General features: G+C 67.5%; 58 protein-coding genes, 5 tRNA genes and 1 pseudogene (1 of these 64 cut by a window edge). 43 read left to right on the forward strand and 21 right to left on the reverse strand.

Features of this window, described 5'->3' with window-relative positions:
• Nucleotides 1-991: 991 nt before the first annotated feature.
• Nucleotides 992-1,065 (reverse strand) — tRNA-Phe (locus IEZ27_RS48010).
• Between the two features lie 757 nt (nt 1,066-1,822).
• On the opposite strand from IEZ27_RS48010, the gene IEZ27_RS48015 reads away from it, so the two are divergent.
• From IEZ27_RS48015 to IEZ27_RS48025, 3 genes are all read left to right on the forward strand, one after another.
• On the forward strand, nt 1,823-2,821 hold the full coding sequence (locus tag IEZ27_RS48015) for a hypothetical protein (protein ID WP_189653354.1): 999 nt from the start codon (nt 1,823-1,825) through the stop codon (nt 2,819-2,821).
• Between the two features lie 173 nt (nt 2,822-2,994).
• Nucleotides 2,995-3,123, forward strand: a complete 129-nt coding sequence (locus tag IEZ27_RS55195) for a hypothetical protein (RefSeq protein WP_268246131.1) — start codon at nt 2,995-2,997, stop codon at nt 3,121-3,123.
• Nucleotides 3,124-3,288: 165 nt separating this feature from the next.
• Nucleotides 3,289-3,801, forward strand: coding sequence for a hypothetical protein (locus tag IEZ27_RS48025; protein WP_189653355.1), 513 nt, complete (start codon nt 3,289-3,291; stop codon nt 3,799-3,801).
• Nucleotides 3,802-5,054: 1,253 nt separating this feature from the next.
• Here IEZ27_RS48025 and IEZ27_RS48030 read toward each other — a convergent pair.
• Complete coding sequence (locus IEZ27_RS48030; protein ID WP_189653356.1) at nt 5,055-8,102, reverse strand: N-6 DNA methylase; 3,048 nt, start codon at nt 8,100-8,102, stop codon at nt 5,055-5,057.
• Between the two features lie 836 nt (nt 8,103-8,938).
• The gene (locus tag IEZ27_RS48035) at nt 8,939-9,166 is read right to left on the reverse strand and encodes a GntR family transcriptional regulator (RefSeq protein ID WP_189653357.1); all 228 of its coding nucleotides are present in this window, start codon (nt 9,164-9,166) and stop codon (nt 8,939-8,941) included.
• A gap of 771 nt (nt 9,167-9,937) precedes the next feature.
• On the opposite strand from IEZ27_RS48035, the gene IEZ27_RS48040 reads away from it, so the two are divergent.
• Nucleotides 9,938-11,152, forward strand: coding sequence for a helix-turn-helix domain-containing protein (locus IEZ27_RS48040; RefSeq protein ID WP_189653358.1), 1,215 nt, complete (start codon nt 9,938-9,940; stop codon nt 11,150-11,152).
• 191 nt (nt 11,153-11,343) lie between these two features.
• On the opposite strand, the gene IEZ27_RS48045 is transcribed toward IEZ27_RS48040, so the two are convergent.
• Nucleotides 11,344-11,724 carry a GntR family transcriptional regulator gene (locus IEZ27_RS48045; protein ID WP_189653359.1) on the reverse strand — a complete coding sequence of 127 codons (381 nt, stop codon included), beginning with the start codon at nt 11,722-11,724 and terminating at the stop codon, nt 11,344-11,346.
• A gap of 144 nt (nt 11,725-11,868) precedes the next feature.
• Here IEZ27_RS48045 and IEZ27_RS48050 point away from each other — a divergent pair, with 144 nt between their 5' ends.
• From IEZ27_RS48050 to IEZ27_RS48090, 9 genes are all read left to right on the forward strand, one after another.
• Entirely contained in the window at nt 11,869-12,201 is a 333-nt protein-coding gene (locus tag IEZ27_RS48050; RefSeq protein WP_189653360.1) for an SCO3933 family regulatory protein, read from the forward strand.
• Nucleotides 12,194-13,564, forward strand: coding sequence for an FtsK/SpoIIIE domain-containing protein (locus tag IEZ27_RS48055; RefSeq protein ID WP_189653361.1), 1,371 nt, complete (start codon nt 12,194-12,196; stop codon nt 13,562-13,564). The genes IEZ27_RS48050 and IEZ27_RS48055 overlap by 8 nt, the downstream gene beginning before the upstream one ends.
• Nucleotides 13,565-13,570: 6 nt before the next feature.
• Nucleotides 13,571-14,266 carry a DUF2637 domain-containing protein gene (locus IEZ27_RS48060; RefSeq protein WP_189653362.1) on the forward strand — a complete coding sequence of 232 codons (696 nt, stop codon included), beginning with the start codon at nt 13,571-13,573 and terminating at the stop codon, nt 14,264-14,266.
• A 13-nt stretch (nt 14,267-14,279) separates the two neighbouring features.
• On the forward strand, nt 14,280-14,621 hold the full coding sequence (locus IEZ27_RS48065) for a hypothetical protein (protein ID WP_189653363.1): 342 nt from the start codon (nt 14,280-14,282) through the stop codon (nt 14,619-14,621).
• 2 nt (nt 14,622-14,623) lie between these two features.
• A complete protein-coding gene (locus IEZ27_RS48070) occupies nt 14,624-14,791 on the forward strand; it encodes a hypothetical protein (protein WP_189653364.1) in 168 nt (55 codons plus the stop codon).
• Nucleotides 14,788-14,946 (forward strand): hypothetical protein, encoded by a 159-nt coding sequence (locus tag IEZ27_RS48075; RefSeq protein ID WP_189653365.1) that lies wholly within the window; start codon nt 14,788-14,790, stop codon nt 14,944-14,946. Before IEZ27_RS48070 ends, IEZ27_RS48075 begins: the two co-directional genes overlap by 4 nt.
• A 122-nt stretch (nt 14,947-15,068) precedes the next feature.
• The gene (locus tag IEZ27_RS48080; RefSeq protein ID WP_189653366.1) at nt 15,069-16,409 is read left to right on the forward strand and encodes a replication initiator; all 1,341 of its coding nucleotides are present in this window, start codon (nt 15,069-15,071) and stop codon (nt 16,407-16,409) included.
• On the forward strand, nt 16,402-16,578 hold the full coding sequence (locus IEZ27_RS48085; RefSeq protein ID WP_189653367.1) for an excisionase family DNA-binding protein: 177 nt from the start codon (nt 16,402-16,404) through the stop codon (nt 16,576-16,578). The genes IEZ27_RS48080 and IEZ27_RS48085 overlap by 8 nt, the downstream gene beginning before the upstream one ends.
• Nucleotides 16,579-17,850 (forward strand): tyrosine-type recombinase/integrase, encoded by a 1,272-nt coding sequence (locus IEZ27_RS48090; protein ID WP_189653368.1) that lies wholly within the window; start codon nt 16,579-16,581, stop codon nt 17,848-17,850.
• Nucleotides 17,851-17,899: 49 nt separating this feature from the next.
• Here the strand turns inward: IEZ27_RS48090 and IEZ27_RS48095 are convergent, their stop codons facing one another.
• The 5 genes from IEZ27_RS48095 to IEZ27_RS48115 all read right to left on the reverse strand — a co-directional run bounded on the left by IEZ27_RS48095 (nt 17,900) and on the right by IEZ27_RS48115 (nt 20,220).
• Entirely contained in the window at nt 17,900-18,118 is a 219-nt protein-coding gene (locus IEZ27_RS48095) for a hypothetical protein (RefSeq protein WP_189653369.1), read from the reverse strand.
• Between the two features lie 271 nt (nt 18,119-18,389).
• Nucleotides 18,390-18,466, reverse strand: a tRNA-Phe gene (locus IEZ27_RS48100).
• A gap of 5 nt (nt 18,467-18,471) precedes the next feature.
• Nucleotides 18,472-18,546: transfer RNA gene (locus IEZ27_RS48105), tRNA-Asp, on the reverse strand.
• Between the two features lie 101 nt (nt 18,547-18,647).
• Nucleotides 18,648-18,720: transfer RNA gene (locus tag IEZ27_RS48110), tRNA-Glu, on the reverse strand.
• Entirely contained in the window at nt 18,721-20,220 is a 1,500-nt protein-coding gene (locus tag IEZ27_RS48115) for a metallophosphoesterase family protein (RefSeq protein ID WP_229825016.1), read from the reverse strand.
• Between the two features lie 93 nt (nt 20,221-20,313).
• Between IEZ27_RS48115 and IEZ27_RS48120 the strand changes: the two genes are divergently transcribed.
• Nucleotides 20,314-20,664, forward strand: coding sequence for a metallopeptidase family protein (locus tag IEZ27_RS48120; protein WP_379478655.1), 351 nt, complete (start codon nt 20,314-20,316; stop codon nt 20,662-20,664).
• A gap of 109 nt (nt 20,665-20,773) precedes the next feature.
• Nucleotides 20,774-22,060: an MFS transporter gene (locus IEZ27_RS48125; RefSeq protein WP_229825017.1), complete on the forward strand. Its 1,287-nt coding sequence runs from the start codon at nt 20,774-20,776 to the stop codon at nt 22,058-22,060.
• On the opposite strand, the gene IEZ27_RS48130 is transcribed toward IEZ27_RS48125, so the two are convergent.
• Nucleotides 22,061-22,354, reverse strand: a complete 294-nt coding sequence (locus IEZ27_RS48130) for a PspC domain-containing protein (RefSeq protein ID WP_189653372.1) — start codon at nt 22,352-22,354, stop codon at nt 22,061-22,063.
• 91 nt (nt 22,355-22,445) lie between these two features.
• Here IEZ27_RS48130 and IEZ27_RS48135 point away from each other — a divergent pair, with 91 nt between their 5' ends.
• Together IEZ27_RS48135 and IEZ27_RS48140 are read left to right on the forward strand one after the other, a co-directional pair.
• A complete protein-coding gene (locus IEZ27_RS48135; RefSeq protein ID WP_189653373.1) occupies nt 22,446-23,600 on the forward strand; it encodes an acyl-CoA dehydrogenase family protein in 1,155 nt (384 codons plus the stop codon).
• A 49-nt stretch (nt 23,601-23,649) separates the two neighbouring features.
• A tRNA-Lys gene (locus IEZ27_RS48140) sits at nt 23,650-23,725 on the forward strand.
• A 267-nt stretch (nt 23,726-23,992) separates the two neighbouring features.
• Here IEZ27_RS48140 and IEZ27_RS54580 read toward each other — a convergent pair.
• From IEZ27_RS54580 to IEZ27_RS48150, 3 genes and pseudogenes are all read right to left on the reverse strand, one after another.
• Nucleotides 23,993-24,508, reverse strand: coding sequence for an integrase core domain-containing protein (locus IEZ27_RS54580; protein WP_229825018.1), 516 nt, complete (start codon nt 24,506-24,508; stop codon nt 23,993-23,995).
• Between the two features lie 119 nt (nt 24,509-24,627).
• A pseudogene (locus IEZ27_RS55690) lies at nt 24,628-25,053 on the reverse strand (hypothetical protein); the annotation flags it as partial.
• 108 nt (nt 25,054-25,161) lie between these two features.
• Nucleotides 25,162-25,527 carry an STAS domain-containing protein gene (locus tag IEZ27_RS48150; RefSeq protein WP_189653374.1) on the reverse strand — a complete coding sequence of 122 codons (366 nt, stop codon included), beginning with the start codon at nt 25,525-25,527 and terminating at the stop codon, nt 25,162-25,164.
• Between the two features lie 348 nt (nt 25,528-25,875).
• Between IEZ27_RS48150 and IEZ27_RS48155 the strand changes: the two genes are divergently transcribed.
• Nucleotides 25,876-26,133, forward strand: a complete 258-nt coding sequence (locus IEZ27_RS48155) for a hypothetical protein (RefSeq protein WP_189653375.1) — start codon at nt 25,876-25,878, stop codon at nt 26,131-26,133.
• 149 nt (nt 26,134-26,282) lie between these two features.
• On the opposite strand, the gene IEZ27_RS48160 is transcribed toward IEZ27_RS48155, so the two are convergent.
• On the reverse strand, nt 26,283-26,576 hold the full coding sequence (locus IEZ27_RS48160; RefSeq protein ID WP_189653376.1) for a hypothetical protein: 294 nt from the start codon (nt 26,574-26,576) through the stop codon (nt 26,283-26,285).
• A 77-nt stretch (nt 26,577-26,653) separates the two neighbouring features.
• Here IEZ27_RS48160 and IEZ27_RS48165 point away from each other — a divergent pair, with 77 nt between their 5' ends.
• From IEZ27_RS48165 to IEZ27_RS48200, 8 genes are all read left to right on the forward strand, one after another.
• Nucleotides 26,654-26,869: a hypothetical protein gene (locus tag IEZ27_RS48165; protein WP_189653377.1), complete on the forward strand. Its 216-nt coding sequence runs from the start codon at nt 26,654-26,656 to the stop codon at nt 26,867-26,869.
• Between the two features lie 44 nt (nt 26,870-26,913).
• The gene (locus tag IEZ27_RS48170; protein ID WP_189653378.1) at nt 26,914-27,225 is read left to right on the forward strand and encodes a UBP-type zinc finger domain-containing protein; all 312 of its coding nucleotides are present in this window, start codon (nt 26,914-26,916) and stop codon (nt 27,223-27,225) included.
• A gap of 19 nt (nt 27,226-27,244) precedes the next feature.
• Entirely contained in the window at nt 27,245-28,234 is a 990-nt protein-coding gene (locus IEZ27_RS48175) for an acyl-CoA desaturase (RefSeq protein ID WP_189653379.1), read from the forward strand.
• 132 nt (nt 28,235-28,366) lie between these two features.
• Nucleotides 28,367-28,540, forward strand: coding sequence for a CsbD family protein (locus IEZ27_RS48180; RefSeq protein ID WP_189653380.1), 174 nt, complete (start codon nt 28,367-28,369; stop codon nt 28,538-28,540).
• 129 nt (nt 28,541-28,669) lie between these two features.
• Nucleotides 28,670-28,867, forward strand: coding sequence for a hypothetical protein (locus tag IEZ27_RS48185; protein WP_189653381.1), 198 nt, complete (start codon nt 28,670-28,672; stop codon nt 28,865-28,867).
• A gap of 97 nt (nt 28,868-28,964) precedes the next feature.
• Nucleotides 28,965-29,939: a LysR family transcriptional regulator gene (locus IEZ27_RS48190; protein ID WP_189653382.1), complete on the forward strand. Its 975-nt coding sequence runs from the start codon at nt 28,965-28,967 to the stop codon at nt 29,937-29,939.
• Between the two features lie 157 nt (nt 29,940-30,096).
• Nucleotides 30,097-30,741 (forward strand): TetR/AcrR family transcriptional regulator, encoded by a 645-nt coding sequence (locus IEZ27_RS48195; RefSeq protein WP_189653383.1) that lies wholly within the window; start codon nt 30,097-30,099, stop codon nt 30,739-30,741.
• 4 nt (nt 30,742-30,745) lie between these two features.
• Entirely contained in the window at nt 30,746-31,567 is an 822-nt protein-coding gene (locus IEZ27_RS48200) for a class I SAM-dependent methyltransferase (RefSeq protein WP_189653384.1), read from the forward strand.
• Between the two features lie 124 nt (nt 31,568-31,691).
• On the opposite strand, the gene IEZ27_RS48205 is transcribed toward IEZ27_RS48200, so the two are convergent.
• The 4 genes from IEZ27_RS48205 to IEZ27_RS48220 all read right to left on the reverse strand — a co-directional run bounded on the left by IEZ27_RS48205 (nt 31,692) and on the right by IEZ27_RS48220 (nt 35,101).
• Complete coding sequence (locus tag IEZ27_RS48205; RefSeq protein ID WP_229825019.1) at nt 31,692-32,963, reverse strand: PP2C family protein-serine/threonine phosphatase; 1,272 nt, start codon at nt 32,961-32,963, stop codon at nt 31,692-31,694.
• Between the two features lie 85 nt (nt 32,964-33,048).
• Entirely contained in the window at nt 33,049-34,080 is a 1,032-nt protein-coding gene (locus IEZ27_RS48210) for an acyl-CoA desaturase (protein ID WP_189653385.1), read from the reverse strand.
• Nucleotides 34,077-34,400 carry an STAS domain-containing protein gene (locus tag IEZ27_RS48215; protein WP_189653386.1) on the reverse strand — a complete coding sequence of 108 codons (324 nt, stop codon included), beginning with the start codon at nt 34,398-34,400 and terminating at the stop codon, nt 34,077-34,079. Before IEZ27_RS48215 ends, IEZ27_RS48210 begins: the two co-directional genes overlap by 4 nt.
• Before the next feature lie 119 nt (nt 34,401-34,519).
• Nucleotides 34,520-35,101 carry a DUF5994 family protein gene (locus IEZ27_RS48220; RefSeq protein ID WP_308427365.1) on the reverse strand — a complete coding sequence of 194 codons (582 nt, stop codon included), beginning with the start codon at nt 35,099-35,101 and terminating at the stop codon, nt 34,520-34,522.
• A 151-nt stretch (nt 35,102-35,252) separates the two neighbouring features.
• On the opposite strand from IEZ27_RS48220, the gene IEZ27_RS48225 reads away from it, so the two are divergent.
• The 5 genes from IEZ27_RS48225 to IEZ27_RS48245 all read left to right on the forward strand — a co-directional run bounded on the left by IEZ27_RS48225 (nt 35,253) and on the right by IEZ27_RS48245 (nt 40,133).
• Nucleotides 35,253-36,257: a tyrosine-type recombinase/integrase gene (locus IEZ27_RS48225; RefSeq protein WP_189653388.1), complete on the forward strand. Its 1,005-nt coding sequence runs from the start codon at nt 35,253-35,255 to the stop codon at nt 36,255-36,257.
• Between the two features lie 458 nt (nt 36,258-36,715).
• Complete coding sequence (locus IEZ27_RS48230; protein WP_189653389.1) at nt 36,716-37,105, forward strand: STAS domain-containing protein; 390 nt, start codon at nt 36,716-36,718, stop codon at nt 37,103-37,105.
• 273 nt (nt 37,106-37,378) lie between these two features.
• Nucleotides 37,379-38,464 (forward strand): AI-2E family transporter, encoded by a 1,086-nt coding sequence (locus tag IEZ27_RS48235; protein ID WP_189653390.1) that lies wholly within the window; start codon nt 37,379-37,381, stop codon nt 38,462-38,464.
• Nucleotides 38,465-38,664: 200 nt separating this feature from the next.
• The gene (locus tag IEZ27_RS48240) at nt 38,665-39,621 is read left to right on the forward strand and encodes an acyl-CoA desaturase (protein ID WP_189653391.1); all 957 of its coding nucleotides are present in this window, start codon (nt 38,665-38,667) and stop codon (nt 39,619-39,621) included.
• Nucleotides 39,618-40,133 carry a DUF5994 family protein gene (locus IEZ27_RS48245; protein ID WP_189653392.1) on the forward strand — a complete coding sequence of 172 codons (516 nt, stop codon included), beginning with the start codon at nt 39,618-39,620 and terminating at the stop codon, nt 40,131-40,133. Before IEZ27_RS48240 ends, IEZ27_RS48245 begins: the two co-directional genes overlap by 4 nt.
• A gap of 422 nt (nt 40,134-40,555) precedes the next feature.
• Here the strand turns inward: IEZ27_RS48245 and IEZ27_RS48250 are convergent, their stop codons facing one another.
• The gene (locus tag IEZ27_RS48250) at nt 40,556-43,351 is read right to left on the reverse strand and encodes an ATP-binding protein (RefSeq protein ID WP_189653393.1); all 2,796 of its coding nucleotides are present in this window, start codon (nt 43,349-43,351) and stop codon (nt 40,556-40,558) included.
• Between the two features lie 135 nt (nt 43,352-43,486).
• Here IEZ27_RS48250 and IEZ27_RS48255 point away from each other — a divergent pair, with 135 nt between their 5' ends.
• The 12 genes from IEZ27_RS48255 to IEZ27_RS48310 all read left to right on the forward strand — a co-directional run bounded on the left by IEZ27_RS48255 (nt 43,487) and on the right by IEZ27_RS48310 (nt 53,305).
• Nucleotides 43,487-44,272, forward strand: coding sequence for an alpha/beta fold hydrolase (locus IEZ27_RS48255; protein ID WP_189653394.1), 786 nt, complete (start codon nt 43,487-43,489; stop codon nt 44,270-44,272).
• Nucleotides 44,269-44,811: a dihydrofolate reductase family protein gene (locus tag IEZ27_RS48260; protein ID WP_189653395.1), complete on the forward strand. Its 543-nt coding sequence runs from the start codon at nt 44,269-44,271 to the stop codon at nt 44,809-44,811. Before IEZ27_RS48255 ends, IEZ27_RS48260 begins: the two co-directional genes overlap by 4 nt.
• A gap of 501 nt (nt 44,812-45,312) precedes the next feature.
• The gene (locus IEZ27_RS48265) at nt 45,313-45,720 is read left to right on the forward strand and encodes a FliH/SctL family protein (RefSeq protein ID WP_229825020.1); all 408 of its coding nucleotides are present in this window, start codon (nt 45,313-45,315) and stop codon (nt 45,718-45,720) included.
• A gap of 478 nt (nt 45,721-46,198) precedes the next feature.
• On the forward strand, nt 46,199-46,525 hold the full coding sequence (locus tag IEZ27_RS48270; RefSeq protein ID WP_189653396.1) for a hypothetical protein: 327 nt from the start codon (nt 46,199-46,201) through the stop codon (nt 46,523-46,525).
• 132 nt (nt 46,526-46,657) lie between these two features.
• On the forward strand, nt 46,658-47,092 hold the full coding sequence (locus IEZ27_RS48275) for a S26 family signal peptidase (RefSeq protein ID WP_229825021.1): 435 nt from the start codon (nt 46,658-46,660) through the stop codon (nt 47,090-47,092).
• A 51-nt stretch (nt 47,093-47,143) separates the two neighbouring features.
• Complete coding sequence (locus tag IEZ27_RS48280) at nt 47,144-48,016, forward strand: ArsR/SmtB family transcription factor (RefSeq protein ID WP_189653397.1); 873 nt, start codon at nt 47,144-47,146, stop codon at nt 48,014-48,016.
• 97 nt (nt 48,017-48,113) lie between these two features.
• Nucleotides 48,114-48,293, forward strand: coding sequence for a hypothetical protein (locus IEZ27_RS48285; protein ID WP_125645566.1), 180 nt, complete (start codon nt 48,114-48,116; stop codon nt 48,291-48,293).
• A gap of 68 nt (nt 48,294-48,361) precedes the next feature.
• Complete coding sequence (locus tag IEZ27_RS48290; RefSeq protein ID WP_189653398.1) at nt 48,362-48,859, forward strand: MauE/DoxX family redox-associated membrane protein; 498 nt, start codon at nt 48,362-48,364, stop codon at nt 48,857-48,859.
• The gene (locus IEZ27_RS48295) at nt 48,859-49,344 is read left to right on the forward strand and encodes a thioredoxin domain-containing protein (protein WP_189653399.1); all 486 of its coding nucleotides are present in this window, start codon (nt 48,859-48,861) and stop codon (nt 49,342-49,344) included. Before IEZ27_RS48290 ends, IEZ27_RS48295 begins: the two co-directional genes overlap by 1 nt.
• Entirely contained in the window at nt 49,341-51,140 is a 1,800-nt protein-coding gene (locus tag IEZ27_RS48300) for an ABC transporter ATP-binding protein (protein WP_189653400.1), read from the forward strand. Before IEZ27_RS48295 ends, IEZ27_RS48300 begins: the two co-directional genes overlap by 4 nt.
• A gap of 306 nt (nt 51,141-51,446) precedes the next feature.
• On the forward strand, nt 51,447-52,568 hold the full coding sequence (locus tag IEZ27_RS48305; RefSeq protein WP_229825022.1) for a sensor histidine kinase: 1,122 nt from the start codon (nt 51,447-51,449) through the stop codon (nt 52,566-52,568).
• 23 nt (nt 52,569-52,591) lie between these two features.
• The gene (locus tag IEZ27_RS48310; RefSeq protein ID WP_229825023.1) at nt 52,592-53,305 is read left to right on the forward strand and encodes a response regulator transcription factor; all 714 of its coding nucleotides are present in this window, start codon (nt 52,592-52,594) and stop codon (nt 53,303-53,305) included.
• Nucleotides 53,306-53,321: 16 nt separating this feature from the next.
• On the opposite strand, the gene IEZ27_RS48315 is transcribed toward IEZ27_RS48310, so the two are convergent.
• A complete protein-coding gene (locus IEZ27_RS48315; protein WP_189653403.1) occupies nt 53,322-54,227 on the reverse strand; it encodes an LLM class flavin-dependent oxidoreductase in 906 nt (301 codons plus the stop codon).
• A 127-nt stretch (nt 54,228-54,354) separates the two neighbouring features.
• Nucleotides 54,355-55,267: the 3' portion of an NAD(P)/FAD-dependent oxidoreductase gene (locus tag IEZ27_RS48320; protein WP_189653404.1), read on the reverse strand. It continues 194 nt past the right edge of the window; the window shows 913 of its 1,107 coding nt (coding positions 195-1,107); its start codon lies off the right edge, out of view — the gene reads right to left on this strand; the stop codon is at nt 54,355-54,357.

Consider the following 55,267-nt stretch of genomic DNA (forward strand, 5'->3'; position numbering starts at 1 on the left):
GCGACGCCGGAACTCGGGAGGGTGAGGTGCGGGCACGAAGGACATCCTTCCTGATGATCAAGGGTGACCTCAGGCCAAGTGTCCGGAGAACAGGGGGAAGCTCAGTTCGACCTGCGGTTCGTTCACTTCATGACTGGTGGCGACACCGTAAGCTCGAACCCCTACTGGGACATCGTTGAACCGGCCGTTCACACGAGGGCCGCCGGGTGGTGAACGGTGGCCACCCAAAGGGCAGCGCGCGGCTCGCCTTCGCGTAGATCCTCTTGCAGGCGTCCTACGCGTACGCGATTCCTGCCCCACAGAGCATCGAATGGATGGCGGGCTTCTGCGCTGATGCCCGATCGTGGGACTCGGTGCCGGGCGAGGGTACTGGGCCGCACAGTTGGCACACTCAGGGCTGACCGTTGAGGCATACGACTCGGCACTGAGACGTTTGTGGGCCTTCCAATGTCTGGCACCCCGTGGGCGACCTGGCCGAGTTCGCGACCCGTGCCCAGTCGCGCTGTCCGATACTCCTCCCACCGCGCCAGCGTCTTGGGCAGCTGCTGGAAACGTCGTACGGGGACAGGCCTGTGAAGCCCGCTCTTGATGAGCACACCGTCGTTCATCCTCAGCACCATGGCCGCAGAGATGCAGCCCTCAGCGGGCACATCCCACGACCTACGTGGCCAAGGAATCACATAGTGGGTTCCTCCCGGAGCAAGGTGAGCAGCCAGAAGCTCGAAGGCCTGCGGCTTGGTAGAGCCTGAGGTCTCACGCAACAACTCGATCACGGTGGCGGTGTCGACGGCGCGAACAGCCCGAAGCGCCTTGGGTAACACCGTTCCGTGATCCGGATCTTCTGCCACAGGCCAAGGAAGTAACCACACGAGAATCAGCCTGCCATGGACTGGATCAGCGGAGGCGGCGACGTTGCTGGCAGCGTTGCTGTCACAGACACAAAAATGCCCCGGAGCGGTAATCGCTTCGGGGCTTCTCTGCTGTTCAAAGCTGGTGGTCAGGGGCAGGGTCGAACTGCCGACCTTCCGCTTTTCAGGCGGACCAACCACCCGAGCTGGAGGATACTCCCTCCAGGATCAGAGGTGATTGACGTCGGTCGAAGAGTGCTGATGGTGCAGCACGTTGTCGTCAGCGCTGTCGTCAGCCACGCCGCCCGGTGGCAAGGCCCGACGGAGGAGGGCCGCGACAGCCGATCGCCCCAACCCCCATGGTGAGAACCGAAGTCGGCGATCGTCACGGCCTTGACTCAACACTTCATTACGAGTGAGAACACGATCGTCCAGGGCCGTCCAGGGCCGTCCAGGTGAGGCGACGATGCCTGCTCAAGGCGACCTCGCTGTTGGGCACTGTCCACCAACATCCGTGATCGTCCAGGACTGTTGTTAGCAGCTCCGTTAGCAAGATTGGACCTCAGCCCTCATGCTTGCTCAGTCTCCGTCGCCGGCACCCATGCAAGGCTCACGCCTTTCTGTTGGATCTCACGGGTGTCTCGTCCCTGCGCCCATCGCTGGGCGTACGGGCCAGACTCGACCACGACGCCGTCATGCATCCAGTCCAACGGTGGCGCGGTGCGTGGACTACCAGATGAGGCCGTTCCTAAGACCGTCATCCACGACCGGACTGTAGCGGCGGCGTACGACAACCCAAGGGGAAGGTTCGCGTGCGTGACCATGTAGCCGACAGATTTACAGCTCGCGGACCAGCCACAGCAGGGCGATCGTAAGGACGGCAATGGGTACGGTGGCGGGAACCTCGGCGACGAGGACAAGGGCTGGTTGACTACGCCAGCGAGACAACGATCTTAATGATCACCTCCCGAAACTTGACGACGATCGAAGACAATCAGAAAACGCGTGTACGGCACATCGCCCTATGCGATTATGCCCTGGTGACTCTAGTGTTCAGCTTGCACAGTAGATACACCATGTGGCTTGTGGCCGACCGGCGACTGTCATACGGCGCGAACATACCGCCCATTGACGATGCCGTGAAGATCCTAAACCTTGAGACCACTGACGGGGTTGGCCTGCTCGCCTACGCGGGGTTAGGCGCCACCTCTCAAGGTACGCAACCGTCCGAATGGATGAAAGGTGTCCTGCGCGGGCGCGGAGGGTTAACCTTCGAGCAAGCCCTTGGCGTTCTCTCATCTGCGGCAAATAGGGAGCTGCCCAGGCATTTGATTGGCTTCCCCAAAGGGGCTAGTAGATCACACTCCATCATTTCCCCTGCCTTTATTCGAGGCGTAGGAGCCAGGCTCTACAGCATTGACACTGTAATCGAAAATCGAAAAACATATCACCGATATACAAGCCATCAGCACATAGACAGACCAGGATCACCATGTCTCCGTCTTGCTGCCGGCGGCACGGGCGCCGGACACCTCAACAAGATCGCCAGACAGGACGTGCGATGGAGGCGTGATCTGTTGGGGCTCCTTAACGCACATGACCACGGCAAGATCTCGGATTACTTAATTGCCGATCGACTGGCGAAGATTAGCTACGAAACCCACCAGGCTGTCCCTGCCACGGTTGGCCCACGATGCATCGTCGTCTGGCGCCGCCGACAAGATATGCGGCAGCCCACATCGGGTGGCGGTCATCAATTCTATACCGGAACCGATCGCGATAAAATTTCAGACGCCATTCCAACGATCACCAACGGCATAGATATCCAGTCCATAGCCGGAATCTTTATGGATCATTTTATGGAGAAGATCTCCGAACATGGTATGAAGCTGACCGATTCGGAGCTCGACACAGCCAAATTAAATCGACTTCTAGCCAAGCTCCCATCTGAGCCGGACGAAAAGCTTCGTTGACGCCGATACGGCGGAGCTGAGGGGCGCGCGATTGTCGAGGGGGACCTTGCCACAGAGGTAGGCGCACACGGCCCGTACCGATCCCACCCGAACTGGTGGCCATCCTCCGGACGCGCGTCGATGCACACGGCACGGCCAAGGACGGACGGCTCTTCTGGACCAGGACAGACGGCGTGATCTCAGTCTCGGCCTACGCCAAGATCTGGAAAGAGGCCCGAACCTACGCGCTCACCCCCGACCAGGTCGCCTCTCCCCTGGCGGGCAGACCATACGACCTGCGGCACGCGGCCGTCTCTCTGTAGCTGAATGCCGGCGTCCACGCACCTGAAGCGGCCGAATGAGCCCCACGGGGTAGACATCATGCTCCGGGCCTACATCAAGTGCATCGACGGGCACCGCGAGGTGCCCAACCAGCGGATACAGGGTGCGGTGGCCGCGTGAATGATCGATCGAGGGATGCTGGCCCGATGGATCTCCCAGCGGAGCTCAAAGATCGTCTGGCCGATCTCAGAGGTGATCTCCTTTGGGGACGGCTCCTGGGGAGCGTGACGGACGCCGGATGGCTGGCCTGTGAGCTCATCGAAGCTGGTCTGGATACGCCTGCTGTCTGGGAGCTCGCGGGCCACGTGTTGTCCATCGGGCCCATGAAGGAGGTTGAGCCGCTGGTTCGCCAGGTACTCGCGGAAAGTGGCTTCCCGTCCATCGATCTCCAGCGCGAGCCGTGGGCAGTCGCTCACGATGTGGCGCAGGGCATAGCGGAGGGCACACTCCCCATCGGCAAGGGCGCCGACTTCTTGATCCTTAAACTCAGAGATAGATGGACCACCCCCAAGGAGATCTGGGAACTGATCCTCCTCATCGACGACTGGGAAGCCCTGCGTGGAACTCCGCCGACTGACGACGAGCTCCGACAACAGGCACGCAAGATCGCCGATGCCGCAAAAGGGTGGCGCAACGCGAAGGCTGATCAGGAACCGTAGAGCATGGGAGTACCTTGCCGGCCAAGAGTCTGAGATCACTCCGGGAGCCTTCGTCGTGCGCCAGAGGCTCATCCCGCACACGTCTCGAAACTTGGCCTCGACCTGGGGAAACGTGGCCCCTTTCATCCTGCGCATATCCCGTGACCACCGACAGACAGGGGGCTCTCGGCGGCCTACAGCTGCATGTGGGTTGGGCACCGCAGCCATGCAAAGGACCAGCTCAGACGGTGTTTGAGCTGGTCCGAAAAAGCGCGCCCTGCAGGATTCGAACTTGCGACCGTCGGATTAGAAGTAGATCGCCGTTGTCGTCCCGCACAGGAGGGTTGACCTGCTTATTCGTCACCGGGTGCGACGCCCTCAAGGTTGATCATTCCGCGCATACTCCGGATCTTGCTTCCCATGGCGTGCCACGCTGGGGGACATGGCCAGTACGTCGGTGCGTAGGGTTCTCGCGGTCAAGCCGGACGGTCCGTGGTTGGTAGTTGTTGACGGAGCGTGGACTGTCGAGTCACCTAACGCGGGAACAGATACTCCCTTCGAGAGATCGAGGATATGGCTCTTTCCGCTGTTGGAAAGATCACGGGATGAGGTAGAGAGCGAGGCCAGACAACTCCTTGGCCCCAATGATCCGAACCTGACCGAGGCTCTGCAGGCGGTCGTTCAGCGCGGCCTGACCGCGTGGTCGGACTACTGGCTCTCACGAACTCTGGCATGGATAGTGGCTGATGAGATTGAGCTTTTCGCCGAGCCTATCCGGGAGATCGCCCTCGGACATCGAGGTTCCCAAGCCACTCAACACGCTGCGAAGCGACTACTAAAAGAAAATGGGCTTTGGTCAACCGACCATCGCCGGCCATCGTAGCCAGTTGGATGATTGCAAGCGTGCTGCTTGGATCTACTGCTTCGCTGTCAACGGCCCTACAGTCCTTCCAAGGAGCCTCCGTGGTTTCTCCTTGGTGACCCCCTGATGGGCACAACGGGCACAGAGCTGGTTGCCCCTCCCAAACCGCATTACCAGTTCGGGGGGCCATCGTTCAGGACGGTCCCACCTGGATCAACGCCCGTCGGCCAGTCTTCCTGGAGCAGGCTGATACGGCGGCGAACTGCAACCCGACTCGTCCACACCCGGCGGCCTCTAGGAGTAGATGCCCCGCCATATTCCTCGAGGGACTTCGTGAAGTCCTCGGGACATGCCTCGCCCCTCCGCCCGGCCGCAGAGGCTGAATGCCTCACGCCGGCGCCCTTCCCTCGCCTTACTGGTCCAAGAGCCCAACCACCAGCTCGTCAACCTCACTTGCATAGGGTCCCTGCGCCAGCACCTTCCGGACGTCCTGCCGTAGGCTCACGAAATTCTTGCTCTCGTCGAGGTCAAGAGCGGCCACGAATCCGGCTCCTAGCCCACCCAGGGTGGCGAGGCGTGCGTGGACCTCGTTGCTTGGGTCGTAGAGAGGGATGGGTAGCTTCCACACGTGCTTGTCGATGTGCCGCTCGTCCTTGCCGTATGACATCAGGGGGCGAACAAGATCCGTCAGCTCAGGACTGTTCAGAATAGCGCATAGAAAATAACCCTCCGATCGACTGGCGACCGTTCCCCAATACAAAGTATGGTCGATGACCGCTGTGGGGTCATCGACCAACGCGGCCGAGATATGCATGCCTGACTTCGCGTAGACCACGCGAAGTGGCGCAGCAGGGAATTGCCCAGTAAGGCCTTTGCGGAAATTCAGCCGCTCCGTCAGGGTGAGGCGCTCACTGGAACGGTGGTCATGCCAGATCTTCTCGGCTTTCCGCCACCAAGAAGCAAGATCCGGGTACATGTCGATCCGGGGGTTATCTCCATCCAGTAGTTCATCGCCCACCAGCGGGATCACTGCTTTTCGAGGAGGTAGTACCCGATAGGGGAGAATGCTCTCCCCTAATAAGGCAGGCCAGACGAACTCGCTCTCCACCACCCTTTCAAAGGCGGGCATGAATTTCCACGGCTCCTTCTCCGTGCTGCTGCGCTCCGAGACCACATCAGCACGTCCTGCCGGCAGCCCCAGCGGTCCAGCGGGCTGCTCGATAATCATGAAAACGACCCTCGGAGTTATTGTCGCCCCTTCAAGGAAACGCGGTTTATATGGGGACTCCAAGAGATCATTGGTGTACCGCGCGAGAGTGGCCGACTCCAGGGTTAAAGCTTGGGCCACGCCATCCCAAGTATCGCTCCCCTTAGGGAGTCTTCCGGTCCATCGGATGGTTGACGCCGGTAATGGCGTTGCGCCATCCTCCATCCCGGTTCGTCGTCCGAACACAACAGACCCACCGCGGGGGAAGAAGTGCGGGCGCAGGCGGCGCAGGTCCCAGGAGCCTGTGAACTCAACGGTGGTGACTTCGGACGGATCCGCGTAGTGCCCGGAACGGAAGCCCCCAAAGTAGCCGCGGTCCAATGCGGCATTCGGCAGCACAAAGGCGAACTTCCCATCGGTGCTCAAGAACTGCTGCACGGTACGCGCCACGAATAGGCCGGATAGGTCCTGGTGAGTGGCAACCTCCCGGCCGTGCCATAGCCCTCGAACCTCGCAGAGTTCTCGGAATCTCTCCTGCAGCTTCTTAGGCATTCGCCGGTAAGCCAGCCAGGGCGGATTGCCTACCATCACGTCCACCCGATTCTTCGGCCTGCTGAGCCACATCGGGCGGGCAAGGTTGCGAACGTAATAGCTCCAGATGTGGTTCCGGCCGATGTCGTGGAGGTGGCACAGGTGACGGAAGCTGTCTTTGATCGCATCCTGGTACTGGGGTTCGATCGCCATCCGATTGAAGAGCGAGACCAGTGACGGAACCGTACCTGTTGCCCGCGGGGAACCTGCCAGCGCTGTGAGTTCCAAAATCATGGTGTCAAAACGACCAACGTCGTCGAGAAGCCCCTCCGGGAAGTTCAACTCGTTACCGAAAAGCTGGTCGCCGGTTGTCGAAATGACCAGATTATCGCCCGTGAACAGGTCAACGTTCTCCTGCCGCCACTGCATGCTGTCGCCCAAGTAGACCGGGACGTGAATACCGCGACGGTTACCCGTTAGCCGCTCAGGACCGATTGCGAGCACATAAGTGACCCTGGCAAGAGCGACAGCAACGGGGTGAAGGTCGAGCCCATACACATGGCGTGTCAGGCCTTCGAGGGCATCTGCGAGCGAAAGGCCATGCTGTTCAGCTGTGGTCAGATAACGCCGGACGGCGTGGAACAAGAACGTCCCAGACCCACATGAGGGGTCTAGGACACGCTGGCCAAGAGGGTTCGTGACCGCCTCGGAGACGATTCGCTCGGCGAGCCAGTCGGGGGTGTAGTACTCGCCCAGGCTGACCCGTGTCTCCGTCCCGATGATCGACTCGTAGAGGACCTTAAGCACATCGTGGTTCACCTGCCGCCAGTCGAATCGCGCGAGCCGTCGGGCAAGCGAGCGGACGAACGAGTCTCCACCGGGGACTTCCAGAACCCAGTCGAAGAAATCCTGTTCCACGACACCTGAAATACGGGCGCGTTTGAAATGCTCCCCGCTCAGCAAGCTGGCTGGTTGGAGACTAGCGACGTCAAAGCCCAACACCAGGTGCGCGATGATTTCGGCACTGTTGACCAAGAGCGTGTGCTCCAGAAACAGGTCAGTGTCGTCGGTGAACTGCGTGCCTAGAGCGCTCCCGAGCAGCTGCGACCAGAGCTGGCGCTTGAGCTGGACGGTCGGGAGCTGCTCATGCTCTTCGTACAGGAGGTGCAGACTGGCACGGTCCAGCATGTAGGAGGCGCTGTCGGCACCAAGGCGGTTCCGGATTTCGAATGGCGTCGGTGGCACGTTCTGCCGCGTAGCGAGAACGCCCTCCAGCCAGGAAAGCAACGCGCCCAGATCCGGACGTCCGGTTTTCAGGACGTGCGTTGTCACCTCCTTCAGGACATCGTTGTGAAGCCGGTAAGCACGCCACTCCGCCCCGTCAGTCAGGATCCCTACATACTGCTGCCCGGTCTCACGCATGCGCATGGCGATGTAGTCGCCGAGTTGGATCTCGGCATCGCGGACAACGGCTTCACTCGTGAGGCTCTTCTTGACCTCGATGACGGTGTATCCGACCTCGATGTCGATCCTGCGCCGGTTCCCCACCTGCGCTTCGAGATGAACTTCCAGATCATGCTCGGCGAGGTCTAACCCTCCGGTCAGAAGGATCTGGCGCACGTCGGCCTGAATGGTTGCCTCGCTGCGGACCCGTTTGCGGTCAGCGAGACGCCGTAGCAGGTCCTGAAGGTCTTCACGCTCAAGGTCGGACGTCGCGGGCATCTGCACCTATTCACAAGTCAGGTCGTGCACGGGGCCGGTCACTGATGTATCGCTTGATCCGAGCCGTTAGTTTCACACCTTTGGCGAAAAGATCACCCCGGCGGTAAACGTGCCGGGCTTCACAGGCGCGACAGCACAGACCTCATGCCACGCAGACTCGACGCCACGCTGTTCGGTGAGCCAGGGTGAGGAACGAACCCTGGATCGTCGATCGCCCCCAAGCACATACGGCGACCAGCCATGCAGTGGCGATCGTAGGGCTGCATCTGTGCGGCGGCGCGGCAACCCCGGCCGGTGCGTTCGGTTGGTACGGCGGGGGCGGCGTGCGGTGCCCGGCCCGGTGTCCCGCCGCCGTCCGGGACCGGCCCCCAGGCCGCACGCCCGGACGGCGGGCGGGCGGAGGGCCGGGGGTACGGCGGCGCGCCGCGCCGCCGCCTGATCTCCTATGAGTGCAACCCAGCAATGGCTTTGGGACTGCATGCCCTCAGCGACCTGCTGTTTGGGCAATTGTCGTCCGGCCGCCGCCTCAACATGCCTTCGGTTCTAGTTGCTCGCCATGGCGCTGATAGCGCGTGGGCGGTGCTGGCCGCGACCGGCCGAAGAGCCGCAGCGCGGCCGGCGACCGCCCTACGCGTGCCAGACCGCCGCAGGCGGGCTGGCCTTGAAACCGTAGAGAAAGTTCTCATCCGGCTGTGAGGCAACCCATCTGAACTGCGGTTTCGTCGACTTCTCGCCTCAGAACAGCTCCGGTTGATGCTTGACGCCGTTGGGTTGTCATAGCCAGTTGATCCCCCCAAGTGCCGTCCGAGGTACGGCTGTTCAGGGGCCAGGCATGACTAGTGTGGGGACACGATTGAGCCCTTGCCTGGCTTTGTGGTGATCAGCTCTCGTTCCCTGAGTGCTTCCATCGCCTTGCGGATGGTCACTCGTGCGACGCCGAACTCCTCCTGCAGCTTCACCTCGGAGATGAGGGTGAGGGGCGGGTAGGTGCCGTCGCCGATGCGCTCGGCCACGACGTTGGCTATCTGCTCCCACTTGTAGAGCCGCGGGTCCCATTCGATCACGGGACGACTCTAGGTATCCCTGCACCTAACGGCATAGAACAGGCATTGCTAGGAATGCTATAGACAGGTTAAGACAGGCTGGGATAGGTTGCGGTCATGGCGATGGTGAGCGGCTGTTCGGAGCCCCTCCGGGTGGGGCTCCGTTCGGACGCTTCGGTCTGCCGTTCCGCGAGGATGCGCTGTGCGGCTGGAGACGGCTTCCCGCTCACCAACGCCTGTTCATCGATCGGGACATCCGCGAGCACTGTCGGCACTGCGACGGCGATCGCGCGTTACGAAGGACGGTGAGCCCAGTGACAGAAGTCGGAGACCTTCACGGTGCGCACCCTGCCTCACCTCGACCTCATGCGGTGTCGGTGAGGTGGCTCCCAGCCGAGCAACGCCCCGATCGCACTCGGGTCCTGAACTACACATGCGAATGCCAGTCGCCCGTCTTCGAGCATTGCATGGCCGGCGGGCAGAGTTTCATCCGGCGCTACGACCGGTCCGCCCCCTCCCCGAACATCGTGGAGAGCCCGCGCATGCGGGTCGCCGATGCCATGACGTTGTGGCGACAACTCATGCGCGGGGAAGCGAGGTAACGACGCGCAGATCCGGCGAGCCATGCACACGTAGCGTCACTTTCTAAAACCGATCAGTGACGAGCGTTTCCGCAGGTCGAAGGCCGACCTGCGGTTTCGCATGCCCTCCGACTGGCAGTTTTGCTGCCAGTGACGCAGGTCACCCGTCTTATCGTCGAAGCAGGCGACGACGAGAAGGAGGGGCGGCGACGTGGCAACAGAGTACGTGACGCAGGGCCAGCGGATCGCGCGGGCTCGTCACCGCAAGGGCTGGGATCAGGCAACCCTCGCCGAGAAGGTCGGCCGATCTGTCTCCTGGCTGTCGAAAGTGGAGAACGGACGGATGCCGCTGGACCGGATGAGCGTCGTCGGGCAGCTCGCCGAGGCGCTCGGGGTGGAGGTCGGCGAGCTGACGGGCCAGCCGTACCAGCACGAGACGACGGAGCTCGACTCCGGGCACGCGGCCGTGCCGGGACTTCGGCTCGCGCTTCAGCAGGCGTCGTTGCCCAGCGGGATCGGGCTGCCAGCGCGCGGGGAGCCGCGGACGTTGCAGGAGCTGGAGGCGAACGTCCGCCTGGCCGAGCATCTGCGCCAGGACGCCAAGTTCACCGCCCTCGGTGAGGTGCTGCCCAGGATCCTCGCCGACCTGATCGCCATCATCAACAGCTCCTCGGCCGATCGCGACCGGGCCGAGGCGCTGATGCTGCGGGCCTGCCACATGGCGCGGGTGTCGTCGAACCTGCTGGGTCACCATGATCTCGGCTGGACGGCGGTACAGCGCGAACTCGTGGCCGCACAGCGCGTGGGCTCGCCCGATCTGATTGCGGCGGCGAGCTGGGACCTGTGCGGGGTGTGGCTGCACGAAGCGCAGCTCAACCCGGCCAAGGACGCGGCTCTGTCGGCGTTGGACCAGATCGAACCGTACGTGAGCGGAGACGACACGATCAAGGCGATGTGGGGTGCCCTGCATCTGCGGGCCGCCGTAGCGTACTCCCGGCTGTGGGACCAGCGAGAGGCGGAGAGCCACCTGGGCGAGGCCCGCCGCGTCGCCGAGGTCCTGCCGCGGGACGGCAACGCGTTCCAGACGCAGTTCAACCGGGTCAACACCACCATTCACGCCGTCGAGGTCAGCATGGAGCTGGGCCGGCCTCGTGAGGTCATCTCGCGGGCCGAACACGTCGAGATCGCCGAGATCGCCTCGTCCGAACGTCAGGCTCACTACTGGACCTGCACCGCGGCGGGCTACCACATGAACAGAAAGGACAACGAAGCCGCAGACGCTCTGCTCCGTGCCGACCGGATCGCGCCTCAGCACGTCCGGAACCGTCCGTTGGTCCGCAACATCGTGCGCGACCTGCGAGACAGCGGCAAGCTGCATCGTCAGCGCGAGATTCTCAACCTCGCCAAGGTGATGCGGCTGCTCTGAGCACGACGAACGGAGGGCTATCCGCGCAATGGCTCCTCACCCAGCAGGTAACCCGGGGACGCTTCGGCGTTCTGCCTACACGATGGGGTGATACGTGGGTCTTAGCGAGACTGAACGACAGATCCTGCTTCGCGAGCTGGCGGAGATCGCGGTCGACCTGACCGAACTCCAACGGCGTGCGACCAGGGTCTCTACTCGGCTTGATCAGAGCGAGTCCGAGCGTCCAGCTCGTCCAGCCTGACCGTCAGCTTGTTCATGTGCTGACGGATCTCGCGCAACTGCTCGGAGATGATGCGGAACTCTTCGCTGTGCTCGCCAGGGGCGGGGACGGCCTCGATGTCGTCAGGGGTGCGGGTGACGAAGCTGCCCGCCCCCTGGCGGGTCTCGATGAGCCCTTCGTCGCGGAGTACGGCCAGGGCGTTGCCGATGGTCATCATGGCCACGCCGTACTTCTCGGACAGCTCACGCGCTACGGGGAGCTGCTCTCCCACTGCATACCGGCCTGAGGCGATATCGCGCCGAATGTCCTCGGCAATCCGCAGGTACGGCCGGCGCCGGTCAGTGGTTGCCATGACTCAACTTTAGCGGTTCTAGATGCCTAGGTCTCTGGGCAACCTGTAAGGAATCTCGAAGCGATTTAGCTATCTCGGTTTACAGAGCTAGATACCTAGGTATCTTTGTAACTAGCACAGTCACTCTGAAGGAGACCAGCTCTCATGCGCACCATCCCGATCCCTGTCGACACCTCCAAGCTCGTCATCACCTGTGTGAAGGCACCGAAGCCGCGCCTGGTCAACAAGGACACCGGCGAGATCAAGACCGACAAGAACGGCAACACCGTCTACGAGATCACCGTCTCGGTGGAAGACGAGTTCGGCCGGATCGAACTCGTCAAGATCGGCACTTCGGGGGAACCCCCGATCGCCGCCGGTCAGCAGGTCAACCCGTCCGGCATGGTCGGCTACGTCTGGGAGATCGCGGGCCGGTGGGGCATTTCCTACCGCGCCGCCGCTCTCCTACCAGCAGACACGGAGCCGCTCCGTGTCTGACACCACGCTCCTCGTGCTCGGAGTCCTGGCCGCTGCGGTGGCCGGGCTCTGGGCTTGGCGCCGCTGGCACTACCCGTCGTTCTGGCTCGTGGCCGCCTTCCCGCTGGTCGCGATCAGCGTACGGGCCACCTGGCGCAAGGTCGCCCTCGGCTGTCACCTGACCAAGAAGCGGCAGCGCTTCTGGTTCACCACCGTCCCCGGCCTGGTCGCCTCGACCGGCGTCGTCCGCGTCCGGCGCAAGTGGCAGCGCATCGCCGTGGACACCAAGCCGTTCATGTGGCTGCCCAAGCCCACCCGCTACGGCTGGCGCGTCACCCTGCACACCCTGGAAGGACAGATCCCCGCCGACTACGCCGACGTCGCCGAACGGCTCGCCCACTCGTGGGGCGTGCACGCGATCCGCGTCTCGTCTCCTCGTCCGGGACGGGTCGTCCTGTCCGCCACCGTCCGCGACCCACTCGTCCGGGTCGAGACCCTGCCGACCTCGCCCGAACTGCTCAAGGTCACCGTGGGACGTCTGGAGACCGGCGGCCCCTGGACCATTGACTTCAGAACCGTCCCGCACTGGCTCAACGCCGGAGCTACCCAGTCCGGCAAGTCCAACCTCGCCAACGCCCTGGTCCAAGGGCTGGCTCCACAACCGGTCGCCCTGGTGGGCTTCGACCTCAAGGGCGGCGTGGAGTTCACCCCGTACAGCCCACGTCTGTCGGCGCTGGGCACCACACGAGGTGAATGCGTCGCACTGCTGGATGACCTCGTCGGCCTGATGACCGGCCGCATGGCCCAGTGCCGGGAGGCCGGCGCCCGCAACATCTGGCAACTCCCGGATGATCAGCGGCCTGTGCCCGTCGTGGTCCTGGTCGACGAGCTGGCCGAGCTGTACCTGATGGCCGACAAGTCGGAGAAGGACGAGATCGCCAAGACCTCGACGGCACTGCTTCGGGTGGCTCAGCTCGGCAGGGCGTTCGGCATTTACCTGTTCTGCTGTGGCCAGCGCATCGGCTCCGATCTCGGGCCCGGCGTCACCGCACTGCGCGCTCAGTGCTCCGGCCGCATCTGCCACCGCGTCAACGATCCCGAGACCGCCGCCATGACGCTCGGTGACCTCGACCCCGCCGCACTCGCCTCGGCTCGTGCCATCCCCGCCGAGACACCAGGGGTCGCCATCGTCGCCTCTCAAGACGGCCAGTGGTACCGCGCCCGCTCCTACTACGTCAGCGAACAAGCCGCCGAACTCGCCGCCTCGACCTACGCCGACCGCTCACCCGTCTGGGCCGACGTCGTCGCCGGCCACGCCGCCCAGGTGAGCGACACCGACCTCGCCGAGTTCCTCAACTCCATCCCTGACCCACGAGAGGCCTGAACTCCGATGCGACGCCTCGCCCACTGGCTGCTCGACACCGGCCCCGTCCTCGTCCTGGCCCTCATCGCCGGAGCCGGGTCCTTCACCCACATCCGCGACACCGCCAGCGACCACGGACAGTCCGGCTGGATGGCCTGGGCGATCGCCGTCTGCATCGACCTCACCTGCGTCATGGCCGCCCGCGAGCGGCAACGCGACAAGAAGACCGCCCGCGTACGACGCGGCCTGATCTCCTGGCCCGTCCTCGTCCTGACCGGAGGCATCGTCCTGTCCCTGGCCGCCAACCTCCAACAAGCCGACCCGACCGCCTGGGGCTGGATCACCGCCGCCACCCCCGCCGCCGCCTTCCTCGTCGCCGTCTCCATGCTCGAACGCCGGACGTCCGGCCCGCGTCCCGACTCGTCCCCAGACGTCTTCAGGACGTCCCCGAAAAACGTCCCCGCGTCCCCTCCGCGTCCTGATGCACCCGTAGCTGTCCCGCCCGCAGACCGTCCCGCCCTCGTCCCCGCCCAGGACCGCCAGGACGAACACCCCGGACCGTCCCCGGCACTCGTCGACTACGCCCGCCGCGTCGCCGACGAACACCACACCCGACACGGCAAGCCCATCACCCGCGACGTTCTCCGCGCCCGCCTCGGCGTGTCCGAGCAACTCGCCTCCGACCTGCTCCACACCCTGCGCACCGTCCCAGAAACCACCTGAAAGGCGCACCACCATGAACAACGACCGAGACGCCCTCATCGCCGGACTCATCTCCATGGCGGGCTTCCTCAAGGCACACCCTCAGATCCCGACCTCAATAGCCCCCGTCACCCTCCGCGCCTTCCCCGACAACGGCTCCGACGACGACATGCGCACCGAGGTCGACAAGGTCGCCGCCCTGATCGGCACGGAGATCGACCCCCACCACCTGCCCCATGACCACTACATGACCGGCATCGGCTTCGGACCGGTCCGCTACGAGTTCATCGCCATCCTCGCCGCCGCCCGCGCCCGCCACGCCGCCGATGACAGCTACCGCGGCTGCATCCAGATCGACACCACCCAGGAGCCCTGACCATGCGAATCCGCCTCGAAGGCAACCGCGCCGAACTCACTCTCGGCATGATCCACCTTCGCCAGATCTTCACCGTCACCAGCATGTCGCGGGCCTTCCCCAACAGGAGCCGGCCGCGGAACTACCGCCTCTACGTCACCATCACCCCGCGCAAGGACCTCCGCCCATGACGACCGAAGAACCCTGGACCGACTGGCCCGACATCCTCGCCGCCGTCCCGCTCGCCTACGGCCGCTGCTGCACCTGCAACGGAAGGGGCCTCGACGGCGACAGCAACACCTGCCGCGACTGCGACGGCAGCGGCATAGACAACCACGGCGCATAGCCGAGATCCCCTCACCTGGCCACACAACCGCCAAGTTCCGCGCCAGGTGAGGGGCCATCCCACTCCAGAACGCATCCGGACAGGACGGATCCATCTTGCACCACTCACACGCCATAGCCGGGATGATCGACCGGCTCCACCAACCCGACTACGACCGCTGGGCGCACCAGATCAAGCGCACCGGCGGCTGCCGACAGCCCATCCACTTGCGTGGCAAGGTCGAGCACTACGACCAGGCCACCGGCCAGCTGCTCCACCGCTACAGCACCAACCGCGAGCCGAACGGCGTCCTGCGCCTCCCATGCAAGACCCGCCGCGCCTCCCGCTGCCCGGCCTGCGCCGAGGTCTACCGCGCCGACACCTACCAACTCGTCCGCGCCGGCCTCATCGGCGGCAAAGGCGTCCCCGAAACCGTCAGCTCGCACCCGTGCCTGTTCATCACCCTCACCGCACCCTCCTTCGGGACGGTCCACACCCGCCGGGAGAAGAACGGCAAGGTCCAGCCCTGTCACGCCCGCCGCAATGCCCAGACCTGCCCGCACGGACAGCTCATGTCCTGCACCGACCGCCACAGCGCCGACGACCCGCGGCTCGGCGAACCGCTGTGCCCCGACTGCTACGACTACGACGGCTCCGTCCTGTTCAACGCCATCAGCCCTGAGCTCTGGCGCCGCTTCACCCTCGCCCTACGCCGCCGCTTCGCCCGCCTCAACGGCCTGACCATCAAAGCCCTACGCCAACAAGTCACCATCGCCTTCGCCAAAGTCGCCGAATACCAACGCCGCGGCGTCGCCCACTTCCACGCCGTCATCCGCCTCGACGGGCCCGACGGTCCTAACGCACTTCCACCGGTCTGGGCCACCGCCGACGCCCTGGCCGAGGCCGTCCAGCACGCGACGGCCGCCGTAACTGCCGAGATCAAGCCACTGAGCCGCACGTTCCGCTGGGGCACCCAGCTCGACGTCCGCCACATCACCATGAACGGCGACCTCACCGAACAGGCCGTCGCCGCCTACATCGCCAAGTACGCCACCAAGGCCGCCGAGTGCGTCGGCACTCTGGACCGCCGTATCCAGCCACTCGACAATCTCGACGCCCTCCCCGTGCGCGACCACGCCCGCCGGCTGATCGCCGCCTGCATGCGGCTGGGCAGCGACGAGGACCTGGCCGACCTGCGGCTCACCCACTGGGCCCACATGCTCGGCTTCCGCGGCCACTTCTCCACCAAGAGCCGCCACTACTCCACCACCCTCAGCGAACTCCGCGCCGCCCGCGAAGAACACATACGCACAGAAGAGATCACCGCCGGACGCCTCCCGCTCTTCGACCAGGACACCGTCCTCGTCGTCGCCCACTGGGAGTACGCCGGACAAGGACTCTCCCTCGGAGAACAACTCCTCGCCGCCGCCATCACTGACACACGCCTTCCAAGCCCTGCTCGATCGGAGATCACGCATGAATGACCTCGTGCTCACCGTCGACGAGGCCGCCAAGCGGCTCCGCGTCAGCCGGTGGACCCTCTACACCCTCATCCGCTCCAACCAACTCCGAAGCTTCAAAGTCGGCCGCCGCCGCCTCATCGAGGCCGACGCCCTGACCGAGTGCATTAAGACCCTGGTGGAGGTGGCCTGAATGACCGTGACAAGGCTCGGCATCCCCGAGGAAGAGCCCCGCAGCCGCAAGCAGCGGAAGCCGCGCCGTCGCTCAAATGGCGAAGGCACGATCGTGCCGCGTAAGGACGGTCGTTATGAGGCCAAGGTCTTCGTCCCCACCACCGCTGGGACGATCAAACGAGTCAGCGTGTATGGCAAGACACGCGAAGAGTGCCACGCAAAGTTCATAGAGCTCAAGCGGCAGGCCGACCAGGGCATCCCTGTCGCAGCCGAGAGCTGGACAGTGGCGGACTACCTGACGTACTGGCTCGAACATGTCGTCAAGGTCGAGCGCCGCCCCAAGACCATGCAGGGGTACGAGGGCGTCGTCCGCCGCTACCTCGTCCCCGGCATGGGCAAGAAACGCCTCGACAAGCTCAACGCCGCCGATGTCCGCCAGTTCGTGACATCGCTTCGGTCCGGCTGCCAGTGCTGCCAGCGGGGATGGGACAAGGCTCGGAAGCCGTCCGAGTGCTGCGCCAAGAAGGGTGGCGAGTGTTGTGCCTACAAGATCGAACCTCGGATGGTCCAGTTCATCCACGCCGTTCTCAGGAACGCCCTGGAGAACGCCGTCCGGGAAGAGATCATCACACGCAACGTCGCGAAGCTCATCAAGCTCTCGCCGCCCAAGTACAAGGTCAACCGCGGTCTGACGGTGGCCCAAGGGAAAGCGATCATCAAAGCGTCCAAGGATCAGCGCCTCGGCGCGCTCTATGTCTTGGCTGTCTGCCTGGGTCTACGGCGTGGCGAGCTTCTCGGGCTCCGCTGGCAGGACGTCGACTTGGAGAAAGGCACTTTGGAAATAATTCAGACACTCCAGCGGGTCGGCGGCCGTCTCCAGTTCGTACAGCCCAAGACGGAGGGCTCAGCACGGACGGTCCCACTCCCCCTGGTCTGCATCGAGGCCCTCAAGGAGCACCGTAGACGGCAGTTCATCGAACGGTCCGACCGTTATCCAGACTGGCACGATCACGGGCTTGTCTTCCCGTCGCGTCGCGGCACTCCCATGGAGCCGGACAACCTACGGCGCAGCTGGAGCGAGATCCGGAAGACAGCGGGACTCGGACCGGTCCGTCTCCACGACCTCCGGCATACCTGCGTGAGTCTCTTGCTCGACGTGGGCGTACCGCCTCACATCGTCCGAGACATCGTCGGTCACTCCGACATCGAAGTCACGATGACGATCTACGCTCACGCTTCCCTGGACGAGAAACGCAAGGCTCTCGGCAAGCTCGGTGACGCCCTGCAATAGGTCCCTTGTGCACAAACCAAAGAACGCCTGGGCAGAGCTGCCCGGGCGTTCACTGTTGTGTGAGCCGGTCCCTGACGTGTTGCGGCAGAAGAGGCCGGTAGTCGTAGCCGAAATCGTCCAGTTCCGTCTGCACCCATAGGGCGGAGCGATCATCAGGTTCAAGCTCCCGCAGATGCCATTTCAGGCTCTCCATCGCTCGCTGCTCCCGCTCTCGCTCGCTGCCTGGCCGGAAGTCGGCCGGAAGGTTGTGGCAGATGTTAGCGATCATGCGTATGCGATCAATCCGAGCCTGTGCACTCTCAAGATCCTCGCACTGCAGCTCTCGTTTGACGATGTGCGTAGTGGCACGTATCTCGATGAATGCTCGGGTCATGAGATACCGGACTGCTGTCCGGGCCGACATCCTCGGCTGCTGGCGTCGTAACCACCCCAACGCTTCACCACCTCTTAATCAGGCGAACTGTCGTCAGCGCTGTCGTCAGAGCAACAAAAATGCCCCGGAGCGATAATCGCCTCGGGGCTTCTCTGCTGTTCAAAGCTGGTGGTCAGGGGCAGGGTCGAACTGCCGACCTTCCGCTTTTCAGGCGGACGCTCGTACCAACTGAGCTACCTGACCCAGAGCGGTCCTGACGGGACTTGAACCCGCGACCTCCACCTTGACAGGGTGGCGAGCACTCCAAACTGCTCTACAGGACCTTGCGTTTTCTTGCTGTTCTTTCTGTTTGCGCTTGTTTAGCTTACCAGCTCTCCGGTGGCCTTTCGACCAGCCGGTTCGCGGTGCGCCAAACACTCGCAAGTGCCCCCAACGGGATTCGAACCCGTGCCGCCGCCTTGAAAGGGCGGTGTCCTAGGCCGCTAGACGATGGGGGCTCAGGATTCCCTGTCGCCTTCCGTCGGAGACCTCTGAAGCATAGGGGACGATTGCCCCTGATGCCAAAGCGGCGAACCGGCGGTTGGCGACGCAGTGCCAGTGACCGGTCCCGTTGGTGACGGGGCGCTCGTTGGCTCTGGAGAAATCATACGTTGTGGGTCGGCCTCCACGTGACGCTGGATGTACACGGACTGCTCGCCCAGACCGCCCAGGGTGATGTCGTCCCAGGCACGCAGGCGCCTGGTGTCCCGGTCGAAGTACAGGACGGAGGCCTGTACGGGTGTGGGCTGGGCGTGTTCGAGCGCGCGCAGGCCGGCGCCGCCGGTCGAGCCCTGGACGAGCATGCGCGATCCGGACGGCAGCATGGTCGTCGAACGATCATGGGTGTGACCTGCCAGGATCATGGGCGCGGCCCCGCTGAAGCCGCGGCCGACGTCGGGGTCGTGGACGGCCACCACGTCCGCCTTGTTCACCTTGGCAAGGTGCGAGCGGGCGAACCGCTTGAGCACGGCCGGGTCCGAATCGACTGCCACCGACTTGTCCGGGGTGAACCGGGGGTCGCCCAGGCCGTAGATGCGCAGGCCGGCGACTGTTTCCACGGTGTCGTCCAGGACCACGCCGTTCTTCTGCCGCTCGACCGCCCTCTGCGTGATCATGGAGTCGTGATTGCCGCGTACGTACACGTACGGCACACCGAGGCGGCTGATCTCGTCGACGAACTTGTTCTCCGGTTTGGTCCCGTGGTCCGAGATGTCGCCGGTGTCGATGATCATGTCGACGGCGAACTGGTCCTTGAGCGAGCGGATGACGTTCCAGGCGATGGGGTTGATGTGGATGTCCGACACGTGCAGGACCCGGATGGAATTGGGGTCGGCGTCGTACAGCGGGAGGGTCGAGACGGTGTCGTACAGCTTCGAGACGTTCGTGACGAGCTTGGTGAGCTGCGACCGGTACGACTCGAACTTCGTCACGATCGACTCCGCGCTGCCCACCAACGACGGCGCGGCGGCGACGAGCCCGGAGTAGCGCGGCTCCACGAGCGAGCTCGGACGGAAGGTGAGCGCGGCGAGCGCCCCGGTGCCCGCGAGCGCCACGGAGGCCGCCAGGAGGCCCACCAGAGCCGTCCTGGGGCGCCTGTAGACCATCAGGACGGCTATGAGCGCCCCCGCGCCCGCGCAGAGCACGCTGCGGATCGCCAGGGCCCGCACGCCGTCCAGGAGGTCGCTCTCGATGAGGCCCGGCAGACGGTCGGCCAGCTTGGGGTCCTCGATCAGCGCCTTGGCGCGCTCCTGGTCGATGTTCTCCAGGGTGATGCGGAGCCTGAGCGGGGCGTCGTGGGTCCGGAAGGTGAGGGTGCCGAGGGGGCTGGCGTCCACGACGGTCTCGCCGCGCCAGGCGGGTCTGAGCGACATGCCCGTCTCGACCGGGCCCACCTGGGCGTGCACGGTGCCGCTCAGGAAGATGCCCAGCCAGGCGCCCGCGGCGGCGACCAGGAGCACCACCGCACCCCTGGCCGTTCGTGACCGAATGACTGCTTTCGACCTGTCAACGAAGTTCATACGGTTTCTTGCATACCTGACTGGCAGGGCAGAATGGCACGTGTGATCGAGGTTACGCGGGAGAAGTTCGAGGAACTCGTGGCCGAGGCTTTGGACACGATCCCCGCCCAGCTCACCCGCGTCATGAGCAACGTCGTCGTCACGGTCGTCGATGATCCGCCGGAGCCCCACCTGCTCGGCCTGTACACCGGGATCCCCCTCACGGAACGCGGCGACTGGTACTCAGGTGTCCTGCCCGACCGGATCGAGATCTACCGCAATCCCATATGCCAGATATGCAAGACCGAAGAGGACGTCATTCGCGAGGTACGCATCACGGTCGTCCACGAGGTGGGCCACCATTTCGGGATAAGTGACGACAGACTTCACGAACTGGGCTGGTAACGCTTTGCTGCTCGTTGACTTCTTTGGGTTGCGCCTTGCCTCATGATCGGGCACCTTAGGTCACATAGCGAACACGGTGAGTCAGGCACAGCGGAGTCCAATGGAGGCCATGCAGGACGGAAGGCCGCCGGGACGGCATCGCCGTGCCGAGACAAATCAGGCCACCTACGGCGAAGTCATCGTCATCCGGGAGTTCCGCGCCCTTTGGTACGCACAGGGCCTTTCACTCCTCGGTGACCAGCTCGCCCAGGTCGCGCTCGCGGTCCTCGTCTACTCCCGCACCGGATCGGCGCTGGCCACCGCGGCCGTCTACGCGCTGACCTACCTCCCGTCGATCGTCGGCGGGCCGCTGCTGGCCGGACTGGCCGACCGGTTCGCGCGCCGCGGCGTCATGATGATCTGCGACGTCGTCCGCGCGGTTCTGGTGGGCGTGATGGCGTTGCCCTCGATGCCGTTCTGGGCGCTGTGTGTGCTGGTCTTCTTCGTGGTGCTGCTCAGTGCGCCGTTCAGCGCGGCGCGGGCGGCGTTGTTGCCCGAGGTGCTCGAAGGCGACCGGTACGTCGTCGGCTCCGCGTTGCAGAACATGACGAACCAGGGCGTACAGATGCTTGGTTTCGCGGCGGGCGGCGCGATGATCGCCACCTTGGGCCCCTACCGGGCGCTCGCCCTCGACGCGGCCACGTTTCTCGCCTCGGCCCTGATCCTGGCCTCCGGCGTACGCCCGCGACCGGCGCCCGGCCACGACGGCGAGAAGCCCTCCATGTGGACGATGACCAGGGCGGGAGCCAAACTCGTCTTCGGGTCGCGCAGGCTACGGACGCTTGTCCTGTTCGCGTGGTTGTGCGGCTTCTACATCCTTCCCGAGGGAATCGCCGCGCCCTACGCCGCCGAGCTCGCCACGGGGTCGTTGTCCGTGCCCGTGATCACCGGATTGCTGATGGCCGCCATGCCGACGGGGACCGTGGTGGGCGCGTTCGTGTTCAGCAGGTTCGTGACGCCGGCGCGGCGGCTGCGTCTCATGGGGTGGCTGGCCGTGCTGAGCTGCGCGCCCCTGATGGTGACGGCGTTGCGTCCGCCGCTCGCGGTCGTGCTGGCCGCGTGGGTTCTGTCGGGGATCGGCGGGGCGTACCAGCTCGCGGCGAACGCGGCTTTCGTCCAGAATGTGCCGGCCGAGCGGCGCGGCCAGGCGTTCGGGTTGGTGCAGTCGGGGTTGATGGCCGTCCAGGGGATCGCGATCCTGGTCGGCGGGTTCGCAGCGGAGAGACTCGGTCCTGAGCTGGTGGTCGCGATCTCCGGCGGCACCGGAGTGATCGCCGCGGCCGTGCTCGCCCTCATGTGGACCGAGTCCCGGGACGACCGTAGTGCCCAGGAGCTGCCCGCCCAGGCGCCGGCCTGATCACTGCTGCGGCTTGTGCTCGCCGGTCCAGTCGGTGGCGTTCCGCTGCTGCTGCTTGCTGATCAGGTCCTGGACGATCGAGGTGTCCCGCTCCTCGTCCGGCAGCAGGAGCCAGCCGATCGCGTACAGGCCGACGCCGGCCCCGCCGAACAGGGTGGCGATGGCGAGCCCGACCCTGATCAGGTTCGGGTCGATGCCGACGTACTCACCGATGCCCGAGCAGACGCCCGCGATCATCCGGCCCTTGTTGGTGCGACGAAGCTTCTTGACGTTGTGCTCGCTGTATTCGTTCATGTCTCAAGACTGCCCCTGGGGGCGGTGTTAGCACATCAGGATTCCCCCTGGTAGAACCCTGGTAACCCCTTACGCGAGGAGAGGACACGCCATGGACGATCTGCTGCGCCTCGACGACCGCCTGAACGGCGACCAGCGGCTGATCCGCGACACGGTCAGGTCCTTCGTCTCGGACCGCGTCCTTCCGCACGTGGGCGACTGGTTCGAGGAGGCCGTCTTCCCCGCGCGCGAGCTCGCGCCCGAGCTCGGCTCGCTCGGCCTGCTGGGGATGCACCTGGAGGGGTACGGGTGCGCCGGCACCGACGCGACCTCCTACGGCGTGGCCTGCCGCGAGCTGGAGGCGGGCGACTCGGGCCTGCGCTCGTTCGTGTCCGTGCAGGGCTCGCTGGCGATGTTCCCCATCTGGCGGTACGGCTCCGACGAGCAGAAAGAGGAGTGGCTCCCGCGCATGGCGGCCGGCACGGCGATCGGCTGCTTCGGCCTGACCGAGCCGGACCACGGGTCGGACCCCGCCAACATGCGCACGTACGCCAAGAAGGACGGCTCCGACTGGATCCTGAACGGCTCCAAGATGTGGATCACCAACGGTTCGATCGCCGACGTCGCCGTGGTGTGGGCGCAGACGGACGAGGGCGTCCGCGGCTTCGTCGTCCCCACCTCCACGCCCGGCTTCTCCGCCCCTGAGATCCACAAGAAGTTGTCCCTTAGGGCATCGGTCACCTCGTCCCTGTACTTCGACGACCTCCGCCTGCCCGGCTCCGCCGCGCTTCCCGGGGTCACCGGCCTCAAGGGCCCCCTGTCCTGCCTGTCCGAGGCCCGCTTCGGCATCCTGTGGGGGGTCGTCGGGGCCGCCCGCGCCTGCCTGGAGGCGGCCGTGGACTACTCGAAGACCCGCGTGCAGTTCGACAAGCCGATCGGCGCCTTCCAGCTCACCCAGGAGAAACTGGCCTGGATGTACGTCGCCGCCGCCCAGTCCCAGCTCACGGCCCTGCACCTGGGCGCCCTGAAGGACGAGGGACGGCTGGAGCCCCGGCAGATCAGCTTCGGCAAGCTGGCCAACGTACGCGCCGCCCTGGACATCGCCCGGCAGGCCCGTTCCATCCTGGGGGGAAATGGGATCACCCTGGAGTACCCTGTGATCAGGCACATGAACAATCTGGAGTCTGTGCTGACGTACGAGGGGACCCAGGAGATTCACACACTGGTGCTGGGAGAGGCCCTGACGGGGCTGTCCGCTTACCGGTGATGGAGGCGTCGCGGGCGGGGCGGTAATCTCTGTACCCTTGCTCGTGCGAGGGGCGTTAGCTCAATTGGCAGAGCTGCGGACTTTTAATCCGTAGGTTCCGGGTTCGAGCCCCGGGCGCCCTACCACCCTGCACCCCGTCTGACCTGCAATATCTCGATCCTCGCCCCTCTCCTGAGAGGCGAGAACGGCCGAGTTCATGCTCGCCACATGCTCTTCGGCACTCATCCGGCACATCGACGACCGGACAGCGGGGCGGAATCACGGATCTGCCGTGCGGGCTTGGCCTGGCTCGTGGCCTCTCCCAATGCATGGATCGTGGCCCGCCCTCTTACAGGTCCAGCCTGTGCGGTGCCAATACCGGCATCACACGCCTGACCTGTGGCTTCGCTCGACTATACGGCTCGCCCGTACTCGTTGATCAGACCGCTGACGGCCGGTCGTCGCTGTATTCGAACCGTGAGATCGACAACCTCGGCTGGATCATGCATAGGTGGCCGTAGCGACAGCGCCTGATGCGGCCGATGCTGGTTGTAGTGGCGCTCATACTCAGCCAGGATCTGTCTCAGATGCCGCTCGCCATGGACCAGAAGGTGATCGAGGCATTCGCGTCGGAGCGTACCGACGAACCGCTCGGCGAACGCATTCGCCCGTGGCGAGCGCGGCGGAATCTTGAGCGTGCGCACATCCGCACCGGCGAACACATCGTCAAACCGCCCGCCGATTTTCCCGTCCCTGTCGCGGATCAGGAACTTGAACCCGTCGGCTCGATCGCCCACGTCCATCAGCAGATTGCACGCCTGCTGCGCTGTCCAGGCACCGGTCGGATGAGCCGTGACGCCGAGAATGTGCACGCGCCGCGTTTCGATCTCCATAACGAACAACACGTACAGGCGCTTGAGGAACACCATGTCGACGTGGAGAAGTCGCACGCCAGGATGCCGGAGGCCTGAGCAGTCAGGAACTGGCGCCAGCTCAGTGAAGCCCGACGCGGCGCGGGCCCAAGCCTCACCGCCGCCAGAACCCGGCGGACCGTCCCTTCCCCCACCCGCACCCCAAGGCCACGTAGCTCGCCCCGAATGCGCCGATGCCCCCATCGTGGATTCTCCCGCGCCAACCGGACGATCAGATCGCGAATCTCCTCAGAGATAGGCGGCCGGCCGTGTTTGGCAGGGTAGGTCCACTTCTTCTTCACCAGCCTGCGGTGCCAGGCCAGCAGCGTGCCGGGCGTCACGATGCGATGCAGCCGAAGGCGACCGGGTAACAGCCTGGCCAGCGCGGCCAACAGCGCCCGATCGGCCCAGTCCGGCCTGGGCTGGACGATCTGGCGACGCAGCACCGCGACCTCATGCCGTAACACCAAGATCTCCACCTCTTTGGAGGCGCTGCCCCGAGTGAGCAGCACCAGCCAGCCGAACACCCTGATCACCAGCAGATACAGAAGCCGAAACAACACAAGAGACGAGCCTAGAAGACCAGGTCAGACCCTCATTGCCAGTTTCTGGCACTGGACAGGTGGCGGGGATGGGCCACAGACCTGCCCCAGCGCGGGGATCGAGGGTCGTCATGAGGCGCTCCGATCCTGCAGGCGAAGACCGGCCTTCGGGTGCCAGCCGGTGAGCTGGAGCAGGCGTCGCACCTGCGGAGAGGGCGAGCGTAAGGTCAGAACCTGGCCGTCGCGCATGCCGTCGGCGGCGGTGACCAACGCGCGCAGCCCACCGACGTCGCAGAACGCCAGGCCGCTCAGATCGACGCAGAGGCTGCCACCTCTCGCCATCGAGACCAGTGCCCTGGTCAGGGCAGGCAGGGTGGCGTAGTCGAGCTCGCCTTCGATCCGCAGGCCCGCGGGATCGACGAGCGGCGTAATGCGCAAGGGCGGATCGGCGACCGTGTCAGGCGCGCGAATGCCGACTGTGTCCGCGGTGTCCATGCTGGCTCCTACGGGCGGGGAGTACGGAATGAGGTGGCCGCGAGTGTGAGGCGGCCATGAACACGTGGTGTGGGAGCCAGCGTGAGTGGAGCAGTCCGGGGCGATGTATTGATCATCCCGTGGGCTCGGCCAGGCGGAAAGCGGCAACCTGCCCCACGCTTATCATCAGCCGTGATCACCGGGGCCGGCGCCGGCGTGGTGACCCGAATGGTTTGACGGCCGCATCGCTCGTGACGTGTCATGGGGACCACTGGGGCGCTCTCCCGTTGTCCTCGGCCGGCAGATGGAGCAGACCGGCCGGCGGCATCGGATCGCGCTCGGAGCTCAAGGACGGCATGGTGAATGGCGTTGACCGCTCAACCTGCGCAGCCGCCGGGTCCGAACGACGGCGTGGATCAGGCCCTGGCCGACGTCTTGACTGCGATCGGCACGGCCTCGCGCGCCCTCGCCGTTCAGCGTGCGACGAACGTGGCCTGCCATGGCGACCGGCAGCGGCTGGCCGTCTGCCTGGACGCGATGGGGCCTGGCCGGCTCGCCGAGGTGGCCGCCGCCGCCCGGTTGCTGAGCGCCTCGGCCGAGCAGGCGCTCGCCAGGAGGAATTCGTAGCGGTCGGGCAGTTCCGGTCGGCCGGCGCCGGCCCCTTCACGTCTCGCGCGACGATGAACCGACACAAAAAAAATGCCCCGTGCCATGACGCGAGAATGTTCTCGCACGCCACAGCACAGGTTGAGCTTTTCGCGATGTTCAGCCGGCGATCAGCTCTTGTCGCGAATCACGTCGTAGTCGGAGAACTTGATCGGGCCTTCACACAGTTTGACCATGTGCGCGTTGAACCGGTCGGTTTCCGGCAGCTTGCTGTTACGCTGGGCCTCCTCGTAGGAGGAGAATTCGACGAGGGCCACGTAGTGGTCGGGGCGATCGCGGTGCTTCGCCACGACCTCGCGCTTCACATGGCGCTTTCCCTCGGTCTGCGTCCGCCACTCGTTCATGAGCGACTCGACTTCCGCAGCGCGTTTGGTGCTGAATTCCAGAATCTGTACGAAGCTCATAAGAGCCTCCCCTTTTCCTTGCTTGCATTTCCCAGTCAATACCCTTCCGAAATAAATAGCAAGGAAATTTCGCACAAATGAGCGAAATCCGCTCTCGGCATAAGTGGCGGGAGGCCCGCCAGGTGAAACATCCGGCCGATTTCGCGGTCCGGCGGCCCCTCGACGTCGCGGTCCGCATGGTCCGGTGGCCTCTCGTCAAATCGCCCGCAGGCCCCGCCATCGCCGCAACTGATGAGGCTGACTGGGATCGCGTCTTTCCGCCGGCCCGGCTGAGCACGTTGACTGGCAAGTGACCAGCCGGCGCACCTTGCGTCGCTGTCACCGTGAGGGGGTCGTCATGACCCTGGACGCACAAGGAACGGACGCGACCAACCGCGCGGGCCTGAACGGTCAGACCCCGCGCTGCAATCACATCGACCAACTCCCCCAAGTGCGGTACGGACCACCCGAATGCAAGGAATGCCTGGCTCTCGGCCAAACCTGGACGCGCCTGCTGGCGTGCCTGACCTGCGGCTGGGTCGCCTGTTCCGACGATTCCCAGGGCGGCCACGCCAAGGCCCACTACCAGGAGACCGACCACCCGGTGGCCGCCGCCCTGGGGCCGAGGTCGACCTGGCGCTGGTGCTACGTGCACCGGCGGACCGTATAGACGAGAAGAAGGCTGCTTCATGGCTGTTTCTGAACGACCGGTGCGACGCCGGCGGGACTACGACGGAACCTCGCCCTTCCCCGGGGCCGGCGAGCACGTGCCGGCCGGGCGGTCGCAGACCGCGCTGACCGGGGCGATCGTGATCGCGCCGTTCGCCGCGCTCGGTGCGGTGATCTATCTGGCGTGGGGGCACGGGGCCGCGCTCACCGACCTGCTCCTGGCCGCCGCCTTCTACGTGGTGACTGGGCTGGGAGTGACGGTCGGCTTCCACCGGCTGCTCACCCACGGCTCCTTCACCGCCCGGCCATGGTTGCGCGTGGTGCTGGCGGTCGCCGGGTCGATGGGCTTCCAGGGCAACGTGATCGACTGGGTGGCGGTGCACCGCCGCCATCACGCCTTCACCGACCGGCCGGGCGATCCGCACTCGCCCTACCGGTACGGAACCAGCCTGCGCGGGCAGCTTCGGGGGCTTGCCCACGCCCACCTCGGCTGGCTGTTCACCGACGACCAGACGTCCGCCGAACGCTACGCCCCTGACCTGCTGGCCGATCCGGCCATGACCCGCGTGGCCCGCGCCTTCCCCGCGCTGTGCGCGCTGTCGCTGGCGCTGCCGTTCGCAGCCGGCTGGGCGATCGCCGGCACCCTGTACGGCGGCCTGACCGCCTTCCTGTGGGCCGGCCTGATCCGCATCGCGCTGCTCCAGCACGTCACCTGGAGCGTCAACTCCCTGTGCCACCTCATCGGCAGCCGGCCCTTCAAGACCCGCGACCACGACCGGGCGACGAACCTGTGGCCGCTGGCCCTGCTGTCGTTCGGCGAGAGCTGGCACAACGGCCACCACAGCGAGCCGACCTGTGCCCGCCACGGTCTCGACCGGGGCCAGATCGACCCGTCCAGCGGGGTGATCCGCCTGTTCGAGCGGCTCGGCTGGGCGAGCGACGTACGCTGGCCCGATCCCGAACGCCTCCGGCGCCACCGTACCGGCGCGCTCTCACCGGCCGGAGACTGACCCCGATACCCCACCGCTCATCAGTTCCTGTGATAACCGGCACGGCCATTGCTCGTTTCCCCCTCCCAAGCCAGAGCAGACACTGGGGCTCCAAGCCGCCTGACCGCGGCGGAGCAGTGAAGGAAGATCGCGATGAGTCTGCGCTGGGAAATCAGCAACAAGGTCCAGGTACTCAAGGGCTGGGCCAGGCAACGCTTCGGCCGTGTCACCGGCAACCGGCGCCAGCAGGTCGCGGCCAAGAGCGACCGGGTCGCCGGCAATCTGAAGCAGGCCGGTAAAAAGGCCAGGGACGCTTTCAAACGCTGATCCCCACTTCGACGAACCGCCCGGCGGGTCCCAGATCTCGGATCGGGATCCCGCCCGGACGCGGGCGAACCCGACAACGGTCCCGTCGTCCCCGCCAGCCTCGCAAGGACGAAGATGGAGGCAGAACCGATGCGCGTCACATCATTGGTGCTGATCCTGTGGCCGATCGTCGGTTCCGTCGCCGCAGGCCGGCGCAAGTACTACACGGCACCGGTGGAGAACTGCAACCAGGTGGCCACCATCGCGGTGACGATCCTGGCCGGCCCCCTCAACTACCTCGGCACGAACCCGAAGATCGACTGCCAGACGCCTCAGCCCAGCAAGTGAGGCCAGGCCCACCTTCAGAAGTTGACACACCCACGAGGACCTACGGTGGGAGACGACGGCCGCATCGGCACCGCCTGGGAGAGGAAGGGTGTCGGGCATGGAGTTACGGCAGTTGCGCTATTTCGTGACGCTGGCTGAAGAGCTGCACTTCGGCCGCGCCGCCGCCCGCGAGCACATCGTGCAGTCGGCGCTGAGCCAACAGATCCAGCGGCTGGAACGCGAGCTCGGTGTGCGGCTCCTGGACCGCAGCACCCACCACGTCGACCTGACCCCCGCCGGAGCCGCCTTCCTCGTCGAGGCGCGCCAGATCCTCCATCACGTCAGCCGGGCCGGGCATGCCGCACGCAACGCCGCCGCGTCCGCGCCCACGCTACGCGTCGGCATCATCGACGCCGGCTACGACACCATGCCGCAGATCCTGCACGAACTCCAGGACAACCATCCCGGCATCACGATCCACCAGATCGAAGCAGGCACCCCCGAGCAGTACCGGCAACTGGCCGACGGCCGCCTCGACATAGCCATCGGACGCGCCTCCCAGACCCCGGCCGAGATGACCTCCAAACTCATCAGGCTCGATCCCCTCGGCGTGCTGGTCCCCGACGACCACCGCTTCGCCGTCCTCAACGGCGTACCCGTCGCCGCCCTCGCCGACGAACTGCTCCTGCTCGGCGAGGAATCGCAGACGCCGGAGCTCAACCAGTTCGTCCTCGCGCTGTGCCGCTCGGCCGGGTTCGAGCCCACTCTCTACGAAGGCACCGTCGAGAGCTCCCGGGCTGCCGCCGACCTCGTACTCCAGCACCGCTGCGTGCACTGCGTCCCTTCCTCCTTCCGCTCCTCCAACCGGCCCGGCACCACTTGGCGGCCCCTGACCGACCCCACCACGTACTACCCCTGGTCCCTGCTGTGGCACGACGCCAACCCCTCCCCGCACATCGCCGGCGTCATTGACACCGCCCGCCACCTGGCCGAACAGCTCGACTGGCTCGAACCCGTCGCCCCGGCCACCGAACCGCCATCCGGCGAAGACGCGCCGGCAGCCACCAGCAGCCGCAGCGACGAGGCTGTCTGACCCGCCTGGCGGGACTGGTGCGGGCGATGGTTGGGGTGGCTGGAGGTCAAAGCCGCGGATCAAGCACCACTCGACGAGTTATGAAGCGCTACAGGCCCTTGATCACGGGCCTGCCCTCGACTTGCCAGGCATTGAACATCTGTTTAGTCTACTAAACATGTGTTCAGCATCGTCGGACCTGACCGCCCAGGCCAAGATCCGCAACGCGGCCATCGCGCACTTCGCCCGGGACGGCTTCGGCAAGACCGGCCTGCGCGCCGTCGCGGCCACCGCCGGAGTGAGCCCCGGCCTGGTCATCCACCACTTCGGCAGCAAGGAAAGGCTCCGGAGCGTCTGCGACGACCACGTCCTGCGCATCCTGGTCCAGCGGGCCGACAACGCCGGCCCGAGCGGCATGCAGGACCTTTTTCGCGAATACCTGTCCAACCCGGAGGAATACCGCCTCCAGGTGCAGTACATGCTGCGCGCGATCGAGGAGGACACCCCTGCCGCGGGCACGTTCGTCGACACGCTGGTGGCGGAGTCCGAGCAGGTCCTGCGGGCCGGGATCGCCGACGGCTCGATGCGACCGTCCTCGGACGTGCGGGCGCTGGCGGTGCTGACCGTGCTCAACAGCGTGGCCACGCTGACCATGCCGCCACCCCTGGCGCGGGCGCTGGGCCACGAGCGGTTCGGCCCCGACGTGCTGCGCCGCCTCGCGCTCCCCACGCTGGAGCTCTACACCCACGGGTTGTTCACCGACGACACCGCGCTGAAGGCAGCTCGGGCCGCGCTGGACGAGTCACCACAGAAAAGGGACTGACACGATGGCCATCACCCTCCCCGACCTCACGCCGCTGGAGAACACGCTCTGGCTCACCCTGGCCGGCAAAGCGCTCGACTACCAGGCCAAGCACCCGATCCTGCGCGACAAGACCGCGTACGACATCGTCAGGAAGCTCGACTACGACGCCGGGCAGTTCAAGCTCTCAGCCAGCCCCGTCGTGGGCATCGCGCACCGCTCCTTGGTCATGGACAACATCGTGCGGCAGTTCATCGTCAAGAATCCCGACGCCGTCGGGCTCGACCTGGGCGCCGGACTTGACACCCGTGTCTACCGCGTCGACCCGCCCGCCACCGTCGAGTGGTACGACGTCGACCTGCCCGGCGTGGCCAAGGCCAGGCAGCTGCTGCTCCCCGAACGCCCCCACCTCCACACCATCGGCGCCGACCTCAACGACCCCCGATGGATCAGCGAAGTCCCCGCCGACCGCCCCGCCGTGATCGTCGCCGACGGCCTGATCGGGTTCCTGTCCAAGGAGGAACTGGCCACGCTCCTCGACCGCCTCATCCGCCACTTCCCCACAGGGGAGATCTGCTTCAACGGCTACACGAGGTTCCATGTCTGGGCGGCCAGGAAGTACGCCGGCACCCAGTCCGTCGTCCCTTTCCTGAGGTCTCCCGGCTTCGACACCCCGCAGGACATCGAGCGCCTGGAACCCCGCCTGAAGCTGGTACGCGAGATCCTGCTGGGCCGCGAGCCCGAGGTCGCCGACTACCCGTGGACGACCCGCCTGGCCAGCTTCCTGACGGCCTGGAGCACCTCCATCTCCCGCAAGGGCACCGCCATCCAGCACTATCGCTTTTAGAGGCTTCAGGCGGGCCCGGACAGACTGGTGACCAGATGGCTTGCTCGGGCGGCGGCATATGACCCTGGTAGGCCGCCGTCGGCCTCACCGATGTCGACCGGCTCGGCGCCCATGCTGTTGCGTTCTACGGTCCCGGCACCGCGATCTTTCCCAGGACGAGTTGCTGTTGCCGCCCGGTGCGCCACTCGACCATCAGCACGGTGGCGTCGTCCTGGAGCCGGCCGTGCTGGTGCTGCAGGATGCTGTGGATCAGCCGGCGGAGTGTTTCCGGGGCGGACGTGCCGTCGGCCTCGTGACGGACGATGAAGTCGATGAAGCGCTCCAGCCCGAAGGGTTGCCCCTCCTTGCTCTGGGCCTCGATGACGCCGTCGGTGTAGAAGAGCAGCCGGTCCCCGGGTTCCAACTGGTAGCGCAGCAATCCGGTGGACAGGCCCAGGCAGATGCCCATCGGCGGATCGGGCACGCTGTCCAGGGTGGCGACCTGCTGGCTTTTGCGGATCACCAAGGGTGGGTGGTGCCCTCGGTTGACCCAGTTCAGCCAACCGGTCCGCAGGTCCAGATCGGCCAGGACGCCTGTGGCGAAGCGGTCGATGAACTGCTCGTCGATCGCCGCGTCGATCGCCTCGCTCGTCGCGGGCAGGTCCTTGCCTTGGCGGCGGCTGGTGCGACCGGCCCCCATGGCGATAGTGGCGGTCAGGCCGGCCGCGGTGTCGTGTCCCATCGCGTCGAAGATCGACACGCGCAGTGTGCCGCTGTCGATCGCGTAGTCGTAGGCGTCGCCGCCCACCTCGTAGGCAGGTTCCAGCGCGGCGCTGACCACCACGTTGTCATCGGCGAAGGCTCGCGGTGGGAGCAGGTTCCACAACACCTCGGCCGACAGCGTCATCGGCCGAGCGCGTACCAGGCGCGCATAGGAGTCGCTGTGCGGGCGTTTGCTGATCACCAGCAGCGAGACGAGGGAGGCCAGCCGGCCGGCCAGCAACCCCACGCTCTCCGACCCCTGCGCCACGGTCACTCCCAGGACGCCGACCCGCTCGGTGTCGTTCAGCAACGGCACCCACAGGCGCTGCGGCCCGTCGCCCGCCGGTGACGTCGGCGCGGTCTCGGGCGCGGCGGGATCCAGCACGTGGCGGGCCTCGACGATCTCCATGTTGCGGAAGGCACGTCCTGCCATGGTGACGTCGATCCGGATCGTTTCGAGCGGGTTGCCGAACACATCACGCTGCCCGGTCAGCGGGACCAGCACCTGCTGCTGCAGGTCGGCTACGTAGATCATGGTCTGGGAGAAGCCCACCGACCGTCCGTACTCGGCGACCAGGCCCGGCAGATCGTCCAGCGAGGAGAGTTGGCTGGCGCTCAGCAAACCGCCCAGCATCTGCTCGCCATCACCGGTCACCGCGATGCCTTCCCTGGAGGCCCTTCCCCTTGCACTAGTTCTTCTTCCCAGCTGTACGAGCTTCTCCCAAACGCGCTGACCAGGGCTAACGCCTCTCGGTTCCGCCCTGGCGCGGGGTGCTGGTGCGCAGCGTGTGCTTGCCGGCCACCGTGCGATGGTGGCCGAGGACGTCGGGGGGCTGCCAGTGCACATCGCTGGCCCAGTTCAGGCGTTCGAACAGGCTGATGAGTGCGGCTGAGGGATCGATCTGGCGGCCGCCGCGGCCGTGCCGGGCGCAACTGGGCTCACTGTGGTGGCCGTTGTGCCAGCTTTCTCCGAAGGACAGCAGGGCCAGCGGCCACAGGTCGGTGGAGCGGTCATGGCGGCGGGCTTTGTGCGGCCGCTCACCGATCATGTGGCACAGGGAGTTGACGCTCCAGGTCACGTGCTGCAACAGGGCGATACGGATCAGGCCGGCCCAGATGAACGCGGTCAGCCCGCCGTAGAGGCTGCCGCTGATCGCCCAGCCCACCGCGAACGGCAGGAGGAGGGAAGCGGCGCAGAAGGCGGGGTAGGCGCGGGAGATCCGCAGCATGGCCGGGTCGTTGCGCAGCAGATCGGGAGCATACGTCGTGGCCGAGGTGGGTTCGCTGGAGAACAGCCAGCCCAGGTGGGCGTGGGCCAGGCCGCGCAGTCGTCCGCCGAGACCGGTGCCGTACCGGTAGGGGGAGTGCGGGTCGCCGGGCCGGTCGGTGAAGGCGTGGTGGCGGCGGTGGACGGCCACCCAGTCGATCAGGTTGCCCTGGAAGCTCATCGACCCGGCCACGGCCAGGACGGCGCGGAGCCACGGACGGGCGGTGAAGGAGCGGTGGGTCAGCAGGCGGTGGAAGCCGACCGTCACCCCCAGCCCGGTCACGACGTAGAAGACGACGGCCAGGAGCAGGTCGGTGAGGCTGACATCGACTCCCCACGCCAGCCAGATGCCGGCGCCCAGCGCGAGGAACGGCGCGATCACGGTTGCGGCGGTCAGTGTCACCGGGGTGGTACCGGCCCGCGCCGGTGTCGCAGGCCGAGGGAACGGCGAACTGCCGTCATAGCCGGCCGGGGTGAGCTCGCGGGTGGGTGGTATGCCGGTCATGCGATGATCGGGAATCGGTTGCCCAGGCCGGTGATGTGCAGCAGCCGGGCCATGCGCGGCGGAACGCCGGTCAGGGCGAGCGTGATGCCCAGTGACCGGGCCCGGCCTTGAGCGCCGACCAGCACGCCCAGCCCGCCGGCGCCGCAGAAGGTCACCTGGGACAGGTCCACGACGAGCAGGCCGGTGCTGTGGGCGAGAGTGTCGATAAGCCGCCTGCGCAACTTAGCCGTGGTGAAGATGTCGATGTCCCCCGCCAGGTGCACGAGGGTCGGCGCCGAGGCGCCCGCCTCGCCGAGCGGGGCGGTGTCGATGACGGTCATGGAAGCCTCCTGTGGAGAAGCTGGAAGGGGATGAGATGCCTGCCGGCCGGAGATCGGCCCGCCGCCGGACAACGGGCGATGCCTGGACCGCTCAATCCGGCCGGCAGGCGGCACGTGGGTCACGCCGGGACTGGCCGTGCCGTGAACGAGGCCGCCTTCCGCCCGTTGATCGACCCGCCCTCGTTCTCCCAGCGGGCTGAGCCGGCCGTCGCACGCGGACCGGGGCCCGCCGGCAGGTGCGCCAGAGTGAGAATGGCGTCGGCCGTCAAGCCGGCGGTGTCCTGAGCGGTGAGCTTGAGCACGGCCTCGGCGGCGCCGGCGGCGGTTCCTGACGGGATGATCAGCAGGACGACCGGCTCGCCGGACGCGAAGCTGAGAGTGATCATGCGCGGGTCGGTGTGGCGGAACCAGCCGACGCGGATCTGTCGCCCGCGGGCCGGGATGCGGCGCGGGATGTTCTGCCACGCATCGCAATGCACGCCGACGCGGAGCGTGACCCGATCAAGCAGTCGGTCGACGGCGGCGATGAGACCGGGCAATTCCGCGGCGGTGTCACTGGAGTAGGGCCACCAGGCCCCGTCCACCACCGATCGACGATTCGGCACCGGGTGGAGACTGAGCCGTAGTGCGGAATCGACCCGAGGCATCGCAGAGGAGGTGGGGCTGAGCGGTGCGGGCTGAGAAAGAAGTGTCGGCGTCATGGTGGCTGACCTATCCGGGCCCCTTCGAAGGGGCCGGTGGTGGTTCGCCGGGGGCGACGCAGACCTGAGTGCCAACGCTCGAGAAGTCCTCGGTACCTTCAGTCTACCTCCTACTTCCGGAATCACATAATTCCGGAAGTAGACTTTGTGGATGACTTCCGGAAACTCGCCCTCGGGAATCACGGAGCCGGCCGGAGTCGCTTCCGGAAACCCGCGCCGGTCGCGGGCCGTCCCGCTCCCCGCTCCCTACGCCGCCGTCCTGGCCGACTACACCGCCGCACTTGAGCGCGCCCCGCTGGCCGACTCCACCAAGACCAAGTACACCTCCCGGCTGCGCGGCTACCTGGACTGGCTGGCCGTCCAAGCCGACGCCGCCGCCCTGGACGGCGATCCGCTCACCGATGCGGTCGCGGCCGCCGGCGCGGTACGCGACTTCCACCGCCACCTCAAGGACGGCCGTCGCGCTCCCAACACCATCGACGCCTACCTGTCGGCCATCGACGACTTCTACGCCCGCCGCGGCCTCGGCAAGCCCCAGACCCAGCGCGAACGCGACTCCCGCCGCACCGCCCCCCGAGTCCTGGACGCCCGGCGCACCCGCCGCTACATCCGCCACGTCCAGCTCACCGCCTCCCCGCGCGACAAAGCCGTCGCCCTGCTGCCCTACTACGCCGGACTGCGAATCTCCGAAGTCGTCGGCCTCGACCTGACCGACGTGCGCCTCTCAGCCCGCACGGGCGAACTTCGCATCCGCGGACAGGGCCGCGACGGCGGCAAGATCCGCCTGCTGCCCGTCCACCCCGACCTGCGCCAGGCCCTGACCGACTGGCTGGCAACCCGCGCCGGCTGGAAAGGAGCCGGCACCCACCCAGCGCTGTTCCTCAACCAGCGCGGCGGTCGCCTGAGCGACCGCGCAGCCCGCGACATCATCACCGGCCTCGGCGACGCCGTCGGCCTGGGCGACGACCCCACGGAGCCCTTCAGCTCGCACGTCCTGCGCCACACCTTCGCCACCCAGCTCATCCGCCACGGCACAGACCCCGTCCTGGTCGCCGAACTCCTCGGCCACGGCTCGTTGGACACCACCCGCCGCTACGGCCTGCCGACCGAAGCGCACAAGGCAGCCGCCTTGAACGCCCTGATCAGCGACCACTAACCTGTACTGACCACAGAGGTCAGGCACAAGCACGACACGATATCGATGATCTTGTGAATGGGTGAGGGCCTTCGGTTCGGTGTGGATTGCGACATCTACACGCCGACCAGAAAGGCCCTCATGCCTCACCGTAACGCGCCGCTGACCGAACTCGGACGCCTGCGCCTGGCCCGCTGTGCTGGCCCGGCTGAACGACGCTCTGGTCCGCCAGCGCGTCAACGACCACTTCCTGACCGCGGTGTGCGTGATGCTGCGGCCGGGCCCTGACGGCGGCGTGCGCGGAGCGAGTATGCCGGGGACCACCACAGCGACGACACCGCCCTGCTGCTCCTGCGCGTACCCACCGCTGAGGAGAAGCCATGACGACCGGCCGTACCGAACCGCGCCGGTGACAGGACGGACGTCGCGACACATCAGAGAGCGGGCGCGGGGCAGAGGGCCCCCGAGAGGAGGCGCCGATGCCTTCGCAGCCGACGTCGAACGACCCGCCGCCCTTGCGGCTCAGCGTGCGCGCGGCGCCCCCGGGCCAGGTGGTGGCCGTACACGGCGCGCTGGACCTGAACACTGCCACGCACCTGGAACACGAAGTGATCAAAGTGTGCCGGCAGCAGCACCCACCGCTAGTGATCATGGACATGTCCGGGGTGGAGTTCTGCGACTCCTCCGGACTGAGCAGCCTGGTCCGTGTATGGAGGCAGATCGACCATGACGGCGGCGCGCTGGCCTTGATCGGCCTGCACGGCACATGTGAGCAACTGCTCCGCAGGACCGGCCTGCTGGGGCGCATATTTCCCACTCACCCCACTCTGGCGCAGGCACAGGACGCGCTGGCCCGGACACGGCGGTGATCGGCAAACGACCATCGTCAACCCCGGAACCCAAGACGTTGACAGGTGACCTCGCGCGTGCCGGCCGCCCTGATGGCGTTCACCTCCGCGGTGCTCACCGCAAGCCGGCGCGGCTCCACGCAGGCCGCCGGGCCCGTGACGCAAATTCTCTGCTTCAACTTTCCTTTACCGAAGCCGGGAAGTGCGCCTATTTCCGACCGGTGGGGAAGTTTCCCGTGCGTGGACTCACCTCAGGAGCGCCTGTTGCGGTTGGTGCCTGCGACCTTGGCGAGGATGGCCGCGTGGTGCGCGTGCCTGATCGTCATCGGCATCGTGGCCAACTATGTGCTCGGTTTCGTGGCGACGATGCGCATCGTCGCCCTGCCGGTGGCAGTCGCCCTGTTGCTGACCGCGCTGCTGTTCCCGCTCACCCGGCGGCTGCGCGAGTCGGGGCTGCGGACGATCTACGCCACCTGGGTCACCATGCTGGTCGCGCTCGCTGTGCTGGGCGGGACGGGCTGGATCATCGGCGTGCGGGCAAATGAGGAGTTCCCCGGCCTGTTGACACAGGTCAGGCAGACGGCCAAGACGGTGGAGGGCTGGCTCTACACCGGCCCTCTGCACGTGAAGCCCGTTCAGCTCAGCGGCTGGGTGGACGAGATCGCCAAGCTGGTCACCGAGCGGCAGCAGCAGATCACCTCGACGGTTCTGGCGGGGACCGTGGTGGTGGTGGAGGCGCTGGCTTCGATCGTGCTCCTGCTGTTCGTGACGTTCTTCCTGCTCAAGGACGGTGACCAGATCTGGTCCTGGTTCCTCAAGGGGTTCGGCCGGATGGCGCCGCGGGTCGACCGGGCCGGGCGGACCGCCTGGACCACGCTGTCGCACTACGTGCAGGGCACGGTGGCCGTGGCCGCGGTGCACGGCGTGCTCATGGGTGTGGTACTGGCCGTCATGGGAGTCCCGCTGTGGGCGGCACTGGCCGTACTGATCTTCCTGGCCAGCTTCGTCCCGATCGTCGGCATCCTCTTCGCCGGCGCGGTCGCGACGCTGGTCACGCTCGGCGCGAAGGGCCCGATCTACGCGCTGATCTTCGTCGGCATCCTGATCGTCGAGCAGCAACTGGAGAACCACGTGCTCCAGCCGCTGATCGTCGGCCGGGTGCTGCACTTCCACCCGCTGGCGATCATCATCGTGCTGGCCGTCGGCGGCATCCTGGCCGGGATCGCGGGCGCGGTCGTGGCCGTGCCGATCACTGCCATCCTCTACCGGGCCGTGCCCGAACTCTTCAAGGACGACCCGCTCGCCCTCCCGGCGGGAGCGGCCCCGGAACCACCGGCGAAGGCGGTGCCTCCCGGGAAGGAACCCGGACAGAAGGATTGACGGGCTCGGAGGCGGGCGCGGGTGGTGTCCGGGCCGTGGCGGCCTCATGCGGGACGGGCGCGCCCAATCCGTTGGCGGCGGGATGTCCCCCGCCCGTCTGAAGCTTGGCATCGACCACGGGTGTGGCTTCCGTACGTGTGGGCAGGTGAATTGCTGTCCAGGGGGCGAGAGGACGCTGCCGTGTGGGGGAGGAAGTCGGCATGGCTTCGTCAGGAACAGGTGTCATCGAGCGGGCCGGCGCGGCACCGCTCATCGGCGGCCGTAAACCGTTCGCGGCGATGGTCGCGTTGTGGGTGTTCGTGCTGGTGCCGTTCGCGGCGCTGGCCGCCGCCGTGCCGGTGGCCTGGGGGTGGGGGCTGAGCTGGGCCGACGTGGCGATGGCCGCCTCGGCTTACGTCCTGACCGGGCTCGGCGTCACGGTGGGCTTTCACCGCCATCTCACCCATGGCGCGTTCAAGGCGGAGCGGTGGCTGCGGATCGGTCTGGCCGTAGCCGGTTCTCTGGCGGTGCAGGGCTCGGTCATCCAGTGGGTGGCCGACCACCGGCGCCATCACGCCTTCGCCGACCGTGACGGCGACCCGCACTCGCCCTGGCGTTACGGCAGCAGCGTGCGCGGCCTGGCCAAGGGGCTGCTGTTCGCACATGTCGGCTGGATGTTCGGGCGTGACCTCACCAATCGGAAACGTTTCGCCAAGGACCTGCTCAACGACGCCGACATCGGCCGGGTGGACCGGTTGTTCGGACCGCTGGTGGCGGCCTCGCTGCTGCTGCCGCCCGCGATCGGCCTGCTGGTCACCGGCACCTGGCGCGGCGCGCTGACCGCATTCTTCTGGGGCGCTCTGGTACGGATCGCGCTGCTGCACCACGTCACCTGGTCGATCAACTCCATCTGCCACGTCTTCGGCGAACGGCCGCTGATGACCCGCGCCGGAGACCAGGCCGCGAACTTCTGGCCACTAGCTCTCCTGTCATTCGGCGAGAGCTGGCACAACGGCCACCACGCCGACCCCACCTGCGCCCGCCACGGCGTGCTGCCCGGCCAGATCGACCTCTCCGCCCGGCTGATCCGACTGCTGGAGCGGCTCGGCTGGGCCCGTGACGTGCGCTGGCCGACCCCGGCGCGCCTGGCCGCACGACGCCGCGAGCCCTCCCCATGACCGGCTCCGAGGAGGTGCGGCTCAGCCTCGATCCCGACCTCGCACGTCGAGGCGCGGTGGACGGCGCGTGGTGGCCCGCCGGCTACGACGCCGGCGCGGAACTGCCCGCACTGATCGCCGCCATCGACCAGCGGCTGGAGCGGCGGGTCCTGCGCGTCGGCCTGCACGTCGACACCTGGCACAACATCCCGCATCGCATCGCCGCCCCCGGCCGCCAGGTCAGAGTGGGCTGGTTCCGCACCATCGACCCCCACCTGATCAACCTCATCATCCCGGGGATCGAACACATCAACCTGCTCGTCATCCCACCCGACACCACACCCGCAGCCGCCGAGAAGGCACTCGACCTGGCCACCCGATGCCGAGGCCGCACCCGCTCCGGCGACATCCTCACCGCCGCAGACCACGACGGTCCCGCCGACACCGCCGCCGAGGAGGAGCAGCGCCTGGCCGGTTGGGACAACGAAGGCGGCCGGACCCGACAGCCCGCCCGCGAGGACCCCACACTCTGATCACGCGTTCGGTGGCGCGGTTCAGCGGTGACGCCGCCTCCTGCTGAGCGGGTGGCGGCGACCTGCGGAAACGTCCCTGCCGTCGTTATCGCGGTACAAGCCGCCGGACTCATTCCCGATTGTCCCGACCGAAACCCGCACCCCCTGGGGCCACACTCGGGAGGAGGACGCCGCCACCTCAGGGGGCCTGCTCTGCCTTGATCTCGCTGTCGAGCTGGACGCCCGCGAGGCGCTCGGCGTCGGCCGGCGGCAGGTGCCGGAAGGTGAGGTCGTCCAGGGCGTGACGGAGCGCGATCCGCTCCGCGCCCTCGGGAAGAGCGCGGCGACATTCGTCAGCCGTGATCGGCGCGCGAAGCTGATCGACATCGGAGTTGTCGGCAAGAGTACGAGCGCCCCGATACGCGTGGGTGGGAGCGGACGAGTTACCGGGTTCTCCTGCCCGTACTCGTGATCAGTGCATCGAGGGCGGCTCGGCCCTCTTCGGCGCGATGTGGGATCAGCAGGAGGGTATGGGCTCGTTCCAGCCGGGCGTCGATGCCCTCCCACTGGGCGACCGAGGCCGCCAGCGCGTCCGGGTCCGCGTGGAGCCTGCCGCCGGCGCGAGCCAGGCATGCCGAGGCCCAGTGGTTCTCACCGGTTGTCAGGAGCGCGGTCGCGAGCCGGTCCGGGGCGTCGGGCAGCCCGGCGACGACAGCCAGCTCGGCTCCCGCCGCCTGCGCGTACGCCGCGTAACGTCCCATGGAGAACGTGCCGAAAGCCCGCTCCACCAGGGCGGTGGCGTCGCTCAGGTCGCCGGAGTGCAGCGCGGCCCGGGCATCGACGAACGCGCCGAAGGAAGTCAGCCGGGCATGCCCGGCCTGCGCGTGGTCGACCACCACGCCGGCTCTGTGGCGCCAGAGCCGGAATCGCACCCGGTCGTCCAGGAGTCCGTGGGCGAGCGCGATGGCCGACACGGAAGGCAGCAGCCATCCGGCCGGGGGGCGGCCGGCTCGTTCCCAGCCCTCCCACATCCGTTCGCCGTAGCGCAGGGCCGCGCCGAGGTCTCCGGTGAGGACGAGCGCGGGGATCAACCTGCTGGCCGAAATGTAGGGGTGGTCTCCGACGAGGTCGTCGGCCATCATGAGCCGACCGGCGCTGATCGCCGCGGGCAGATCTCCCGCGACGATCGCGTCGGTGCAGGCCACGTGAAGGGTGTCCACGATCTCGATGGCCGAACGCGGGTCGTCGCGGTCCATCTCCGACAGCAGTGCCAGCCGCTCCTCGGTGTATCGCCGGGCTTCGCGATGCCGGCCGGCCCGTACGGCTGCGGTCGTCACCGCGTCGAGCCCCGCGCTGATGAGCACGGCGTCGCGCGTCGTCCGTGCGATGTCGAGTGCGCGGGCGGCCAGGGCCGGGTCCGGGTCGAAGGCGCCCGGCCGCTCGGTCCAGGCTGCCGCCGTGGCGAGTGCCGCCGCCACGACCGGGTCGCCGGGGTCTCCGGCCTCGGCGGCTTCCGTGAGATCACGGCGTAGCCGTTCGCCGGGAATGCCCTCGGGGAAGGAGGCGAGAAACCTCGCCCCCGTCTCCACCGCACGGGCCAGGGCGACCGCGCGGCCGTTCTTGTCGCCCGCGGCATGGGCCTGTGCCGCTGAGGCGAGCAGCAGGTCGAACACGTTCTGCCCCGAGATGTTGTCCAGGGAGCAGTCGGCCGCGTTCCGCAGGTCCTTGGCCGCTTCGGCGGGGCCGGGCGCTCGTTCGGCTGCCTGCCGGTAGTGGCCTTGAGCCTCGGCCAGGAACCGGCGGGCGAAGGTGAGGTGACCCAGCGAGCGGGCCAGCCGGTGCGCCGCCCCGCCCGGTCCGGGCGGGGCGGCGGCCAGCGCCGCACGCAGATCGTCTGCGACCTCGTCGAACTCCCGCCGCCAGACCTCGGCGCCGTCCTTCTGGCCGTCTTCGATCGGCGCCGCTGTCCCGGCGCCGTGCTGTCTGGCGGCGATCACCCGCTCCTGCATCGCCGTCGCGGTACCGGCGGCCCACAGCAGATGGAGTTCCCGAGCCGCGTCGTACTCGCCGGAGTCTCGTAACAGGTCCTCGGCGAAGGCTCTGACGGTCTGCAGGAGCCTCCATCGACTCGCTGTCCCCGGGGCGCGTACGACGAGGCTCTTGTCGACGAGTCGCCCCAGCACATGGCTCACGGCGCCGGGTCGGCGGCCGGCGGTGAGCGCCGTCGCGGCGGCCAGGTCGAAGCCGCCGCAGAACATCGACAGTCGCCGGAACAGCGCCTGTTCCTCCTGGTCGAGCAGGTCGTGACTCCATTCGAGCACCGCGCGCAGGGACCGATGCCGCCGGTCGGCGGCCCGTCCTCCGGTGAGCAGCCTCAGCGTGTCGTCGAGCGCGACGAGCAGCCCGGCAAGCCCGAGAGAGGCGCTGCGGGCCGCGGCGAGTTCGATGGCCAGGGGAATGCCGTCGAGCCGGGCGCAGATCTGCGTCAGCAGGGCCGGGTCGGCGTCGAACTCGGGATCGGCCGCGGTGGCCCGGTCGAGGAAGAGCGCCTCCGCGTCGGAGGCCAGGGGCAGCGGACCGATCGGCACGGTACGTTCGCCGGGCACGCCGAGGCGCTCGCGGCTCGTCACGAGGATCCGGGTGCCCGGACAGGTTGCCAGCATTCGCTCGGCGAAGCCGGCAGCGGTGTCCAGCACGTGCTCGCAGTTGTCGAGGATGAGCAGCGCCCGATCGCGGCGAAGCCGTTCGATGACGGCGTCCTCCAATGGCTGCTGGGCGCGCTCACTGACCCCGAGCACCTTGGCCGCCGCCTGCGCGACGAACCCGTCCCGTACGGGAACCAGATCCACGAACGCCCCGCCGGCCGGGTACGTGGAGCAGATCTCCGCCGCGAGGCGGCTCTTGCCCGCGCCGCCGGGACCCAGCAGGGTGACCAGCCGGGAGGCGCCGAACGCCGCCAGGACCGCCTCGTGTTCCCGTTCGCGCCCGACGAACGAGGTCATCGGGGTGGGAACCCCTGGGTACGGCCGATCCGGGATGTCGCGGTCCACACCGGCCTGCACCGCCTGCTGCGCCAGCTCCTGCCGGTCGGCCACGCCGTACTTGCGCAGCAGCGAGGCGACGTGACTCTCGACCGTGCGGACGGAGATGCGCAACCTGTTCGCGATCTGCGCGTTCGACAGCCGCGCCGCCACCGCCGCCAGCACCTCGGCCTCGCGCTGGGACACCTTTGCGATCATTCGCACATCATCACGTACGTGTGGACGTCACGGACGTCTCAGTGGCGAATCAGTGGAGTCCACGGATGTCGGACAGCTGCCACGTGAAGCATTCTGATCATGCAAGCGACGAACCACGAACACGAGGGAAACGACATGGACAAGGTCATTTCGCAGGACGGCACCGCGATCGCCTACGACCGGATCGGACAGGGCCCGGCGATGATCCTCATCGGCGCCGGCCCCACCGACCGATCCGCCAACGCGCCCCTGGCCGAGCTTCTGGCCAAGGACCTGACCGTCTACAACTACGACCGGCGCGGCCGTGGCGACAGCGGTGACACCGCCCCCTACGCGGTGGACCGCGAGTTCGAGGACATCGAGGCGCTCATCACCGCGGCGGGCGGGTCGGCGCACCTGTACGGCACCTCGGGCGGTGGCATCATCGCCCTGGAGGCCGCCGCCCGCGGACTCGCCGTCGACAGGCTGGCGGTGTGGGAGGTTCCCTACATCCTGCCCGGCACCCGTACGCCGGTGCCGGCCGACTACCGCGAGCAGCTCGTGGCACTGCTGGCCGAGGGCCGCCGGGGCGACATGTGCGAGCTGTTCCTCACCGCCGCGGTCGGCATCCCGGCCGAGTTCGTGGCCCCGATGCGCGACTTCCCGGGCTGGCCGGCGATGGAGGCCGTGGCCCACACGCTCATCTACGACGCCACCATCACCGGCGACTTCTCCCTGCCCGCCGATCGGCTGACCGGCGTCACGGCCCCCACCCTGGTGATCGACGGCGAGACCATCCCGTGGATCAGCAGCACGGCGCAGGCCGTGGCCGACCTGCTGCCGGACGTCCGGCGAGCCACCCTCACCGGTCAGCCCCACAACGTGGCCCCCGAGGCCATCGCCCCCGCGCTCGCCGCGTTCTTCACCGAGGCCACAGCGTGAGCACCATCGTCTCGCAACTGTTCGTGTCGCTGGACGGTGTCGTGGAAGCCCCCGAGCAGTGGCACTTCCCCTACTACGACGAGGAGATGGCCGCGGCCGTCTCCGGCCAGCTCGACGAAGCCGACATCCTCCTGCTCGGACGCCGGACCTACGAGGTGTTCGCCGCCTCCTGGCCCGGCAGAGGCGGCGAGGTGCCGTTCGCCGACCGGATCAACTCGATGCCCAAGCTGGTGGCCTCGACCACGCTGACCTCCCCGGCCTGGCAGAACACCACCGTCATCCCCGGCCCGGTCTCCGGCGAACTCGCCGCCCTCAAACAGGGGCCGGACCGGCACATCACCATCAGCGGCAGCCTGACCCTGGTGCGATCGCTGCTACGCGACAACCTGCTCGACGAACTGCACCTCCTCATCCACCCGGTCGTCCTCGGCCAGGGGGAGCGGCTCTTCGTCGGCGGCGGTCCGACCCCGCTGCGACTGGTTCACTCGGCCACCTTCGCCACCGGCGTCCTGCACCTGATCTATCACCCCGGCGCCTGACAAGCGGGGGCAGAAACCCGGTGGATTGGCACGGATTTCGAGGCGTCCGCTGCGCGGCCGCGGAGGCGCCGCTCAGTGGTCGCGTCTCACTGATCGCCGTCCCCGCGAGTGAATACCCATCCGGCGGCGTCGAGCCCGCTCAAGTGCTGGCGTTGCCGGTGACGGCGCAGGAGCGGATCGCCTCGGAGTCCGAGGCGATCGTGCGCCGGCCCCATCTGGCGCAGCGCTCGAAGCGCTCATCCAAGGGATGGAGCGAACAACTACGAGATCGATCAATTCGGTGATATGAAGGCGACCCATGTGACAGCCGTTGAACCGGGTCTCCGCCAACGGCACATGGGAACGGCCCGGCCCGTAAAGGGAAACGGGAATCTGTGGTGCTGTCGGTTCATCTATGGGACAAGTGGGTGGGCGATGAGCGAGCGAACGTTCGAAGTCCGACTGTGCGGGCGCCCGACCCGTTCGGGCAGCCCGTGCAAACAACGCGTCTACGGATCCGACGTGGCGTGCGGTATTCACATCACCGATCACGAACGGGCCCTGTCCGAGGCGTACCAGCGCGGCCGGCGGGAGGGGCACTCCGGCGGGTATGACAGCGGACGCTCGACGGCCCGGCAGGAGATCGAGCGACTTCAGCGGCGTGTCGCCGAACTGGAGCAGCATCTCGACGACGCCCAGCGCTACTACGAGATCAACGGCGACCAGGTCGTCGAGGTCGGCAAGTACGCCTATCGGTGGCGTGGACAGCCACCCCTCACGGTCGGCGAACGAGTGTTGCTTCCCGAGAACTGGGTCAGCCAGATGACTGAAGGCCGAGGAACGTTCGTCGGCGAGGTGACCAGGCTCGGCGCTACTTACCGCGGCCACCTGTCAACCATCGTCGGCAGAGCGAGAACCGACCGGAGCTGACCCATATCAGCGATCGGCCGCCGTTCCGGTGTTCCGTGCTCGCCACGTGCTCTTCGGTCAGCGACACGCGTAGACATTGGGCGACGGGCCTGGGTATTTTCCGGGCGGCATAACGCGGCAGAGCGACACAATCGAATACGCCAAGATTGTTCGCGACATAAAAGCTCGCGACTTTTAATCCGTAGGTTCCGGGTTCGAGCCCCGGGCGCCCTGCCTCGACGACCTGGGCGGACTCCCTGATCTTCTTGATCAAGAAGTCCGCCCGGTTGCATTTCCAGGTGCGGTCGGCGCCGGAGTGCCCGGCCCGTGCGGGCTGCGGCTTCGGTCGAGAGTGTCGCCGTGATGTGGGTGTACCGCTTCGTTTTCGGCGAGGCGGAGGTGTTCTTTCCATTTCCCGGCTCACCGGGCGACGTGGCTGATCGGCCGGAGTTGTGCGTGTAATGATGGCCGCATGCCCGCCTTACGCAGAGTCTCGTACATGGGAGCGGTGTTGTTGGCAGCCGTTCTCGTACTGGTCGCAGTCGTGACCATGGCCCCTACCGAGGAGGAGCGCCTCGCCGGTTCGGCCGGGAGCATGGAGGCGATCGCCCGCTCGTTGCGGGAGGGGGACGAACTGGCGGGGCGGACCGTCGGGAATCTCGCGTTCGAGAGGGTCTTTCGGGAGAACGGCCTGGTCTATTTCGAACAGGGCCAAGGGCGGCTGGGAGACCGGGCCTACGGCTATGTCTGGAGTCCCCTTGTGCGGCCACGGAACGTTGAGCACGTGGAAGGCCCGTGGTACGCGTACACGGATCTTGAGGACTGACCTCTCGGGTTGTTGATAGCCGGGGTTGCACGATCTGGAACGACGGTGCCTTCCGTTCGATCGGGCGAGGGTTCCGTACTGCGGGTGGTTCGTGTTCTTGAGCGTCGCGGGGTGGACGCTTACGCTCGCGCCATGCCCGTGATCGCCGTGTTTGCGGCTCTGCTGGTCGTTGTCGTGTTTCTCGCCAGGCGCCGGCTGGCGGTGGTGACCGTACGGGGGGAGAGCATGGTGCCGGCGTTGCGGCCCGGCGATCGGTTGCTCGTGCTGCGCGGGAAGGCGGTCAGGCGCGGGCAGATCGTGGTGCTTGAGGCGATCGGGCCGGGGATGCGGTGGCGCGAGGGGCCGCTGCCCGAGGTCGCGGCCACCGATTGGGTGGTCAAGCGGGTCGCGGCGCTGCCGGGTGAGCCGGTGCCGCCGGAGTGCCCCGGGCTGCCCTCCACCGTGCCGCCGGGGACGCTCGTGGTGCTGGGCGACGGGGAGGTCAGCGCGGATTCGAGACTGTGGGGACTTGTACCGGCCGACCGTGTTCTGGGGGTCGTCCTACGCACCCTTGTTAGTACGTCTTAACAGCCGCATACTCCAGTATGTCCGGACATTTCCTGACAACGGGGCTGGGATATGCGTCTGGTCTTTTCTGCCGCAGGACTGGCCGCGACGACCTTCACCATCTCCCCGCTGCACCACACCCTGTTCGCCGCCCTGTGCCTGCATCATCCCGGCTTCGCCGTACCCGGATCGCCCTGGCGGGATCTGGCGTGCAGGACGCCCGCCAGTGCCATGCCGTTCGTACGGCGTGTCCACCGCGCGCCGCACAGCGTGTCCGGCTTCCTCTGGGCCGACCTGCCGCTACCGCCCGGGGTGGGCACGCTCAACGACGAGCTCGACGTCCAGCCCGGTCTCGGCGACGTCGCCGACGCGCTACGCGCCTTCTACGTCAGCTGCGTGGCGCCCGAGTGGGACGCGATACGCCGCCGCCTGAGCGCGCACGTGAACCGCTACTCCGAGCTGATCTGCGTACGAGGGTTCGGCCGCACGCTGCCCAGGCTCACCCCCAGGCTGAGCTGGTACGGCTGCGCCCTGCAGATCGACACCTCGGGCGTGCGCCCGTCGCCGGTGGAGCTCGGTGACGGGGGCGTGGCGTTCTCGCCGCTGATGTGCGCCAGCCGCTGCTTCCTCGCGCTGGCGCCGCCCCGCGGCGACCGCAGGGCCGTCATCGCCTATCCGGTCAGCGACGAGGGCACCCGGCGCCCCGCCTCGGTGGACGCCCTGGCCCAGGTCGTCGGACAGGCTCGCGCCAGGGTTCTGCGCTCGATCGGCGGCGGTTCGGCGACCGGCGAGCTGGCCAGGTCGCTGGCGGTGAGCGCCTCCACGGTGTCCGAGCACGTGACGGCGTTGCGGCTGGCCGGACTCGTGGACACCTACCGCGAGGGCCGGGCGGTGCGGCACGTGCTCACCTCGCTGGGCCACGAACTCCTCAATTGCAGTGCCTGATTTGTCGCATTTCGGTGGCGGTCCGAAAGGATTGCCCATCCCCTGACCCGGTGGTGATGATCAGGCCGGAACAGCCCCTCTCCCCCCAGGAGGTCGGATGACTCGCACACTGAAGGCGTTGGGCGACCGGATGCTCGGCGCCCTGCTGCCCGCCAGCACCGCGGACGCCAGAGGGTGCCCCTACGAGTGCTGGTGCTACCACTGGCTCGACCACACCGCGTGGACCTGCGTGCGGCCGGACTGCACGACCTACGTGTCCTGCTACGAGTGCTGCTGACCCTCCACACCCCGCCCACGGCCCCTCCACAGGGGGTCGTGGGCGGACCCCATCCGTGAAGGAGTGTCATGCCGTACATCGAGCTGGGTTGCCGGGCCGTGCTCTGCCTCGTCTTCCTGGCCGCGCTGGCGGGCAAGGCCACCGGCTGGCGCGCCTTCGTGTCCTCCGTCCCCGGTCTGGCTCCGGGCCTGCCCGCCGCGCCGGTCGCGGTGGCCGTACTGGCCGGTGAGAGCGTCGCCGTAGTGCTGCTCGTCCTGGGCGAGCGCGCGGGATTCGTGCTGGCCGCCGTGCTGCTCGCGGCTTTCGCCGCCGCGATTCTGCGGGCCCTGCGCCGCGGCTCGACCGCCGCCTGCCGGTGCTTCGGCGTCACCGCCGCTCCGCTGAGCCGCGCCCAGATCGTCCGCAACCTGCTTCTGATCGCGGTCGCGGTCACCGGCTGGGTGATGCCGAACGGGAGCGTCGAACTCGCCGGGGTGGCACTGGCGCTGGCCGCGGCCGCGGTGCTCGCCGCCGTGCTCGTGCTCTTCGACGACCTCGCCGACCTTCTCCTGGAGAGGAACCTCTGATGCCGTACGTCATCGCAGCCCTGGTCATCGTGGGCGCCGTGAGCGCGCTCAACCTGGTGCTGACGCTCGCGGTGATCCGCAGGATGCGTCACGCCGAGCAGCACGCCGCTCCCTCGGGGCCGCCGCTGCTGCCGGTGGGCTCGACAGTCCCCGACGTGCGCGGGATCGGGCGGCCCGCGGTGATCGGCTTCTTCGACACCGAGTGCCAAGCGTGCCCCGGGCAACTGCCGCCGTTCCTCCAACTGGTCGCGGGCGCGGGCTACTCCCCCTCGCAGGTGCTCGCCGTCGTGTCCGGCCCCGGCGGGGAGAGCTATGCGGACGCGCTGCGCGGCAGCGCCACCGTGATCACCGAGCCCGCCAACGGGCCGGTCTGCCTGGCCTTCCCCAACTCCGCCTTCCCCGCCTTCTACCTGCTCGACGACTCCGGCCGGGTCAGGTCGCGCGCGGTCACCGTGGCCGGGCTCGGCGCCCCCGTCACCGCATGACCCACGATGTCCCGCCCGGCGTGCTGCGGCTGGCCGGGCGGGCCGTGACGGTGTGGGGGCTGGCCTGGCGGGCCGCGCCGTTCGCCGCCGTCTGCTCGGTGTTCGCTGTGATCGCTGGTGGCACGATGCCGGTGGCCGCCGCCTGGTGCACCAAGCTGATCCTGGACGGTCTGGCGGGCGGCCGTGCCGTACTGGTGCCCACGATCATGCTCGGTGTGGTGGGGCTGGTCGCCGCACTGCTGCCGCATCTGACCGAGTACACCGACGGGCGGCTGCGCCGCGGCATGGACCTGCTGACCCGCGAGCGCCTGTTCACCTCGGTCAACGCCTTCGTCGGCCTCGGTCCGTTCGAGAACCCCCGCTTCCGCGACCGGCTCAGGCTGGCCGAGCAGGCGGGGACGGGCGCGGCCAACCTGATCCTGGCCCCCGGCCTGTCGCTGGTGCGCGGGCTGGTCACGCTGGCCGGGTTCGTCGCCGCGCTCACGGCGCTGAGCCCGGTCATGACCGCGATCGTCCTGCTGTCCGCGCTGCCGTCGCTGGGGGTGCAGCTGTCGCTGAGCAGGCGCAAGGTGCGTCTCGCCTGGCAGGTCAGTCCGGCGATGCGTCGCCAGATCTTCTACGCCGACCTGCTGACCGAGGTCGAGCCGGCCAAGGAGGTACGGCTGTTCGGGCTGGGCACGTACCTGCGCGACCGTCTCCTCGGCGAGATCCGCGCGGTCAACCGCCAGGAACAGGCCCTGGAACGGCGAGCACTGGCGGGACACGGGCTGCTGGCCCTGCTCGGCGCGGCGATCGGCGGCGCGGGACTGATCTGGGCGATCGCCGGCGGCCGTCTCGGCGTGGGCGACGTGGCCGTGTTCGCCGCCGCCGTCGCCGGGGTGCAGGGCGCGTTGTCCGGCGGGGTCACCCAGCTCGCCCGGCTGCACCAGGCGCTGCTGGTCTTCAGCCACTACCGCGCCGTCGTCTCCGCCGTTCCGGACCTTCCCGTACGGCTCCCGCCCCGCCCGCTGCCCACGCTCCGCTCCGGGATCGAGCTGCGGGACGTCTGGTTCCGCTACGGCGAGGAGCAATCGTGGGTGTTGCGCGGAGTGGATCTCACCATCCCGCACGGCGCCTGCGTCGCGCTCGTGGGGCTCAACGGCGCCGGCAAGTCGACGCTGGTCAAACTGCTGTGCCGGTTCTACGACCCGTCGCGCGGGGCGGTGCGCTGGGACGGGACGGACCTGCGCGACGCCGACCCCGCCGAGCTGCGCTCCCGGCTGACCGCGGTCTTCCAGGACTACGTGGCCTACGACTTCACGGCCGCGGAGAACATCTCGCTCGGCTCCCTGGGCGCCTCGCCCGAGCAGGTCAGGACGGCGGCGCGGCTGGCGGGCGTGGACACGGCGCTGGAGCGCCTGCCGTACGGGTACGACACGCTGCTGAGCAACCGCTTCCTCGACGCGACCGAGGCCGCCGGTGTCGTGCTGTCCGGTGGCCAGTGGCAGCGGCTCGCCGTGGCCAGAGCGTTGATCAGGGGCGAACGCGACCTGCTCATCCTGGACGAGCCGAGCGCCGGGCTCGACGCGGAGGCCGAGCACGCGATTCATCGGAGGTTGCGCGAGCATCGGGCCGGCCGTACCAGCCTGCTGATCTCCCACCGGCTGAGCGCGGTCAAGGACGCCGACCTCATCGTCGTGCTGGCGGAGGGCAGAATCGCCGAGCAGGGCACCCACACCACGCTCATGGCCGCCGGCGGCGAATACGCCCGCCTGTTCACCCTCCAGGCCAGCGGTTACGCCATCGAGATCCACTGAAGACGTCGAGCGCGGCAAAATGGGGTGATCAGGCCGGAGCACAGGCCGAACACGTCGCCGTCCGCCGACTATGACGCGAGGCGGGGAAGAATCAGTCTTCGGTCGCGGTGGGCTGAGCACGGACGACGGGGGGCCTGCGGGGCGGAGGCCGTACCGAAGTAGGCTAAAACCTACCTGGAAGTGATGGGGTTCCCTCACTGCCCAGGGATTCCGGAATGCGTACCGTTTCCAGGTATGTACCGATCGGCGACACTGAACGCGCTACGCAGCTCACCCCTCCGGTTCCCGTTCACGCGCTGGCCGTGGATGTCGCTGGCGTATCTGGCGGTCGGCGCCGTGCTCTGGTTCGTGACCGTGCTGGCCTTCGCGTTCATCGGCACCATCCCCTACTGGGCGCACGCGCTCGCCAAGGTCGAGCGCCGCATGGTGCGGCTGGCCGGCTTCCGGCCGATCACCGACAGCCCTCCGGGGCTCCCCGGTCTGCAGGACCCGGTGTTGTGGCGGGAGGTCGCGTACGCGCTGGCGCACATGCTGATCGGCTTCCTCTCCTTCGTCTTCCTGCTCATAGCCGCCGTCCTGGTGTTCGCGGGGCTCATGGCGGTGCTCGTCATGACGGGCGTGGACGCGCCGCTGGGGCGGAACCACACGGACCCCCCGTTCCTGGTCCTGCTGGGGGCGCTGATCCTGGTCGTCTCGCCCTACGTGGTGACGCTGCTGGCCAACGCGCAGGGGGCGCTGGCCACGGCGCTGCTGTCGCCCCGGGTGGAGGAACTCCAGACGCAGGTGGCCTCCCTGGCCAGGGCCAACATCGCCGAACTGGACCGGTTCGAGGGCGAACGGCAGCGCATCGAACGCGACCTGCACGACGGCACCCAGCAACACCTGGCCACCTCGGCGATGCGCCTCGGCATGCTCGAACTGGAGGTACGTGAGCTGTTCCCGCCGGGTCCGGAGCAGGATTCGGCGCTGGAGTCGCTGGAGGCGGTCAGGAGGGAGACCGAACTGGCGCTGGACACGTTGCGCGACGTCGTGCACGGGCTACGGCCGCGCACGCTGATCGACGACGGCCTCGGCGCCGCCCTGCGCGAGCTGGCACGCCGCGTACCCATCAGGACCACCGTCGACGCCGAGGGCATCGGGCGCTTCTCCCTGCCGGTGGAGTCGTCGTTGTACTACATCGCCAGCGAGGCGGTCACCAACGCGATCAAGCACGCGACGCCGGACCACATCCACATCGAGCTGGCGGAGACGTTCGACAGGATCAGGCTGACGGTGTCCGACGACGGCCTCGGCGGCGCGAATTCGGCGCACGGCACCGGGATGGTCGGCATGTACGAGCGGGCCGTCCTGCTGTCGGGCGAGCTCATCGTCGACAGCCCACCGGGCGGGCCGACGGTGATCGTCGCCGACATCCCGCGCCCGTACTGATCAACATGACGCAGAATGGCAGCATGCGTGTGGTGATCGCCGAAGACGCGGCCTTGATGCGGGAAGGTCTGGTGGCCCTGCTGCAACGCTTCGGCCACCAGGTCGTGCACGCGGCCGAGGACGCCGACGAACTGCTGGAGGCCGTCGCCGCCCACCGGCCCGACGTCGTGATCACCGATGTGCGGATGCCGCCGCGCAACCTCGACGACGGTCTGCGGGCCGCGCTGGCGATCCGTGCCGGGCATCCGGACATCGGCATCCTGGTGTTGTCGCAGTATCTCGGTGACGCCTACGCGGCCAAACTGATCGCCGAACCCGTGACCGGGCCTCGCGGCGGCACCGGCTATCTCCTCAAGGATCGTGTCGGCAGGGTCGCCGACTTCATGCAGTCCCTCGACGTCATCGCGGGCGGCGGCATCGTCATCGACCCCAAGGTCATCGGGCACCTCATGTCCTCCGGACGTCCGCACGCGCTCGACACGCTCAGCGAGCGCGAACGCGAGGTCCTCGGCCGGATGGCGACCGGGGAGAGCAACGCCCACATCGCCGCGGGCCTGCACGTCACCGAGGGCGCGGTGGTCAAGCACATCGGCAACATCTTCGCCAAGCTGGGACTCCAGGCTCAGGACGGCAACCGGCGGGTCCTGGCGGTCCTCACCTACCTCCAGGCGGCCCGGCCGGACGACCCACCGGAACAAGCCCTCCGGCCGCCCCGCGCGACCACCTCAAAGCGCTGACCAAAGCGCGGGTGCGCTACTTCGCGATCGCCTCGCGGACGGACGGGACGATCTCCTGGGCCCAGCGGGCCAGGGTGGTGAGGTCGGAGGCGCCGTGGCCGGAGGAGAAGAGCATGAACCCCGAGGCGTCGTGCTCCAGCACGGCGCCGGTCAGCTCCTCGATCCACTGGTCGGCCGAGCCGCCGATCCAGCGTCCGTCGTGGTCGCGGGTGGCCGTCAGCGGACGGTCGGTGATGCGGCCGGGGAAGTTGTAGATCGTACGGATCTCGCGCGGGTCGCGGCCCACGGCGGCGGCCGCCTCGTCGATGATCGGCCGGGAGGCGCGGTAGCGTTCGCTGCGCCAGTCGGCCGCGTGGCCGGGGATCCAGCCGTCGGCCACCCGGCCGGTGGCGGCCAGGGATTTCGGCCCGTTCGACCCGGTCCACACCGGGGGCGCGGCCACGGGGGCGGGCTCGATCCGGCGTACCTGGTAGTGGCGTCCCTCGTGGGTGACCGGTGAGCCGCCGCCCGACAACTTCCTGATCAGGACGATGGCCTCCTCGAAGGCGTCCACGGCGTCGCCCGGCGTCTGCCGGGGCACGCCCATGTCGGTGATGCGGTCCCACAGCCCGCCCGCGCCCATGCCGAGCACGACGCGGCCGTCGGACAGCGCCGACAGCGACGTCACCGTCCTGGCCAGCATGGGGGCGGGTCTGGTCGGCAGGTTGGTGACGTTGACCAGGCCGCCGATGTGCCGGGTGCCGCCCAGGAGGAAGCCGAGCGCGGCGTAGGCGTCCAGCCGTTCGCCGAGGTAGGGGTGGTCGGACAGCGAGAAGAGATCGAGCCCGTCCCGGTCGGCCTGCTGAACCATGCGCAACAGCTCGGGCAGGTCCCCGAAGCCGGAATGCGCGCCGAAACCGAACACCACGTCAGATCTGGACACGGTACTGCCTTTCATACGTCACACGGAGAAAGAAGGAGGTTCACCAGGCGGCGCGAGGTCGGACGGGTTGACGCCGTGGTCGCGCGGTTGTCCGGTTCGCGGGATCGCGTCCCGAGCGCAGGCCGTCTCAGGCCGCGCCGAACTGTTCGGTGAAGCGGCCGGTGAACAGGTCGGCGCCCTTGTACGCCGAGACCGTCTCGGCCGGTACGACGGCCGGTCCGTCGGGCGTGGGCAGCTGGCCGACACCTCCGCGAGGTCCGAGCGGGAGCAGGATCATCGGGTGGGGCAGCGGCTGATAAGTGGCCGCGGGCTGTTCGCCGCGCAGTTGGGCGAGGATGTTCTGGGCCACCACCTCGCCGTGCTGCATCGCGAACCCGGCCATCTTGGCCTCCTCGACGTCGGTGAGGTCGCCGATCGCGTAGACGTGCTCGTGCACGGCGTCGTTCCCGCGCACGTTGAGGGTCTCGGTGACGGACACCCGGCCCTGCGGCGTACGGGTCGTCAGCCGCCCGTCGGCGAGGTAGTCGCTGTTGGTGCGGACGCCGTGCGCGCGGAACCAGATGTCGGCGGTGATCTCCTCCCCGCCGGTCGTGGCGACGGTGAACGGTCCCGCCTGCCCGGCGGCGGTCGCCGGAGGTGTGCTCAGGCCGGCGCCCAGCCGCAGGTCGACGCCCAGCTCGTCCAGCTGGCGGCGCAGTTCGTCGCGCATCTCGGCGGGGAAGGCGGGCAGCAGCTCGTCGGCCGGGTCGACGACGGTCACGCCCTTGTGCGGCCACACCTCCTTGATCTCTCCGGCCAGTTCCAGGCCGACCGGCCCGGCGCCGAGGATCAGCACCCGCCCGGCGTCCGCCAGTTCCTTGTGGGTCCGCAGCAGGTCGTCCAGCACGTCGGGCGTGGAGTCGGAGGCGGGCTTGGCCGGGTAGGCGTAGCTGGAGCCGGTGGCCAGGACCAGGTAGTCGGCCTCGACGCGCCGGCCGGAGGCCAGGGTGACGCCGCCGGGGTCCACCGAGGCGGCTCGCTCCCGCACCACCGTGCCGCGC

The sequence above is a fragment of the Nonomuraea spiralis genome (assembly GCF_014648435.1).
Taxonomy (GTDB): Bacteria; Actinomycetota; Actinomycetes; order Streptosporangiales; family Streptosporangiaceae; genus Nonomuraea; species Nonomuraea spiralis.

Coding starts and splice junctions, on each gene's coding strand:
- IEZ27_RS48180 (WP_189653380.1), top strand. CDS start 28,367: ATGAGTCTGCGCTGGGAAATCAGCAACAAGGTCCAGGTACTCAAGGGC.
- IEZ27_RS48275 (WP_229825021.1), top strand. CDS start 46,658: ATGCCCGTGATCGCCGTGTTTGCGGCTCTGCTGGTCGTTGTCGTGTTT.
- IEZ27_RS48060 (WP_189653362.1), top strand. CDS start 13,571: ATGCGACGCCTCGCCCACTGGCTGCTCGACACCGGCCCCGTCCTCGTC.
- IEZ27_RS48245 (WP_189653392.1), top strand. CDS start 39,618: ATGACCGGCTCCGAGGAGGTGCGGCTCAGCCTCGATCCCGACCTCGCA.
- IEZ27_RS48095 (WP_189653369.1), bottom strand. CDS start 18,118: ATGATCGCTAACATCTGCCACAACCTTCCGGCCGACTTCCGGCCAGGC.
- IEZ27_RS48160 (WP_189653376.1), bottom strand. CDS start 26,576: ATGAGCTTCGTACAGATTCTGGAATTCAGCACCAAACGCGCTGCGGAA.
- IEZ27_RS48120 (WP_379478655.1), top strand. CDS start 20,314: ATGGCACGTGTGATCGAGGTTACGCGGGAGAAGTTCGAGGAACTCGTG.
- IEZ27_RS48225 (WP_189653388.1), top strand. CDS start 35,253: ATGACTTCCGGAAACTCGCCCTCGGGAATCACGGAGCCGGCCGGAGTC.
- IEZ27_RS48050 (WP_189653360.1), top strand. CDS start 11,869: ATGCGCACCATCCCGATCCCTGTCGACACCTCCAAGCTCGTCATCACC.
- IEZ27_RS48220 (WP_308427365.1), bottom strand. CDS start 35,101: ATGACGCCGACACTTCTTTCTCAGCCCGCACCGCTCAGCCCCACCTCC.
- IEZ27_RS48250 (WP_189653393.1), bottom strand. CDS start 43,351: ATGATCGCAAAGGTGTCCCAGCGCGAGGCCGAGGTGCTGGCGGCGGTG.
- IEZ27_RS48080 (WP_189653366.1), top strand. CDS start 15,069: ATGATCGACCGGCTCCACCAACCCGACTACGACCGCTGGGCGCACCAG.
- IEZ27_RS48045 (WP_189653359.1), bottom strand. CDS start 11,724: ATGGCAACCACTGACCGGCGCCGGCCGTACCTGCGGATTGCCGAGGAC.
- IEZ27_RS48030 (WP_189653356.1), bottom strand. CDS start 8,102: ATGCCCGCGACGTCCGACCTTGAGCGTGAAGACCTTCAGGACCTGCTA.
- IEZ27_RS48175 (WP_189653379.1), top strand. CDS start 27,245: ATGGCTGTTTCTGAACGACCGGTGCGACGCCGGCGGGACTACGACGGA.
- IEZ27_RS48270 (WP_189653396.1), top strand. CDS start 46,199: ATGGGAGCGGTGTTGTTGGCAGCCGTTCTCGTACTGGTCGCAGTCGTG.
- IEZ27_RS48305 (WP_229825022.1), top strand. CDS start 51,447: ATGTCGCTGGCGTATCTGGCGGTCGGCGCCGTGCTCTGGTTCGTGACC.
- IEZ27_RS48090 (WP_189653368.1), top strand. CDS start 16,579: ATGACCGTGACAAGGCTCGGCATCCCCGAGGAAGAGCCCCGCAGCCGC.
- IEZ27_RS48065 (WP_189653363.1), top strand. CDS start 14,280: ATGAACAACGACCGAGACGCCCTCATCGCCGGACTCATCTCCATGGCG.
- IEZ27_RS48230 (WP_189653389.1), top strand. CDS start 36,716: ATGCCTTCGCAGCCGACGTCGAACGACCCGCCGCCCTTGCGGCTCAGC.
- IEZ27_RS48310 (WP_229825023.1), top strand. CDS start 52,592: ATGCGTGTGGTGATCGCCGAAGACGCGGCCTTGATGCGGGAAGGTCTG.
- IEZ27_RS48125 (WP_229825017.1), top strand. CDS start 20,774: ATGCAGGACGGAAGGCCGCCGGGACGGCATCGCCGTGCCGAGACAAAT.
- IEZ27_RS48215 (WP_189653386.1), bottom strand. CDS start 34,400: ATGACCGTCATCGACACCGCCCCGCTCGGCGAGGCGGGCGCCTCGGCG.
- IEZ27_RS48185 (WP_189653381.1), top strand. CDS start 28,670: ATGCGCGTCACATCATTGGTGCTGATCCTGTGGCCGATCGTCGGTTCC.
- IEZ27_RS48150 (WP_189653374.1), bottom strand. CDS start 25,527: ATGGACACCGCGGACACAGTCGGCATTCGCGCGCCTGACACGGTCGCC.
- IEZ27_RS48290 (WP_189653398.1), top strand. CDS start 48,362: ATGCCGTACATCGAGCTGGGTTGCCGGGCCGTGCTCTGCCTCGTCTTC.
- IEZ27_RS48085 (WP_189653367.1), top strand. CDS start 16,402: ATGAATGACCTCGTGCTCACCGTCGACGAGGCCGCCAAGCGGCTCCGC.
- IEZ27_RS48285 (WP_125645566.1), top strand. CDS start 48,114: ATGACTCGCACACTGAAGGCGTTGGGCGACCGGATGCTCGGCGCCCTG.
- IEZ27_RS48240 (WP_189653391.1), top strand. CDS start 38,665: ATGGCTTCGTCAGGAACAGGTGTCATCGAGCGGGCCGGCGCGGCACCG.
- IEZ27_RS48255 (WP_189653394.1), top strand. CDS start 43,487: ATGGACAAGGTCATTTCGCAGGACGGCACCGCGATCGCCTACGACCGG.
- IEZ27_RS48130 (WP_189653372.1), bottom strand. CDS start 22,354: ATGAACGAATACAGCGAGCACAACGTCAAGAAGCTTCGTCGCACCAAC.
- IEZ27_RS48075 (WP_189653365.1), top strand. CDS start 14,788: ATGACGACCGAAGAACCCTGGACCGACTGGCCCGACATCCTCGCCGCC.
- IEZ27_RS48170 (WP_189653378.1), top strand. CDS start 26,914: ATGACCCTGGACGCACAAGGAACGGACGCGACCAACCGCGCGGGCCTG.
- IEZ27_RS48295 (WP_189653399.1), top strand. CDS start 48,859: ATGCCGTACGTCATCGCAGCCCTGGTCATCGTGGGCGCCGTGAGCGCG.
- IEZ27_RS48165 (WP_189653377.1), top strand. CDS start 26,654: ATGAGCGAAATCCGCTCTCGGCATAAGTGGCGGGAGGCCCGCCAGGTG.
- IEZ27_RS48025 (WP_189653355.1), top strand. CDS start 3,289: ATGGATCTCCCAGCGGAGCTCAAAGATCGTCTGGCCGATCTCAGAGGT.
- IEZ27_RS48195 (WP_189653383.1), top strand. CDS start 30,097: ATGTGTTCAGCATCGTCGGACCTGACCGCCCAGGCCAAGATCCGCAAC.
- IEZ27_RS48135 (WP_189653373.1), top strand. CDS start 22,446: ATGGACGATCTGCTGCGCCTCGACGACCGCCTGAACGGCGACCAGCGG.
- IEZ27_RS48210 (WP_189653385.1), bottom strand. CDS start 34,080: ATGACCGGCATACCACCCACCCGCGAGCTCACCCCGGCCGGCTATGAC.
- IEZ27_RS48070 (WP_189653364.1), top strand. CDS start 14,624: ATGCGAATCCGCCTCGAAGGCAACCGCGCCGAACTCACTCTCGGCATG.
- IEZ27_RS48280 (WP_189653397.1), top strand. CDS start 47,144: ATGCGTCTGGTCTTTTCTGCCGCAGGACTGGCCGCGACGACCTTCACC.
- IEZ27_RS54580 (WP_229825018.1), bottom strand. CDS start 24,508: ATGGTGTTCCTCAAGCGCCTGTACGTGTTGTTCGTTATGGAGATCGAA.
- IEZ27_RS48200 (WP_189653384.1), top strand. CDS start 30,746: ATGGCCATCACCCTCCCCGACCTCACGCCGCTGGAGAACACGCTCTGG.
- IEZ27_RS48300 (WP_189653400.1), top strand. CDS start 49,341: ATGACCCACGATGTCCCGCCCGGCGTGCTGCGGCTGGCCGGGCGGGCC.
- IEZ27_RS48190 (WP_189653382.1), top strand. CDS start 28,965: ATGGAGTTACGGCAGTTGCGCTATTTCGTGACGCTGGCTGAAGAGCTG.
- IEZ27_RS48235 (WP_189653390.1), top strand. CDS start 37,379: ATGGCCGCGTGGTGCGCGTGCCTGATCGTCATCGGCATCGTGGCCAAC.